The 54,629-nt window shown below is 55.5% G+C and carries 64 protein-coding genes and 4 tRNA genes (1 of these 68 running past the window's edge); 59 read left to right on the top strand and 9 right to left on the bottom strand.

Going from position 1 to position 54,629, the window contains the following annotated elements; translation table 11 throughout:
• Positions 1-258: 258 nt before the first annotated feature.
• From birA to bfr, 49 genes are all read left to right on the top strand, one after another.
• Entirely contained in the window at positions 259-1,206 is a 948-nt protein-coding gene (gene birA, locus AC19YQ_RS18590) for a bifunctional biotin--[acetyl-CoA-carboxylase] ligase/biotin operon repressor BirA (protein ID WP_500595647.1), read from the top strand.
• Positions 1,196-1,939, top strand: a complete 744-nt coding sequence (locus AC19YQ_RS18595) for a pantothenate kinase (RefSeq protein ID WP_500595648.1) — start codon at positions 1,196-1,198, stop codon at positions 1,937-1,939. Before birA ends, AC19YQ_RS18595 begins: the two co-directional genes overlap by 11 nt.
• Positions 1,940-1,946: 7 nt before the next feature.
• On the top strand, positions 1,947-2,423 hold the full coding sequence (locus tag AC19YQ_RS18600; RefSeq protein ID WP_500595649.1) for a hypothetical protein: 477 nt from the start codon (positions 1,947-1,949) through the stop codon (positions 2,421-2,423).
• A 110-nt stretch (positions 2,424-2,533) separates the two neighbouring features.
• Positions 2,534-2,618: transfer RNA gene (locus tag AC19YQ_RS18605), tRNA-Tyr, on the top strand.
• Between the two features lie 25 nt (positions 2,619-2,643).
• Positions 2,644-2,717 (top strand) — tRNA-Gly (locus AC19YQ_RS18610).
• Positions 2,718-2,743: 26 nt separating this feature from the next.
• A tRNA-Thr gene (locus AC19YQ_RS18615) sits at positions 2,744-2,819 on the top strand.
• A 240-nt stretch (positions 2,820-3,059) separates the two neighbouring features.
• Positions 3,060-3,135 (top strand) — tRNA-Trp (locus tag AC19YQ_RS18620).
• 45 nt (positions 3,136-3,180) lie between these two features.
• Complete coding sequence (gene secE, locus AC19YQ_RS18625; protein WP_003444399.1) at positions 3,181-3,549, top strand: preprotein translocase subunit SecE; 369 nt, start codon at positions 3,181-3,183, stop codon at positions 3,547-3,549.
• A 9-nt stretch (positions 3,550-3,558) separates the two neighbouring features.
• Positions 3,559-4,092 (top strand): transcription termination/antitermination protein NusG, encoded by a 534-nt coding sequence (gene nusG, locus AC19YQ_RS18630; protein WP_003444397.1) that lies wholly within the window; start codon positions 3,559-3,561, stop codon positions 4,090-4,092.
• Between the two features lie 116 nt (positions 4,093-4,208).
• Positions 4,209-4,640, top strand: coding sequence for a 50S ribosomal protein L11 (gene rplK / locus AC19YQ_RS18635; protein WP_008008888.1), 432 nt, complete (start codon positions 4,209-4,211; stop codon positions 4,638-4,640).
• Positions 4,640-5,335: a 50S ribosomal protein L1 gene (gene rplA / locus AC19YQ_RS18640; protein WP_003444394.1), complete on the top strand. Its 696-nt coding sequence runs from the start codon at positions 4,640-4,642 to the stop codon at positions 5,333-5,335. The genes rplK and rplA overlap by 1 nt, the downstream gene beginning before the upstream one ends.
• 196 nt (positions 5,336-5,531) lie before the next feature.
• Entirely contained in the window at positions 5,532-6,032 is a 501-nt protein-coding gene (gene rplJ / locus AC19YQ_RS18645; RefSeq protein ID WP_003444392.1) for a 50S ribosomal protein L10, read from the top strand.
• An 80-nt stretch (positions 6,033-6,112) separates the two neighbouring features.
• On the top strand, positions 6,113-6,478 hold the full coding sequence (gene rplL / locus AC19YQ_RS18650; protein ID WP_003444390.1) for a 50S ribosomal protein L7/L12: 366 nt from the start codon (positions 6,113-6,115) through the stop codon (positions 6,476-6,478).
• A gap of 219 nt (positions 6,479-6,697) precedes the next feature.
• Positions 6,698-10,771: a DNA-directed RNA polymerase subunit beta gene (gene rpoB, locus AC19YQ_RS18655; RefSeq protein ID WP_133079711.1), complete on the top strand. Its 4,074-nt coding sequence runs from the start codon at positions 6,698-6,700 to the stop codon at positions 10,769-10,771.
• Between the two features lie 64 nt (positions 10,772-10,835).
• A complete protein-coding gene (gene rpoC, locus AC19YQ_RS18660) occupies positions 10,836-15,035 on the top strand; it encodes a DNA-directed RNA polymerase subunit beta' (RefSeq protein ID WP_019824371.1) in 4,200 nt (1,399 codons plus the stop codon).
• A gap of 216 nt (positions 15,036-15,251) precedes the next feature.
• Positions 15,252-15,623 carry a 30S ribosomal protein S12 gene (gene rpsL / locus AC19YQ_RS18665; RefSeq protein WP_002555494.1) on the top strand — a complete coding sequence of 124 codons (372 nt, stop codon included), beginning with the start codon at positions 15,252-15,254 and terminating at the stop codon, positions 15,621-15,623.
• Positions 15,624-15,746: 123 nt separating this feature from the next.
• The gene (gene rpsG / locus AC19YQ_RS18670) at positions 15,747-16,217 is read left to right on the top strand and encodes a 30S ribosomal protein S7 (protein WP_019824369.1); all 471 of its coding nucleotides are present in this window, start codon (positions 15,747-15,749) and stop codon (positions 16,215-16,217) included.
• Between the two features lie 30 nt (positions 16,218-16,247).
• Positions 16,248-18,353, top strand: a complete 2,106-nt coding sequence (gene fusA / locus AC19YQ_RS18675; protein ID WP_019824367.1) for an elongation factor G — start codon at positions 16,248-16,250, stop codon at positions 18,351-18,353.
• A gap of 35 nt (positions 18,354-18,388) precedes the next feature.
• Entirely contained in the window at positions 18,389-19,582 is a 1,194-nt protein-coding gene (gene tuf / locus AC19YQ_RS18680; protein WP_003444379.1) for an elongation factor Tu, read from the top strand.
• Positions 19,583-19,724: 142 nt separating this feature from the next.
• A complete protein-coding gene (gene rpsJ / locus AC19YQ_RS18685; RefSeq protein WP_003186070.1) occupies positions 19,725-20,036 on the top strand; it encodes a 30S ribosomal protein S10 in 312 nt (103 codons plus the stop codon).
• An 81-nt stretch (positions 20,037-20,117) separates the two neighbouring features.
• The gene (rplC, locus tag AC19YQ_RS18690; RefSeq protein WP_003444377.1) at positions 20,118-20,753 is read left to right on the top strand and encodes a 50S ribosomal protein L3; all 636 of its coding nucleotides are present in this window, start codon (positions 20,118-20,120) and stop codon (positions 20,751-20,753) included.
• Between the two features lie 12 nt (positions 20,754-20,765).
• Positions 20,766-21,368, top strand: a complete 603-nt coding sequence (gene rplD / locus AC19YQ_RS18695) for a 50S ribosomal protein L4 (RefSeq protein WP_003444376.1) — start codon at positions 20,766-20,768, stop codon at positions 21,366-21,368.
• Positions 21,365-21,664: a 50S ribosomal protein L23 gene (gene rplW / locus AC19YQ_RS18700; RefSeq protein WP_003444375.1), complete on the top strand. Its 300-nt coding sequence runs from the start codon at positions 21,365-21,367 to the stop codon at positions 21,662-21,664. The genes rplD and rplW overlap by 4 nt, the downstream gene beginning before the upstream one ends.
• A gap of 14 nt (positions 21,665-21,678) precedes the next feature.
• Positions 21,679-22,503 carry a 50S ribosomal protein L2 gene (gene rplB / locus AC19YQ_RS18705; RefSeq protein ID WP_019824364.1) on the top strand — a complete coding sequence of 275 codons (825 nt, stop codon included), beginning with the start codon at positions 21,679-21,681 and terminating at the stop codon, positions 22,501-22,503.
• A gap of 16 nt (positions 22,504-22,519) precedes the next feature.
• Entirely contained in the window at positions 22,520-22,795 is a 276-nt protein-coding gene (gene rpsS / locus AC19YQ_RS18710; RefSeq protein ID WP_003232420.1) for a 30S ribosomal protein S19, read from the top strand.
• A 13-nt stretch (positions 22,796-22,808) separates the two neighbouring features.
• Positions 22,809-23,141, top strand: coding sequence for a 50S ribosomal protein L22 (gene rplV / locus AC19YQ_RS18715; RefSeq protein ID WP_003444373.1), 333 nt, complete (start codon positions 22,809-22,811; stop codon positions 23,139-23,141).
• A 13-nt stretch (positions 23,142-23,154) separates the two neighbouring features.
• Positions 23,155-23,841: a 30S ribosomal protein S3 gene (gene rpsC / locus AC19YQ_RS18720; protein WP_003176422.1), complete on the top strand. Its 687-nt coding sequence runs from the start codon at positions 23,155-23,157 to the stop codon at positions 23,839-23,841.
• A 12-nt stretch (positions 23,842-23,853) separates the two neighbouring features.
• Positions 23,854-24,267 carry a 50S ribosomal protein L16 gene (gene rplP / locus AC19YQ_RS18725; RefSeq protein ID WP_016779178.1) on the top strand — a complete coding sequence of 138 codons (414 nt, stop codon included), beginning with the start codon at positions 23,854-23,856 and terminating at the stop codon, positions 24,265-24,267.
• Complete coding sequence (gene rpmC, locus AC19YQ_RS18730) at positions 24,267-24,458, top strand: 50S ribosomal protein L29 (RefSeq protein ID WP_003444371.1); 192 nt, start codon at positions 24,267-24,269, stop codon at positions 24,456-24,458. Before rplP ends, rpmC begins: the two co-directional genes overlap by 1 nt.
• A 2-nt stretch (positions 24,459-24,460) precedes the next feature.
• The gene (rpsQ, locus tag AC19YQ_RS18735) at positions 24,461-24,727 is read left to right on the top strand and encodes a 30S ribosomal protein S17 (RefSeq protein WP_003194644.1); all 267 of its coding nucleotides are present in this window, start codon (positions 24,461-24,463) and stop codon (positions 24,725-24,727) included.
• Between the two features lie 23 nt (positions 24,728-24,750).
• On the top strand, positions 24,751-25,119 hold the full coding sequence (rplN, locus tag AC19YQ_RS18740) for a 50S ribosomal protein L14 (RefSeq protein ID WP_002555479.1): 369 nt from the start codon (positions 24,751-24,753) through the stop codon (positions 25,117-25,119).
• Between the two features lie 11 nt (positions 25,120-25,130).
• Positions 25,131-25,445: a 50S ribosomal protein L24 gene (rplX, locus tag AC19YQ_RS18745; protein WP_133077080.1), complete on the top strand. Its 315-nt coding sequence runs from the start codon at positions 25,131-25,133 to the stop codon at positions 25,443-25,445.
• A 22-nt stretch (positions 25,446-25,467) separates the two neighbouring features.
• The gene (gene rplE, locus AC19YQ_RS18750; protein WP_003444368.1) at positions 25,468-26,007 is read left to right on the top strand and encodes a 50S ribosomal protein L5; all 540 of its coding nucleotides are present in this window, start codon (positions 25,468-25,470) and stop codon (positions 26,005-26,007) included.
• Between the two features lie 13 nt (positions 26,008-26,020).
• On the top strand, positions 26,021-26,326 hold the full coding sequence (gene rpsN, locus AC19YQ_RS18755) for a 30S ribosomal protein S14 (protein ID WP_019409906.1): 306 nt from the start codon (positions 26,021-26,023) through the stop codon (positions 26,324-26,326).
• 212 nt (positions 26,327-26,538) lie between these two features.
• The gene (rpsH, locus tag AC19YQ_RS18760) at positions 26,539-26,931 is read left to right on the top strand and encodes a 30S ribosomal protein S8 (RefSeq protein ID WP_003444366.1); all 393 of its coding nucleotides are present in this window, start codon (positions 26,539-26,541) and stop codon (positions 26,929-26,931) included.
• A gap of 12 nt (positions 26,932-26,943) precedes the next feature.
• Positions 26,944-27,477 carry a 50S ribosomal protein L6 gene (gene rplF, locus AC19YQ_RS18765; RefSeq protein WP_003444365.1) on the top strand — a complete coding sequence of 178 codons (534 nt, stop codon included), beginning with the start codon at positions 26,944-26,946 and terminating at the stop codon, positions 27,475-27,477.
• Positions 27,478-27,487: 10 nt separating this feature from the next.
• Positions 27,488-27,838 carry a 50S ribosomal protein L18 gene (gene rplR, locus AC19YQ_RS18770; RefSeq protein ID WP_003444364.1) on the top strand — a complete coding sequence of 117 codons (351 nt, stop codon included), beginning with the start codon at positions 27,488-27,490 and terminating at the stop codon, positions 27,836-27,838.
• Positions 27,839-27,841: 3 nt separating this feature from the next.
• Complete coding sequence (gene rpsE / locus AC19YQ_RS18775) at positions 27,842-28,342, top strand: 30S ribosomal protein S5 (RefSeq protein ID WP_003186035.1); 501 nt, start codon at positions 27,842-27,844, stop codon at positions 28,340-28,342.
• Between the two features lie 2 nt (positions 28,343-28,344).
• Complete coding sequence (gene rpmD / locus AC19YQ_RS18780; RefSeq protein WP_003444363.1) at positions 28,345-28,521, top strand: 50S ribosomal protein L30; 177 nt, start codon at positions 28,345-28,347, stop codon at positions 28,519-28,521.
• A 3-nt stretch (positions 28,522-28,524) separates the two neighbouring features.
• Entirely contained in the window at positions 28,525-28,962 is a 438-nt protein-coding gene (gene rplO, locus AC19YQ_RS18785; protein WP_003444362.1) for a 50S ribosomal protein L15, read from the top strand.
• Positions 28,963-30,291 (top strand): preprotein translocase subunit SecY, encoded by a 1,329-nt coding sequence (gene secY / locus AC19YQ_RS18790; RefSeq protein ID WP_019409908.1) that lies wholly within the window; start codon positions 28,963-28,965, stop codon positions 30,289-30,291.
• 32 nt (positions 30,292-30,323) lie between these two features.
• Positions 30,324-30,440: a 50S ribosomal protein L36 gene (rpmJ, locus tag AC19YQ_RS18795; RefSeq protein WP_002555468.1), complete on the top strand. Its 117-nt coding sequence runs from the start codon at positions 30,324-30,326 to the stop codon at positions 30,438-30,440.
• 129 nt (positions 30,441-30,569) lie between these two features.
• Positions 30,570-30,926 (top strand): 30S ribosomal protein S13, encoded by a 357-nt coding sequence (gene rpsM, locus AC19YQ_RS18800; protein WP_016779184.1) that lies wholly within the window; start codon positions 30,570-30,572, stop codon positions 30,924-30,926.
• 30 nt (positions 30,927-30,956) lie between these two features.
• A complete protein-coding gene (rpsK, locus tag AC19YQ_RS18805) occupies positions 30,957-31,346 on the top strand; it encodes a 30S ribosomal protein S11 (protein WP_007924177.1) in 390 nt (129 codons plus the stop codon).
• Positions 31,347-31,364: 18 nt separating this feature from the next.
• A complete protein-coding gene (gene rpsD, locus AC19YQ_RS18810; protein WP_003444359.1) occupies positions 31,365-31,985 on the top strand; it encodes a 30S ribosomal protein S4 in 621 nt (206 codons plus the stop codon).
• A gap of 22 nt (positions 31,986-32,007) precedes the next feature.
• Positions 32,008-33,009 carry a DNA-directed RNA polymerase subunit alpha gene (locus AC19YQ_RS18815; protein ID WP_003176403.1) on the top strand — a complete coding sequence of 334 codons (1,002 nt, stop codon included), beginning with the start codon at positions 32,008-32,010 and terminating at the stop codon, positions 33,007-33,009.
• Positions 33,010-33,051: 42 nt separating this feature from the next.
• Entirely contained in the window at positions 33,052-33,438 is a 387-nt protein-coding gene (gene rplQ / locus AC19YQ_RS18820; RefSeq protein ID WP_003444357.1) for a 50S ribosomal protein L17, read from the top strand.
• Between the two features lie 173 nt (positions 33,439-33,611).
• Complete coding sequence (locus AC19YQ_RS18825; RefSeq protein WP_500595650.1) at positions 33,612-35,060, top strand: catalase; 1,449 nt, start codon at positions 33,612-33,614, stop codon at positions 35,058-35,060.
• A gap of 155 nt (positions 35,061-35,215) precedes the next feature.
• On the top strand, positions 35,216-35,680 hold the full coding sequence (gene bfr, locus AC19YQ_RS18830; protein ID WP_133077078.1) for a bacterioferritin: 465 nt from the start codon (positions 35,216-35,218) through the stop codon (positions 35,678-35,680).
• A gap of 66 nt (positions 35,681-35,746) precedes the next feature.
• Here the strand turns inward: bfr and uvrA are convergent, their stop codons facing one another.
• Positions 35,747-38,581 (bottom strand): excinuclease ABC subunit UvrA, encoded by a 2,835-nt coding sequence (gene uvrA / locus AC19YQ_RS18835; RefSeq protein WP_500595651.1) that lies wholly within the window; start codon positions 38,579-38,581, stop codon positions 35,747-35,749.
• Between the two features lie 197 nt (positions 38,582-38,778).
• On the opposite strand from uvrA, the gene AC19YQ_RS18840 reads away from it, so the two are divergent.
• The 5 genes from AC19YQ_RS18840 to pgnE all read left to right on the top strand — a co-directional run bounded on the left by AC19YQ_RS18840 (position 38,779) and on the right by pgnE (position 45,047).
• Positions 38,779-40,170 carry an MFS transporter gene (locus tag AC19YQ_RS18840; RefSeq protein ID WP_019824342.1) on the top strand — a complete coding sequence of 464 codons (1,392 nt, stop codon included), beginning with the start codon at positions 38,779-38,781 and terminating at the stop codon, positions 40,168-40,170.
• A 9-nt stretch (positions 40,171-40,179) separates the two neighbouring features.
• The gene (locus AC19YQ_RS18845; protein WP_046810341.1) at positions 40,180-40,710 is read left to right on the top strand and encodes a single-stranded DNA-binding protein; all 531 of its coding nucleotides are present in this window, start codon (positions 40,180-40,182) and stop codon (positions 40,708-40,710) included.
• A gap of 271 nt (positions 40,711-40,981) precedes the next feature.
• Complete coding sequence (locus AC19YQ_RS18850; protein WP_500595652.1) at positions 40,982-43,096, top strand: mechanosensitive ion channel family protein; 2,115 nt, start codon at positions 40,982-40,984, stop codon at positions 43,094-43,096.
• A gap of 144 nt (positions 43,097-43,240) precedes the next feature.
• Positions 43,241-44,125, top strand: coding sequence for a sugar nucleotide-binding protein (locus AC19YQ_RS18855; protein ID WP_219262612.1), 885 nt, complete (start codon positions 43,241-43,243; stop codon positions 44,123-44,125).
• Positions 44,118-45,047: a UDP-N-acetylglucosamine epimerase PgnE gene (gene pgnE / locus AC19YQ_RS18860; protein ID WP_500595653.1), complete on the top strand. Its 930-nt coding sequence runs from the start codon at positions 44,118-44,120 to the stop codon at positions 45,045-45,047. The genes AC19YQ_RS18855 and pgnE overlap by 8 nt, the downstream gene beginning before the upstream one ends.
• A 58-nt stretch (positions 45,048-45,105) precedes the next feature.
• On the opposite strand, the gene AC19YQ_RS18865 is transcribed toward pgnE, so the two are convergent.
• The 5 genes from AC19YQ_RS18865 to AC19YQ_RS18885 form a co-directional block, all read right to left on the bottom strand.
• Complete coding sequence (locus tag AC19YQ_RS18865; RefSeq protein WP_219262613.1) at positions 45,106-45,804, bottom strand: OmpW/AlkL family protein; 699 nt, start codon at positions 45,802-45,804, stop codon at positions 45,106-45,108.
• 137 nt (positions 45,805-45,941) lie between these two features.
• Positions 45,942-46,466 carry a DUF3299 domain-containing protein gene (locus AC19YQ_RS18870; protein WP_133077072.1) on the bottom strand — a complete coding sequence of 175 codons (525 nt, stop codon included), beginning with the start codon at positions 46,464-46,466 and terminating at the stop codon, positions 45,942-45,944.
• A 10-nt stretch (positions 46,467-46,476) separates the two neighbouring features.
• Entirely contained in the window at positions 46,477-47,742 is a 1,266-nt protein-coding gene (locus tag AC19YQ_RS18875; RefSeq protein WP_133077071.1) for an ABC transporter permease, read from the bottom strand.
• 1 nt (position 47,743) lies between these two features.
• Positions 47,744-48,454: an ABC transporter ATP-binding protein gene (locus AC19YQ_RS18880; protein WP_219262614.1), complete on the bottom strand. Its 711-nt coding sequence runs from the start codon at positions 48,452-48,454 to the stop codon at positions 47,744-47,746.
• A gap of 139 nt (positions 48,455-48,593) precedes the next feature.
• On the bottom strand, positions 48,594-49,163 hold the full coding sequence (locus AC19YQ_RS18885) for a DUF2796 domain-containing protein (RefSeq protein ID WP_133077069.1): 570 nt from the start codon (positions 49,161-49,163) through the stop codon (positions 48,594-48,596).
• Between the two features lie 134 nt (positions 49,164-49,297).
• On the opposite strand from AC19YQ_RS18885, the gene AC19YQ_RS18890 reads away from it, so the two are divergent.
• The gene (locus AC19YQ_RS18890; RefSeq protein ID WP_339476321.1) at positions 49,298-49,639 is read left to right on the top strand and encodes a hypothetical protein; all 342 of its coding nucleotides are present in this window, start codon (positions 49,298-49,300) and stop codon (positions 49,637-49,639) included.
• Between the two features lie 114 nt (positions 49,640-49,753).
• On the opposite strand, the gene trxA is transcribed toward AC19YQ_RS18890, so the two are convergent.
• From trxA to AC19YQ_RS18905, 3 genes are read right to left on the bottom strand one after another with little or no spacing between them, the layout of a single operon-like run.
• Complete coding sequence (gene trxA / locus AC19YQ_RS18895) at positions 49,754-50,629, bottom strand: thioredoxin (RefSeq protein ID WP_133077067.1); 876 nt, start codon at positions 50,627-50,629, stop codon at positions 49,754-49,756.
• Positions 50,630-50,660: 31 nt separating this feature from the next.
• Positions 50,661-51,350, bottom strand: coding sequence for a class I SAM-dependent methyltransferase (locus AC19YQ_RS18900; RefSeq protein ID WP_500595654.1), 690 nt, complete (start codon positions 51,348-51,350; stop codon positions 50,661-50,663).
• Positions 51,347-51,796: a hypothetical protein gene (locus tag AC19YQ_RS18905; protein WP_500595655.1), complete on the bottom strand. Its 450-nt coding sequence runs from the start codon at positions 51,794-51,796 to the stop codon at positions 51,347-51,349. The genes AC19YQ_RS18900 and AC19YQ_RS18905 overlap by 4 nt, the downstream gene beginning before the upstream one ends.
• 139 nt (positions 51,797-51,935) lie before the next feature.
• Here AC19YQ_RS18905 and nrdR point away from each other — a divergent pair, with 139 nt between their 5' ends.
• The 4 genes in view from nrdR to ribBA are tightly spaced (at most 46 nt apart) and all read left to right on the top strand, a layout consistent with a single transcriptional unit that may run on beyond the window.
• Positions 51,936-52,400, top strand: a complete 465-nt coding sequence (gene nrdR / locus AC19YQ_RS18910) for a transcriptional regulator NrdR (RefSeq protein WP_019824317.1) — start codon at positions 51,936-51,938, stop codon at positions 52,398-52,400.
• The gene (gene ribD / locus AC19YQ_RS18915; RefSeq protein WP_219262618.1) at positions 52,397-53,530 is read left to right on the top strand and encodes a bifunctional diaminohydroxyphosphoribosylaminopyrimidine deaminase/5-amino-6-(5-phosphoribosylamino)uracil reductase RibD; all 1,134 of its coding nucleotides are present in this window, start codon (positions 52,397-52,399) and stop codon (positions 53,528-53,530) included. Before nrdR ends, ribD begins: the two co-directional genes overlap by 4 nt.
• A gap of 46 nt (positions 53,531-53,576) precedes the next feature.
• Complete coding sequence (locus AC19YQ_RS18920; protein ID WP_019824314.1) at positions 53,577-54,239, top strand: riboflavin synthase; 663 nt, start codon at positions 53,577-53,579, stop codon at positions 54,237-54,239.
• Positions 54,240-54,255: 16 nt separating this feature from the next.
• Positions 54,256-54,629, top strand: the start of a protein-coding gene (gene ribBA / locus AC19YQ_RS18925) for a bifunctional 3,4-dihydroxy-2-butanone-4-phosphate synthase/GTP cyclohydrolase II (RefSeq protein WP_500595656.1). Its footprint extends 718 nt past the window's final position; 374 of the gene's 1,092 nt are visible here — the first part of the coding sequence; it begins with the start codon at positions 54,256-54,258; its stop codon lies off the right edge, out of view.

Genomic DNA, 54,629 nt, shown 5'->3' on the forward strand with positions numbered 1-54,629 from the left:
TGAAACGATGCATCGCCGATGGTAGTGTGGGGTTTCCCCATGTGAGAGTAGGTCATCGTCAAGATTAAATTCCAAACCCCCTGTCTGCTAACGCAGACAGGGGGTTTGTTTTTGGGCCGAGAAAAGTTGCAGCTATGGCTAGCCGCACTTGTTGCGGTCCCGCCTTGCAGGAGCTACTGCTGCGGTGCGTAGCAGCGTTTCTATGCAATAGCTCTCCTCATGGCTATTATGCGTGCCTCATTGTGAGGCGATACTTGCATGCTGACGTTGTTGAAACTCCTTAAAGACGGTCGATTTCATTCGGGACAAGCGCTCGGGGCTGCGCTCGGCGTTAGTCGCAGCGCTGTATGGAAGCAGCTCCAGCACTTGGAGTCAGACTTGAACTTATCAATTCATAAAGTTCGTGGTCGTGGCTATCAATTGGCAGCCCCCCTTGAGCTGCTTGAGCTGGATCAGCTGGCTGCGAGTCCTTGGCCTGTTACGATTAGCCACTCGTTAGACTCTACGAATGCTGAAGCCTTGCGCGCGGTTGATCGTGGTGTAACGGCGCCATTTGTAATACTGGCTGAGAGACAGACGGCAGGCAGGGGGCGACGCGGGCGTAAGTGGGTTAGTCCTTTCGCGGAGAATATTTACTACAGTCTAGTGCTCCGGATGGATGGGGGTATGCGTCAGCTGGAAGGGCTTAGCCTCGTAGTTGGCCTTGCGGTGCTGAGTGCGCTCAGAGCGGTTGGTGTCTCGGATGCGGGGCTGAAATGGCCAAACGATGTGCTAGTGAGCAACAAAAAAATTGCTGGCATCTTGCTTGAGCTGGTCGGAGATCCGGCCGACGTATGTCATGTAGTCCTTGGTATCGGTATCAACGTTAACATGAGAGTGGCGAGTGAGGTCGATCAGGCCTGGACTTCGGTTTTCCTGGAGTCTGGAGTTGCGACTAACCGTAATGAATTAGTGTCAAAGCTCAGCGATAGCCTGCGCATGTATCTCAAGCGCCATGAGCTCTCAGGCTTTTCGGCTATTCAGTCGGAGTGGGAGCAGAATCATTTGTGGCAAGGGCGTGAAGTCTCTTTGATCGCTGGGGTGCACCAGGTGAACGGTACGGTCATGGGTATTGACCGTCAGGGTGCGCTGCGTATGAGTGTAAATGGTGAAGAGAAGGTGTTCAGTGGCGGTGAGCTTAGTTTGAGGTTGCGCGATGATTCTTGAAATGGACTGTGGAAACAGTTTCATAAAATGGCGCGCTCTAGACGGCACGGTTGTAGTAAGCGGCGGAGTCGTGGACTCAGATGCTGGGCTTATGGCCGCGATACTAGCTGCTCCGGAGCTGCGCATAACCCATTGCCGCTTGGTTAGCGTGCGCAGTGATGACGAAACATCGAGCCTGGTGGCATCAATTGCCTCGATGCTCGGTGTCGGGGTGGAGTGTGCGAAACCTGCAAGGGAAGTCGCGGGTGTAAGTAACGGATATGAGGAGTTTGCCCGTTTGGGGCTGGATCGCTGGTTGGCTCTGGTTGGGGCATTTGAGCTGGCTAAGAATGCGTGCCTTGTTCTGGATTTCGGTACGGCGGTCACTGCGGACTTTGTTACGTCCGATGGTCAGCACCTGGGAGGATTTATCTGCCCTGGTATGCCCTTGATGCGGGACCAATTGCGTACGCATACGCGGCGTATCAGGTACGACGACTTTTCGGCGGAGCAGGCGTTGCTCCGGCAGGCTCCGGGTCGTACCACGGCTGAGGCTGTTGAGCGTGGTTGTTTGCTGATGATGAGGGGCTTCGTTTTGACCCAGCTGGAGTTGGCGCGCGAATATTGGGGGCAGGATTTTGAGGTTTTTCTCACGGGCGGTGACGCCAGTTTGGTGAGAGATATGGTGCCTGATGCTCGTTTGGTGCAAGACCTTGTATTTGTAGGTTTGGCGGTAGTGTGTCCCCTTCCTTGAGGTTCTTATGCGTTGGCTGTTTCTTCTGCTAGTTGTACTCAATATCTTTTATTACGTCTGGCATCAACAAGAGGCGCCGCCCAGGGCGAAGGAAGTCATTTCCTTGTCCTTGTATAAGGGGAATAAGCAGGACATACGCCTACTCAGTGAGGCGCGACCCAAGGTCGTCAGCGGCAGTGTTTCTGGAGACCGTGTAGAAAGTCTGGAGTGCTTCTATATAAGCGGCTTATCCAGTGAAGAGCAGTTGCGCAGTTTTCAGAGCAAGCTTACTGATGTGGGTGTGCAGTCACTGCCGTCTACAGTGGTTCGAGATGATTCAGGTGGATATGTACTAAAACTCTCACCTCAAAGCGGTGCTGTGGCCACTGAAATGGCTTTGACTAACCTTGCCAATGAATTCAATGGGTTAAATTACAAAAAAATGCGCTGTGAGGGCTTGCAGCCATCCGATAGTTTGCATAGAATGGCGCCCGCTCCACAGTGAACACCGAACAGGCTACTAGGTGTGAAGCGAGTCAAGTTGCTAACTTCCTGATTTAATTGAAGAAAGTGGTTGACACAAGGTTAGAATGATGTAGAATTCTAGCCAGCTCAGGAGGGGTTCCCGAGCGGCCAAAGGGATCAGACTGTAAATCTGACGTCTACGACTTCGAAGGTTCGAATCCTTCCCCCTCCACCATATTTAAGCTAGAGCAGCAAGATTTGCGGGTGTAGTTTAGTGGTAGAACCTTAGCCTTCCAAGCTAATGATGCGGGTTCGATTCCCGCCACCCGCTCCAGTCTAGCTGTTTTCGCAACGTGTTTTGCTCTTGTAGCTCAGTTGGTAGAGCACACCCTTGGTAAGGGTGAGGTCAGCGGTTCAAATCCGCTCAAGAGCTCCATATAACAAGGCAGATATGAAAATATCTGCCTTTGTTTTAACAGGTGCATAGCCTGTCTGGGGTGTTTGCTGGTGGTGCTTTTGGTGCTGCTGCCCTGGTTGGTTGTTACGGTTGTGAGTAGCTCGCATTCTGCTGCTCGCTGGCAATCTCCGCTCTGATAGGGTTGGTTGCAAAAGTAATTGCATAAGTTGTTGAAAAGTCTCTCTCGTGTCGGCATAATCGGCGGCTCGATAATGTTTTAGGTCAGTAGCTCAATTGGCAGAGCGACGGTCTCCAAAACCGTAGGTTGGGGGTTCGATTCCCTCCTGACCTGCCAGATTCGCTCATTGCGTCTGGCTTTCTTTTCACAGGATCCTCTTAGATGACTCCCAAGGCTGAAGTTCAAGGCTCTCGCTTCGATCTCCTCAAGTGGCTTGTAGTGGTTGCTCTTGTGGTGGTTGGCGTTGTTGGGAATCAGTATTATTCTGGTTCGCCGATCCTGTATCGCGTCATTGCACTTCTTGTGATTGCTGCTGTTGCTGCCTATGTAGGCTTGCAGACGGCTAAAGGCAAGTCGTTCTCTGTGTTGGTGAAGGAAGCTCGTACTGAGATTCGTAAAGTCGTATGGCCAACTCGCCAAGAAACTACGCAGACCACGTTGATCGTGGTGGCTGTTGTTCTTGTTATGGCGTTGCTGTTGTGGGGTTTAGATTCCCTGCTCGGTTGGCTCGTTTCCTTGATTGTTGGCTAAGGGTGTCCCGTGGCTAAGCGTTGGTACGTAGTGCATGCTTATTCGGGTTACGAAAAGCATGTTATGCGCTCTTTGATTGAGCGTATTAAGCTGGCAGGCATGGAAGAAGGCTTCGGCGAAATTCTGGTTCCCACTGAAGAAGTGGTTGAAATGCGTAATGGCCAGAAACGCAAAAGCGAGCGTAAGTTCTTCCCTGGTTATGTGCTGGTTCAGATGGATATGAGCGAGGGTACTTGGCACTTGGTCAAGGATACTCCGCGCGTAATGGGCTTCATTGGTGGGACTGCCGACAAACCGGCACCGATCACTGATAAAGAGGCAGAAGCAATTCTGCGTCGTGTTGCTGATGGTAGCGACAAGCCTAAGCCAAAAACACTATTCGAACCGGGCGAAGTTGTCCGTGTTACCGACGGTCCATTTGCTGATTTCAATGGCACAGTCGAAGAAGTTAACTACGAAAAGAGCCGGATCCAAGTGGCAGTGCTCATTTTCGGTCGCTCTACTCCGGTAGAGCTAGAGTTTAGCCAGGTCGAAAAGGTCTAGTTAGACACGAATCCCAACCCCATGGTCTAGGCTGTGGGGTTTTGTCGTCACTGGGATAAACGCGCAAGTAACCGGGGAGCCTCTTTAGGCGCTTGAACCCGTAATTGGAGTGCCTCATGGCTAAGAAGATTACCGCTTACATCAAGCTGCAAGTGAAGGCCGCTCAGGCCAACCCAAGTCCACCCGTAGGCCCGGCTCTGGGTCAGCACGGCGTGAACATCATGGAATTCTGCAAAGCTTTCAACGCCCGTACTCAGGGTATTGAGCCAGGCCTGCCGACTCCAGTGATCATCACTGTATACAGCGACCGTAGCTTTACGTTCGAAACCAAGTCGACCCCTGCTTCGGTTCTGCTGAAGAAGGCTGCTGGTCTGACTAGCGGTTCCGCTCGTCCAAACACCGTTAAGGTTGGCACTGTGACTCGTGCTCAGCTGGAAGAAATCGCGAAAACCAAAAACGCGGATCTGACTGCAGCTGATATGGAAGCAGCCGTGCGTACTATCGCCGGTTCTGCTCGTAGCATGGGCCTTAACGTGGAGGGTGTGTAATGGCTAAGCTGACTAAGCGTCAAAAGGCAATCGCCGGTAAAATTGAAGCTGGCAAGTCTTACAACTTTGTAGACGCTGCTGCTTTGCTGGCTGAGCTGTCGACTGTAAAATTCAGCGAGTCTTTTGACATCGCCGTTAACCTGGGCGTAGACCCACGTAAATCTGACCAGGTTGTTCGTAGCGCTACTGTGCTGCCACACGGCACTGGCAAGACTGTACGTGTAGCTGTGTTCACTCAGGGTCCAGCTGCTGAAGCTGCTCTGGCTGCCGGCGCTGATCGCGTTGGTATGGACGACCTGGCTGCCGAAATGAAAGGCGGCGACCTGAACTATGACGTAGTTATTGCCTCCCCGGACGCAATGCGTGTTGTAGGTCAGTTGGGTCAGATCCTTGGTCCACGTGGTCTGATGCCTAACCCTAAGGTTGGTACTGTAACTCCAGACGTAGCTACCGCTGTTAAGAACGCGAAGGCTGGTCAGGTTCGTTATCGCACTGACAAAAACGGTATCATCCACACTTCCGTTGGCAAGATCGGTTTTGATGCCGTCAAGCTGAAGGAAAACGTTGAAGCCCTGATCGCTGATCTGAAGCGTATCAAGCCAGCTTCTTCGAAAGGTATTTATGTTAAGCGCGTTACCCTGAGCACCACTATGGGCCCAGGCTTGGTCATCGACCAAGGTTCTTTGGACGCGTAAGACAAATTGGCGTGCTTTTAGCTCGCCAATGAAAGATTGGGGTCCCTGCCTGGCGGGGGCTATCCAAGACCGTAGGCGGCGCAAGCCTTAAACCTCAAGCCTACGCAGATGGTGCTCCCGGTTCCTTACCGAATCAGACACCAAAACGACATCCGGCCTCGGTTGGATGAAACGGTAACATGCAGGAGTTAAACCCGTGGCAATTAAACTCGAAGACAAGAAGGCCATCGTCGCTGAAGTCAACGAGGCTGCCAAAGTTGCCCTGTCCGCTGTTGTGGCTGATGCCCGCGGTGTGACAGTAGGCGCTATGACCGGACTCCGTAAAGAGGCTCGTGAAGCTGGCGTTTACGTACGTGTTGTACGTAACACCCTGCTAAAGCGCGCTGTTGCTGACACTGAATACAGTGTCCTCAACGACGTGTTCACAGGCCCGACCTTGATCGCATTCTCGAACGAACATCCAGGCGCTGCTGCCCGTTTGTTCAAAGAGTTCGCTAAAGGTCAGGATAAGTTCGAGATCAAGGCAGCTGCGTTCGAGGGCAAGTTCCTCGCAGCTAATCAGATCGACGTACTGGCAAGTCTGCCGACCCGTGACGAAGCAATTTCTCAGCTGATGAGCGTGATTCAAGGCGCTACCAGCAAATTGGCTCGTACTCTGGCGGCACTTCGCGACCAGAAAGAAGCAGCTGCAGCCTAAGGCTGAGCAACTCCTTTCAGCGTTTATTGTTTATTTCGATGGCCGCCTAGGCTGTCACCCCAATACAGGAATTTATAGTCATGTCTCTGACTACTCAAGAAATCATCGACGCAATCGGTTCGAAATCCGTTCTGGAAATCGTTGAGCTGATCAAGGCAATGGAAGAAGCATTCGGCGTTTCTGCTGCTGCTGCTTCTGCTGGTCCTGCTGCTGCCGCTGCTGTTGTTGAAGAGCAAACTGAATTCAACGTCATGCTGCTGGAAGCTGGCGAGAAGAAAGTTAACGTGATCAAGGCTGTTCGTGAGCTGACTGGTCTGGGCCTGAAAGAAGCCAAGGCAGTTGTAGACAGCGCTCCTAGCGTTGTTCTGGAAGCTGTTGCGAAAGACGCAGCTGACAAAGCCAAGGCAGCCTTGGAAGAAGCAGGCGCTAAAGTCGAGCTGAAGTAAGCATCGACCTTGCGTCTCCAGCCCAAGCGTTAAGCTGAGGCTGATGGCTGGTGGCTCTTGCCACCGGCCTTTTTCCGTTATTGGCAGTCGACTAGGTCGATGCCTTTAACGTGCTGTAACCACCCTGTGCGGTGGAGCAAACCAAGGGGTTTGCACGATTTTCTGGCTGCTCCCGTCGGGAGAGGCCAAACAAGCAGGTGACCAAGCTGGGGAACGCTGATGGCTTACTCATATACTGAGAAAAAACGTATCCGCAAGGACTTTAGCAAGTTGCCGGACGTCATGGATGTGCCGTATCTCTTGGCAATCCAGCTGGATTCGTATCGTGAATTCTTGCAGGCGGGAGCGACTAAAGATAAGTTCCGCGACGTGGGCCTGCATGCGGCCTTCAAATCCGTTTTCCCGATCATCAGCTACTCCGGCAATGCTGCGCTGGAGTACGTCGGTTATCGCTTGGGCGAGCCGGCATTTGATGTCAAAGAATGCGTGTTGCGTGGCGTAACGTACGCCGTACCTTTGCGGGTAAAAGTTCGTTTGATCATTTTCGACAAAGAATCGTCGAACAAAGCGATCAAGGACATCAAAGAGCAAGAAGTCTACATGGGTGAAATCCCCCTGATGACTGAAAACGGTACCTTCGTAATCAACGGTACCGAGCGTGTAATTGTTTCCCAGCTGCACCGTTCCCCGGGCGTGTTCTTTGACCACGACCGCGGCAAGACGCACAGCTCCGGTAAGCTGCTTTATTCTGCGCGTATCATTCCTTACCGCGGTTCGTGGTTGGACTTTGAGTTCGATCCGAAAGACTGCGTGTTCGTGCGTATCGACCGTCGTCGCAAGCTGCCTGCATCGGTATTGCTGCGTGCGCTGGGCTATACCACTGAACAAGTGCTGGACGCGTTCTACACGACCAACGTGTTCCACGTTCAGGGCGAAAGCATTAGCCTGGAACTGGTTCCGCATCGTCTGCGCGGTGAAATCGCGGCCATCGATATTACCGATGACAAAGGCAAGGTGATTGTTGAGCAGGGTCGTCGTATTACTGCTCGCCACATCAACCAGCTGGAAAAAGCCGGTATCAAAGAGCTCGTTATGCCTCTGGACTATGTCCTGGGACGCACAACGGCCAAAGCTATCGTGCATCCGGCTACCGGCGAAATCATTGCTGAGTGCAACACCGAGCTGACGACTGAAATCCTGGCAAAAATCGCCAAGGGCCAGGTTGTTCGCATCGAGACGTTGTACACCAACGATATCGACTGTGGTCCGTTCGTTTCCGACACTCTGAAGATCGACTCCACCAGCAACCAATTGGAAGCGCTGGTCGAGATCTATCGCATGATGCGTCCAGGCGAGCCGCCAACCAAAGACGCTGCCGAGACCCTGTTCAACAACCTGTTCTTCAGCCCTGAGCGCTATGACCTGTCTGCGGTCGGCCGGATGAAGTTCAACCGTCGTATCGGTCGTACCGAGATCGAAGGTTCGGGCGTGTTGTGCAAAGAAGACATCGTTGCTGTGCTGAAGACTCTGGTCGACATCCGTAACGGTAAAGGCATCGTCGATGACATCGACCACCTGGGTAACCGTCGTGTTCGCTGTGTAGGCGAAATGGCCGAGAACCAGTTCCGCGTTGGCCTGGTGCGTGTTGAGCGTGCGGTCAAAGAGCGTCTGTCGATGGCTGAAAGCGAAGGCCTGATGCCGCAAGACCTGATCAACGCCAAGCCAGTGGCTGCGGCGGTGAAAGAGTTCTTCGGTTCGAGCCAGCTGTCCCAGTTCATGGACCAGAACAACCCTCTGTCCGAGATCACCCACAAGCGCCGTGTTTCTGCACTGGGCCCGGGCGGTTTGACGCGTGAGCGTGCCGGCTTTGAAGTTCGTGACGTACACCCGACTCACTACGGCCGTGTTTGCCCGATTGAGACGCCGGAAGGTCCGAACATTGGTCTGATCAACTCCTTGGCTGCCTATGCGCGCACCAACCAGTACGGCTTCCTTGAAAGCCCGTACCGTGTGGTTAAAGACGCACTGGTAACTGACGAGATCGTTTTCCTGTCCGCCATCGAAGAAGCCGATCACGTGATCGCTCAGGCCTCGGCCACGATGAACGACAAGAAAGTCCTGATCGACGAACTGGTAGCTGTTCGTCACTTGAACGAATTCACCGTTAAGGCGCCGGAAGACGTCACCTTGATGGACGTATCTCCGAAGCAGGTTGTTTCGGTTGCAGCGTCGTTGATTCCGTTCCTCGAGCACGATGACGCCAACCGTGCGTTGATGGGTTCGAACATGCAGCGTCAAGCTGTACCGACCCTGCGCGCTGACAAGCCGCTGGTAGGTACTGGCATGGAGCGTAACGTAGCTCGTGACTCCGGCGTTTGCGTCGTGGCTCGTCGTGGCGGCGTGATCGACTCTGTTGATGCCAGCCGTATTGTGGTTCGTGTTGCTGATGATGAAGTTGAGACCGGCGAAGCTGGTGTTGATATCTACAACCTGACCAAGTACACCCGCTCCAACCAGAACACTTGCATCAACCAGCGTCCGCTGGTCCGCAAGGGTGATCGTGTACAGCGCAGCGACATCATGGCTGACGGTCCGTCCACCGATATGGGTGAACTGGCGTTGGGTCAGAACATGCGTATCGCGTTCATGGCCTGGAACGGTTACAACTTCGAAGACTCCATCTGCCTGTCGGAACGAGTTGTTCAAGAAGATCGCTTTACCACGATCCACATTCAGGAACTGACCTGTGTGGCACGTGACACCAAGCTTGGGCCTGAAGAGATCACTGCAGATATCCCGAACGTGGGTGAAGCTGCACTGAACAAACTGGACGAAGCCGGTATTGTTTACGTAGGTGCTGAAGTTGGCGCTGGCGACATTCTGGTAGGTAAGGTCACTCCGAAAGGCGAGACTCAGCTGACTCCAGAAGAGAAGCTGTTGCGCGCAATCTTCGGTGAAAAAGCCAGCGACGTTAAAGACACTTCCCTGCGTGTACCTACCGGTACCAAAGGTACTGTAATCGACGTACAAGTCTTCACTCGTGACGGCGTTGAGCGTGATGCTCGTGCCCTGTCGATCGAGAAGACCCAGCTGGACGAGATCCGCAAGGATCTGAACGAAGAGTTCCGTATCGTTGAAGGCGCTACTTTCGAACGTCTGCGCTCTGCTCTGGTTGGTCGTATTGCCGAGGGCGGTGCCGGTCTGAAGAAAGGCCAGGAAATCACCAATGAAATCCTGGACGGTCTTGAGCATGGTCAGTGGTTCAAACTGCGCATGGCTGAAGATGCTCTGAATGAGCAGCTTGAAAAAGCTCAGGCCTACATCATCGATCGCCGTCGTCTGCTGGACGACAAGTTCGAAGACAAGAAGCGCAAACTGCAGCAGGGCGATGACCTGGCTCCGGGCGTGCTGAAAATCGTCAAGGTTTACCTGGCAATCCGTCGTCGCATCCAGCCGGGTGACAAGATGGCTGGTCGTCACGGTAACAAAGGTGTGGTCTCCGTGATCATGCCGGTTGAAGACATGCCGTACGATGCCAATGGCACCCCGGTTGATGTGGTTCTCAACCCGTTGGGCGTACCTTCGCGTATGAACGTTGGTCAGATTCTCGAAACTCACCTGGGCCTCGCGGCTAAAGGTTTGGGCGAGAAGATCAACCTCATGATTGAAGAACAACGCAAGGTCGCTGACCTGCGCAAGTTCTTGCATGAGATCTACAACGAAATTGGCGGTCGTCAAGAAAGCCTGGATGACTTCTCCGATCAGGAAATCCTGGATCTGGCGAAGAACCTTCGTGGCGGTGTGCCGATGGCTACCCCGGTGTTCGACGGTGCCAAAGAAAGCGAAATCAAGGCAATGCTTCGTTTGGCAGATTTGCCGGACAGCGGCCAGATGACGCTGACAGACGGTCGTACCGGCAACCAGTTTGAGCGTCCGGTTACCGTTGGCTACATGTACATGCTGAAGCTGAACCACTTGGTAGACGACAAGATGCATGCTCGTTCTACCGGTTCTTACAGCCTGGTTACCCAGCAGCCGCTGGGTGGTAAGGCACAGTTCGGTGGTCAGCGTTTCGGGGAGATGGAGGTCTGGGCGCTGGAAGCCTACGGCGCGGCATACACTCTGCAAGAAATGCTCACAGTGAAGTCGGACGATGTGAACGGTCGTACCAAGATGTACAAAAACATCGTGGACGGCGATCACCGTATGGAGCCGGGCATGCCCGAGTCCTTCAACGTGTTGATCAAAGAAATTCGTTCCCTCGGCATCGATATCGATCTGGAAACCGAATAACACGTGACGCGAATCGAGAGCGGGGCTGTTTAGCCCGCTCTCTGCTCCGCCAGGAGGAAAGGCCTTGAAAGACCTACTGAATTTGCTGAAAAACCAGGGTCAAGTCGAAGAGTTCGACGCCATCCGTATTGGATTGGCATCGCCTGAGATGATCCGTTCGTGGTCGTTCGGTGAAGTTAAAAAGCCGGAAACCATCAACTACCGTACGTTCAAACCTGAGCGTGACGGCCTGTTCTGCGCCAAGATCTTTGGCCCGGTAAAGGATTACGAGTGCCTGTGCGGTAAGTACAAGCGCTTGAAGCACCGTGGTGTGATCTGTGAGAAGTGTGGCGTTGAAGTCGCACTGGCCAAGGTCCGTCGCGAGCGCATGGCTCACATCGAACTGGCTTCGCCGGTTGCTCACATCTGGTTCCTGAAATCGCTGCCGTCCCGTATCGGCTTGCTGATGGACATGACCCTGCGTGATATCGAACGCGTTCTCTACTTCGAGAGCTATGTCGTTATCGATCCAGGCATGACCACTCTGGAAAAAGGTCAGCTGCTGAACGATGAGCAGTACTTCGAAGCGCTGGAAGAGTTCGGCGACGACTTTGATGCCCGTATGGGTGCTGAAGCTGTCCGTGAACTGCTGCACGCTATCGACCTGGAGCACGAGATTGGCCGTCTGCGCGAAGAAATTCCGCAAACCAACTCCGAAACCAAAATCAAGAAGCTGTCCAAGCGCCTGAAGTTGATGGAAGCCTTCCTGGGCTCCGGCAACCTTCCTGAGTGGATGGTACTGACCGTTCTGCCGGTTCTGCCGCCAGATCTGCGTCCTTTGGTTCCGCTTGATGGTGGTCGTTTCGCGACTTCCGACCTCAACGATCTGTATCGTCGGGTAATCAACCGTAACAACCGCCTGAAGCGCCTGCTTGATCTGTCCGCTCCGGACATCATCGTGCGTAACGAAAAGCGTATGTTGCAAGAAGCGGTCGACGCATTGCTCGACAACGGCCGTCGTGGTCGCGCTATTACCGGTTCGAACAAGCGCCCTCTGAAATCCTTGGCTGACATGATCAAGGGTAAGCAGGGTCGTTTCCGTCAGAACTTGCTCGGTAAGCGTGTTGACTACTCGGGTCGTTCGGTAATTACCGTAGGTCCGACCCTGCGTCTGCACCAGTGCGGTCTGCCTAAGAAAATGGCTCTCGAGCTGTTCAAGCCATTCATTTTTGGCAAGCTTGAAATGCGCGGTCTTGCGACCACCATCAAAGCAGCCAAGAAAATGGTTGAGCGTGAGCTGCCAGAGGTTTGGGACGTTCTCGCTGAAGTTATCCGCGAACACCCAGTGCTTCTCAACCGTGCACCGACTCTTCACCGTCTGGGCATCCAGGCCTTTGAACCGGTTCTGATCGAAGGTAAAGCTATCCAGCTGCACCCGTTGGTCTGTGCTGCGTACAACGCCGACTTCGACGGCGACCAAATGGCCGTGCACGTACCGCTGACACTGGAAGCCCAGTTGGAAGCGCGTGCGTTGATGATGTCGACCAACAACATTCTGTCGCCAGCCAACGGTGAGCCAATCATCGTTCCGTCGCAGGACGTTGTATTGGGTCTGTACTACATGACTCGTGAAGCGATCAACGCCAAAGGCGAAGGTCGTGTATTCGCTGACTTGCAAGAAGTTGACCGTGTATTCCGTGCCGGCGAAGCCGCACTGCATGCCAAGGTCAAGGTTCGCATCAGCGAAACCGTCAACGATCGTGATGGCGGCAGCGTGAGCAACACTCGGATTGTCGACACCACTGTCGGCCGTGCGCTGTTGTTCCAGGTTGTGCCAAAAGGTCTGTCGTACGACGTCGTCAACTTGCCGATGAAGAAAAAAGCGATCTCCAAGCTGATCAACCAGTGCTACCGCGTGGTTGGTTTGAAAGAGACCGTGATCTTCGCTGACCAGTTGATGTACACAGGTTTTGCTTACTCGACCATTTCCGGCGTTTCCATCGGTGTTAACGACTTCGTTATCCCGGATGAAAAAGCTCGCATCATCGCGGCTGCAACCGATGAAGTGAAAGAGATCGAAAGTCAGTACGCCTCCGGCCTGGTAACCCAGGGCGAGAAGTACAACAAAGTGATCGACCTTTGGTCGAAAGCTAACGACGAAGTATCCAAGGCAATGATGTCCAACCTCTCGAAAGAGAAGGTTATCGACCGTCACGGCGTTGAGGTTGAGCAAGAGTCGTTCAACTCGATGTACATGATGGCCGACTCCGGCGCACGGGGTTCTGCAGCGCAGATCCGTCAGCTGGCCGGTATGCGTGGTCTGATGGCCAAGCCGGACGGTTCCATCATTGAAACGCCGATTACTGCGAACTTCCGTGAAGGCCTGAGCGTACTTCAGTACTTCATCTCTACTCACGGTGCTCGTAAGGGTCTGGCGGATACCGCCTTGAAGACAGCTAACTCCGGTTATCTGACTCGCCGTCTGGTAGACGTTGCGCAAGACTTGGTTGTGACTGAAGTTGACTGCGGTACCGAACACGGTCTGCTGATGACTCCGCACATCGAAGGCGGCGACGTTGTAGAACCGTTGGGTGAGCGCGTTCTGGGTCGAGTAATCGCCCGTGACGTGTACAAGCCGGGTACCGAGGACATTATCGTTCCTGCGGGCACTCTGGTTGACGAGAAGTGGGTTGAATTCATCGAGCTGAACAGCATCGACGAAGTAATCGTGCGTTCGCCAATCAGCTGTGAAACTCGCTTCGGTATCTGTGCCAAGTGCTACGGTCGTGACTTGGCTCGTGGTCACCAGGTGAACATCGGTGAAGCTGTCGGCGTAATCGCTGCTCAGTCGATCGGTGAGCCGGGTACACAGCTGACAATGCGTACGTTCCACATCGGTGGTGCGGCAAGCCGGACCTCTGCTGCTGACAGTGTTCAGGTGAAGAATGGCGGTACTGTCCGTCTTCATAACCTCAAGCACGTTGAGCGTGTAGATGGCTGCCTGGTAGCTGTATCCCGTTCCGGTGAGCTGGCAATCGCTGATGACTTCGGTCGTGAGCGTGAGCGCTACAAGCTGCCGTACGGCGCCGTGATTTCGGTTAAAGAAGGTGACAAGGTTGACGCTGGCTCGATCGTAGCCAAGTGGGATCCGCACACTCACCCAATCGTTACCGAAATGAAAGGTACCGTGACCTACGTGGGCATGGAAGAAGGCATCACGATCAAGCGTCAGACTGACGAATTGACCGGTATGACCAACATTGAAGTCCTCGACGCCAAAGACCGTCCAGCTGCCGGCAAGGACATCCGTCCAGCCGTTAAGATGGTTGGTGTGGATGGCAAGGATCTGCTGTTGCCTGGTACCGACGTACCGGCTCAGTACTTCCTGCCAGCCAACGCCCTGGTCGGTGTAGCGGATGGTGCGGAAATCGCGATCGGTGACGTTATCGCTCGTATTCCGCAAGAGACTTCGAAAACTCGAGACATCACCGGTGGTCTGCCACGCGTTGCTGACTTGTTCGAAGCGCGTCGTCCGAAAGAAGCCTCGATTCTGGCTGAAGTCAGCGGCACCATCGCGTTCGGTAAAGAAACCAAAGGCAAGCGCCGTCTGGTTATTACCCCGAACGACGGTACTGATCCGTACGAAGAGCTGATTCCAAAGTGGCGTCACCTGAACGTCTTCGAAGGCGAACAAGTGAACCGCGGCGAAGTTATCTCCGACGGTCCAAGCGATCCACACGACATCCTGCGTCTGCTGGGTGTAAGTGCGCTGGCCAAGTACATCGTTAACGAGATTCAGGACGTTTACCGTCTGCAAGGCGTAAAAATCAACGATAAGCACATCGAGACCATTCTGCGTCAGATGTTGCGTAAAGTTGAGATTGCCGAGTCTGGTGATTCCACCTTCATCAAGGGCGACCAGATGGAGTTGACCCAGGTGTTGACCGAGAACGAACGTTTGGGTGGCGAAGATAAATTCGTATCCAAGTTCACTCGCGTCCTGCTGGGTATCACCAAGGCGTCGTTGTCGACTGAGTCGTTCATTTCCGCGGCCTCTTTCCAAGAGACTACCCGCGTATTGACCGAAGCAGCGGTAACCGGCAAGCGCGACTACCTGCGTGGCCTGAAAGAAAACGTTGTCGTGGGTCGTTTGATCCCGGCAGGTACCGGTTTGGCATACCACAGCGAGCGTAAGCGCCGCCGTGAAGCTGACAAGCCGTTGCGCGTGAGCGCCAGTGAAGTGGAAGCTGCACTGACCGAAGCGCTGAACTCGAGCGGTAACTGAGTTCTGCGGTAAATGAGAGATGGGCCCCGGCAGTTCCGTTCATCGAATCGAGACATTTTGTCGGGGTTTGATGAGTGGGAAGGTCGGGGCCTTGTCTTGACTGGGGGCAAGATCCTCTTTAGACTCTTGTACCCCTAAATTTGGCGGGAATTCGTTCCTGCCATTTTGCTTTTCTTGCAAGACAATAGCGTCGCAAGACAACAGTGGAGCTAGTAGATGGCAACTATCAACCAGCTGGTACGTCAGCCGCGTAAGCGTATCGTCGAGAAATCCGACGTGCCTGCGCTGCAAAACTGCCCGCAACGTCGTGGCGTATGCACCCGTGTGTATACAACTACGCCGAAAAAACCTAACTCGGCACTGCGTAAAGTATGCCGTGTGCGCCTGACCAACGGTTTCGAGGTTTCCTCGTACATCGGTGGTGAAGGTCACAACCTGCAAGAACACAGCGTGGTACTGATTCGTGGCGGTCGTGTAAAAGACTTGCCAGGTGTTCGTTATCACACCGTTCGCGGCTCTTTGGATACTTCCGGCGTTAAAGGTCGTAACCAAGGTCGTTCGAAGTACGGTACCAAGAAGCCGAAGTAGTATTCGGTTGCTGGTAAAAAATGCAGATTTCTTTTTTTCTGAGTCGATAAGAGTAAGGTCGGACGTGCATCTTTTGGATGTAATGGTTCCGAGCTAACCTGAAGACCGTTTGAGGGCTTATCCATGCCAAGAAGACGCGTAGCAGCCAAGCGCGATGTGCTTGACGATCCAAAATACGGAAGCCAAATCCTGGCCAAGTTCATGAACCACGTGATGGAAAGCGGCAAAAAAGCCGTTGCCGAGCGTATCGTTTATGGCGCGCTGGAAAAGGTTAAAGAACGCAAGAACAGCGATCCCCTGGAAATCTTCGAGAAAGCTCTCGACGCCATCGCTCCGCTGGTCGAAGTGAAGTCGCGCCGTGTAGGCGGTGCTACTTACCAGGTTCCGGTCGAAGTTCGCCCGTCCCGTCGTAACGCCCTGGCAATGCGCTGGTTGGTAGACTTCGCCCGTAAGCGCGGCGAGAAGTCTATGGCTCTGCGTTTGGCTGGCGAACTGTTGGACGCAGCTGAAGGTAAAGGTGCTGCTGTTAAGAAGCGTGAAGACGTGCACCGTATGGCCGAAGCTAACAAAGCTTTCTCGCACTACCGCTTCTAAATTCAGCTTCACTAATTTTGCGAGGGCTTTATGGCTCGTACTACTCCGATTAGTCGCTACCGTAACATCGGTATCGTCGCTCACGTGGATGCTGGTAAAACCACTACCACCGAGCGCGTACTGTTTTACACTGGCAAAAGTCACAAAATGGGCGAGGTGCATGATGGCGCCGCGACCACAGACTGGATGGTTCAGGAGCAGGAGCGTGGTATTACCATTACTTCTGCTGCTATCACCGCCTTCTGGAAAGGTTCTGCCAAGCAGTACAAGGACGAGCATCGCTTCAACGTAATCGATACCCCGGGCCACGTAGACTTCACTATTGAAGTTGAGCGTTCCCTGCGCGTACTCGACGGCGCTGTCGTTGTGTTCTGTGGTACCTCGGGCGTTGAGCCTCAGTCGGAAACCGTATGGCGTCAAGCCAACAAATACGGCGTTCCACGTCTTGTTTACGTAAACAAGATGGACCGTGCTGGCGCCAACTTCCTGCGCGTTATTGAGCAGATCAAGAAGCGTCTGGGCCACACTCCGGTTCCAATCCAGCTGGCTATCGGTTCTGAAGACAACTTCCAGGGTCAGATTGATCTGATCAACATGGAAGCTGTGTACTGGAACGATGCTGACAAGGGTATGGTTCCTGTTCGCAAAGAAATTCCAGCTGAGCTGAAAGATCTTGCTGACGAATGGCGCGACAACATGGTTCAGGCTGCGGCCGAAGCCAATGAAGAGCTGATGAACAAGTACCTCGAAGGTGAAGAATTCACCATCGCGGAAATCAAGGCTGCTCTGCGTCAGCGTACTATCGCTGGTGAGATCGTCTTGGCTGTTTGCGGTTCTTCCTTCAAGAACAAGGGTGTTCCCCTGGTTCTCGACGCCGTTATCGACTTCCTGCCTGCTCCGACTGATATTCCTGCCATCAAGGGTACTGACCCTGATGACGAGAGCATCGAACTGGAGCGTCATGCTGACGACAGCGAGCCGTTCTCGGCTCTGGCGTTCAAGATCGCTACCGACCCATTCGTGGGTACCTTGACCTTCGTCCGTGTTTACTCGGGCGTGTTGAACTCCGGCGACGGCGTGATCAACTCGGTTAAAGGCAAGAAAGAGCGTGTGGGTCGTATGGTGCAAATGCACGCAAACGCCCGTGAAGAAATCAAGGAAGTACGCGCTGGTGACATCGCGGCCTTGATCGGCATGAAGGACGTCACCACTGGTGAGACTTTGTGCAACGCTGACAAGCCAATCATTCTGGTTCGCATGGACTTCCCGGAGCCGGTTATTTCGGTTGCCGTAGAGCCTAAGACCAAGGATGACCAGGAAAAAATGGGTGTTGCACTGGGCAAGCTTGCTCAGGAAGATCCATCTTTCCGCGTTAAAACTGATGAAGAGACTGGTCAGACGATCATCTCGGGCATGGGCGAGCTGCACTTGGACATCCTGGTTGACCGGATGCGCCGTGAGTTCAACGTCGAAGCCAACATCGGTAAGCCTCAGGTTTCGTATCGTGAGCGCATCACGAAGAACTGTGAGATCGAAGGCAAGTTCGTTCGTCAGTCCGGCGGTCGTGGCCAGTTTGGTCACTGCTGGATCCGTTTTGCACCTGCTGACGAAGGTCAGGAAGGTCTGCAGTTCGTGAACGAAGTGGTAGGTGGTGTGGTTCCTAAGGAATACATCCCGGCTATCCAGAAGGGCATCGAAGAGCAGATGAAGAACGGTGTTGTTGCCGGCTATCCGCTGATCGGCCTGAAGGCTACCGTGTTTGATGGTTCTTACCACGACGTCGACTCCAACGAGATGGCGTTTAAGGTGGCTGCTTCCATGGCGACCAAGCAACTGGCTACCAAAGGTGGCGGTGAGCTGCTTGAGCCGATCATGGCGGTAGAGGTTGTTACACCTGAAGACTATATGGGTGACGTGATGGGCGACTTGAATCGTCGTCGCGGCATGATCCAGGGTATGGAAGATACGGTTTCCGGCAAAGTTATTCGTGCCGAGGTTCCGTTGGGTGAAATGTTCGGTTATGCGACCGACGTTCGTTCCATGTCTCAGGGTCGCGCAAGCTACTCTATGGAATTCAAAAAATACGATACAGCTCCGGCGCACATCGTCGAAACTGTTACTAAAAAACAAGGCTGATTTAGTTCAGTCCTTTAGGCAAGGAGTTAATTGTCGTGGCTAAAGAAAAATTTGATCGTTCCCTACCGCACGTCAACGTTGGCACTATCGGTCACGTTGACCATGGTAAAACCACGCTGACTGCAGCTCTGACTCGTGTTTGCTCCGAGATTTTCGGTTCGGCAATCGTTGACTTCGATAAAATCGACAGCGCGCCAGAAGAAAAAGCTCGTGGTATCACCATCAACACTGCGCACGTTGAATACAACTCGCTGATCCGTCACTACGCTCACGTTGACTGCCCAGGTCACGCTGACTATGTGAAGAACATGATCACCGGTGCTGCTCAGATGGACGGCGCTATCCTGGTTTGTTCGGCCGCTGATGGTCCGATGCCACAAACCCGTGAGCACATCCTGCTGTCCCGTCAGGTTGGCGTTCCGTACATCGTGGTTTTCCTGAACAAGGCTGACCTGGTAGACGACGCTGAGCTACTGGAACTGGTTGAGATGGAAGTGCGCGATCTGCTGAGCACTTACGACTTCCCAGGCGACGACACTCCGATCATCATCGGTTCTGCTCGTATGGCTCTGGAAGGCAAAGACGACAACGAAATGGGCACCACTGCCGTTCGTAAACTGGTTGAAACTCTGGATACTTACATTCCGGACCCAGTTCGTGTTATCGACAAGCCGTTCCTGATGCCAATCGAAGACGTATTCTCGATCTCCGGTCGCGGTACTGTTGTAACTGGTCGTATCGAGCGCGGTATCGTTCGCGTTCAAGATCCGCTGGAAATCGTTGGTCTGCGTGACACTACTGTTACCACCTGCACCGGCGTTGAAATGTTCCGTAAGCTGCTTGACGAAGGTCGTGCTGGCGAGAACTGCGGCGTGCTGCTGCGCGGCACCAAGCGTGACGACGTAGAGCGTGGCCAGGTTCTGGTTAAGCCGGGTTCGGTTAAGCCGCACACTACCTTCGAAGCTGAAGTCTACGTGTTGAGCAAAGAAGAAGGCGGTCGTCACACTCCGTTCTTCAAAGGCTACCGTCCACAGTTCTACTTCCGGACCACTGACGTGACCGGTAACTGCGAGCTGCCGGAAGGCGTTGAAATGGTAATGCCAGGCGACAACATCAAAATGGTTGTCACCCTGATCAAAACCATCGCAATGGAAGACGGTCTGCGTTTCGCAATCCGTGAAGGCGGTCGTACCGTCGGCGCTGGCGTAGTAGCCAAAATCATTGCTTAAGCTTTGATTGCCTGAAAAAGCCCCCGCTCAGCGGGGGCTTTTTTTATTGAGTTGACACCCAGTTGGGCCATCTATAGAATTGCGCCTCCTTTAAACGGGCGTATTGCGCTCGGTGGGAATAGCAATCGGAGTCTGAAATCCAATGCAAAATCAGCAAATCCGTATCAGGTTGAAGGCTTTTGACCATCGCCTGATCGACCAATCAACCCAGGAAATCGTGGAAACCGCGAAACGTACTGGTGCTCAAGTGCGTGGTCCAATTCCACTGCCTACCCGTAAAGAGCGGTTCACCGTTCTGGTCTCCCCGCACGTCAACAAAGACGCGCGTGACCAGTATGAGATCCGTACTCATAAGCGCGTTCTGGACATCGTCCAGCCAACGGATAAAACCGTTGATGCACTTATGAAGCTTGATCTTGCGGCCGGTGTGGAAGTGCAGATCAGCCTCGGCTAAGACTTGGGTCTTAGTCGTGTAACGCTCTGAAATGGGCGGCCATAGCGGGTGAAAGCCCCGTACACTCATGAGGTTTACAACATGACTATTGGTGTAGTCGGTCGTAAATGCGGTATGACCCGTATTTTCACCGAAGAAGGTGTCTCCATTCCGGTTACGGTCATTGAGATCGAGCCGAATCGCGTCACCCAGTTCAAAACTGAAGAAACCGATGGCTATCGTGCAGTGCAAGTCACTGTCGGCGAGCGTCGCGCTTCGCGTGTAACTGCTGCTCAAGCGGGTCACTTCGCTAAAGCAAACGTTGCAGCTGGTCGTACCGTAATGGAATTCCGTCTTGAAGAAGGCGAGTACCAAGCAGGCGATCTGATCAACGCTGAAATCTTCACCGCAGGTCAGATGGTCGATGTGACCGGTCAGTCCAAAGGTAAAGGCTTCCAGGGTACGATCAAGCGTTGGAATTTCCGTGGCCAAGATAACACTCACGGTAACTCCGTTTCCCACCGCGTCCCGGGCTCTATTGGCCAGTGCCAGACTCCTGGTCGTGTATTCAAGGGCAAAAAAATGTCCGGTCATATGGGCGCTGAGCGCGTGACCGTGCAGTCCCTCGAAGTAGTGCGCGTCGACGCTGAACGCAATCTGTTGTTGGTCAAGGGTGCTGTTCCTGGCGCTACTGGCGGCAACCTGGTTGTACGTCCGGCGGCCAAGGCTCGCGGTTAAGGGGAAGCTGACATGCAATTAAATGTAAATGATGCTCAAGCGATCGAAGTTTCCGAACTGACGTTTGGCGGCGAGTTCAACGAGACGCTGGTTCACCAGGCAGTCGTGGCCTACATGGCTGGCGGTCGTCAAGGTAGCAAGCAGCAAAAGACCCGTTCCGACGTTCGTGGTGGCGGTAAGCGCCCTTGGCGTCAGAAAGGTACTGGCCGTGCTCGTGCCGGTACTATCCGTAGCCCAATCTGGCGTGGCGGTGGTACTACTTTCGCAGCTCGTCCACAAGATCACTCTCAGAAGCTCAACAAGAAGATGTATCGCGCAGCAATGCGTTCCATCCTTGCTGAACTGGTTCGTACTGATCGTCTGATCGTGGTTCAGGACTTCGCAGTTGAAGCGCCGAAAACCAAAGATCTGCTGAACAAACTGAATGGCATGGGTCTGACAGACGTCCTGATCGTGTCTGAAGTTGTTGATCAGAACCTGTACCTGGCTGCTCGTAACCTGCCACACGTTGATGTACGTGACGTGCAAGGTTCCGACCCAGTTAGTCTGATCGCATACGACAAGGTGTTGATCACCGTGTCGGCCGTGAAGAAATTCGAGGAGCTGCTGGGATGAACCAGGAACGCGTATTTAAAGTTCTGCTTGGCCCGCACGTTTCCGAGAAGGCTACGGTTCTGGCAGACAAGAAAGGCCAGTTCGTTTTCAAGGTTGCTACTGATGCAACCAAGCTGGAAATCAAGAAGGCCGTCGAAAGCCTGTTCAGCGTGAAAGTTGAGCGTGTTACTACCCTGAATGTTCTGGGTAAGAGCAAGCGCACCGCTCGCGGCGTGGGCAAGCGTAATGACTGGAAGAAGGCAGTAATCTCCCTTCAGCCAGGCCAAGATCTCGATTTCAGCAGCAGTGCTGAGTAAGGAAGGGGTGCATCATGGCAATCGTTAAATGCAAACCGACTTCCCCTGGCCGCCGTCATGTGGTCAAGGTGGTCAACCAGGAGCTGCATAAAGGCGCTCCTCACGCACCGCTGCTCGAGAAGAAATCGAAGACTGGTGGTCGTAACAACAATGGCCGTATTACCACGCGTCACATCGGTGGTGGTCATAAGCAGCATTATCGTTTGGTCGACTTCCGTCGCAACGACAAAGATGGCATTCCAGCCACTGTTGAGCGTATCGAATACGATCCAAACCGTACTGCTCACATTGCTCTTATGTTGTACGCAGACGGCGAACGCCGTTACATCATCGCCCCTAAAGGCGTGAGCGCTGGCGACCAGCTGATTTCGGGTGCTTTGGCTCCGATCAAGCCAGGCAACCAGTTGCAACTGCGCAGCATTCCAGTTGGTAGCACCGTACACGGCATCGAATTGAAGCCGGGCAAAGGCGCACAAATCGCTCGTTCCGCTGGTGCTTCGGCTCAGCTGGTCGCTCGTGATGGTGTCTACGTGACCCTGCGTCTGCGTTCCGGTGAAATGCGTAAAGTATTGGCTGAATGCCGTGCAACGCTTGGCGAAGTCTCGAACTCCGAGCACAGCCTGCGTTCGCTGGGTAAAGCTGGTGCCAAACGCTGGCGTGGCGTTCGCCCAACCGTTCGTGGTGTTGCCATGAACCCGGTTGACCACCCACATGGTGGTGGTGAAGGTCGTACCTCTGGTGGTCGTCATCCGGTATCGCCATGGGGCTTCCCGACTAAGGGCGCGAAGACTCGTGGTAATAAGCGTACCGACAAAATGATCGTCCGTCGTCGCAAGTAAATAGAGGGATACGACAGTGCCACGTTCTCTGAAAAAAGGTCCTTTTATTGATCTTCACCTACTGAAGAAGATCGAAGTGGCGGCGGAAAAGAACGATCGCAAACCGGTGAAAACCTGGTCGCGTCGTTCGATGATCCTGCCACAAATGGTCGGTTTGACCATCGCTGTGCATAACGGTCGTCTTCATGTCCCAGTTCTTGTGAACGAAGACATGGTTGGCCATAAACTAGGCGAGTTTGCCGGTACCCGCACTTATCGTGGGCACGTGGCAGACAAGAAAGCCAAGCGTTAAGGGGTAAGGAACGATGGAAGTAGCCGCTAAGTTGTCGGGCGCTCGAATCTCCGCCCAGAAAGCCCGCTTGGTCGCCGACCAGATCCGCGGGAAGAAGGTGGGCGAAGCGCTCAACCTGTTGGCTTTCAGCAACAAGAAAGCCGCCGAGATCATCAAGAAAGTGCTGGAGTCGGCCGTAGCCAACGCCGAGCATAACGAAGGCGCAGACGTTGACGACCTTAAAGTCGCCACCGTTTTCGTCAACGAAGGGCGTTCGCTGAAGCGCATCATGCCGCGTGCCAAAGGCCGCGCTGATCGCATCGTCAAGCGGTCTTGCCATATCACTGTCAAGGTTGCTGACAAGTAACGGAGTCGAAGAGATGGGTCAGAAAGTACATCCCATTGGCATTCGCCTGGGAATCGTCAAGGAGCACACCTCCGTCTGGTACGCAGACGGCCGGACTTATGCGGACTACTTGTTCGCTGATCTGAAGGTGCGTGAATACCTCCAAGACAAACTAAAAAGCGCGTCCGTAAGCCGTATCGATATCCATCGTCCGGCCCAAACTGCACGTATCACCATCCACACCGCTCGTCCAGGTATCGTTATCGGGAAGAAAGGTGAAGATGTTGAGAAACTGCGTCAGGACCTGACCAAGCAAATGGGTGTGCCTGTGCACATCAATATCGAAGAGATCCGCAAGCCGGAACTCGACGGTATGCTGGTTGCGCAGAGCGTAGCTCAGCAGCTGGAGCGTCGTGTAATGTTCCGTCGCGCGATGAAACGCGCTGTACAGAACGCTATGCGCATTGGTGCCAAAGGCATCAAAATCCAAGTGAGCGGTCGTCTCGGCGGTGCTGAAATCGCACGTACTGAATGGTATCGCGAAGGTCGTGTGCCATTGCACACCCTGCGTGCCGACATCGACTATGCCAACTACGAAGCTCACACCACTTACGGTGTGATCGGTGTAAAGGTTTGGATCTTCAAAGGCGAAGTAATTGGTGGTCGCCAAGAAGAGCTGAAGCCACAAGCACCAGCGCCTCGTAAAAAAGCTGCTAAGTAAGGGGTACGCCAAATGTTACAACCTAAGCGTACGAAGTTCCGCAAGCAAATGACTGGCCACAACCGTGGCTTGGCATTGCGCGGTAGCAAAGTCAGCTTCGGCGAATATGCGCTGAAGTCTGTTGCTCGTGGTCGTCTCACCGCTCGTCAGATCGAATCAGCGCGTCGTGCACTGACCCGTCACGTTAAGCGTGGCGGTAAGATCTGGATCCGTGTATTCCCGGACAAGCCTATTTCCAAAAAGCCCCTAGAAGTTCGTATGGGTAAAGGTAAGGGTAACGTGGAATATTGGGTTGCCCAGATTCAGCCAGGCAAAGTCCTGTATGAAATCGAGGGTGTTACTGAAGAGCTGGCGCGTGAGGCTTTCGCCCTGGCTGCTGCAAAGCTGCCGCTCGCCACCTCCTTTGTTAAACGGACGGTGATGTGATGAAAGCGAATGAACTTCGTGAAAAATCCGCACAGCAGCTGAACGAGCAACTGCTCGGCTTGCTGCGCGACCAGTTCAATCTGCGTATGCAGAAAGCAACTGGCCAGTTGGGGCAGTCGCATCTGCTCTCGCAAGTTAAGCGTGACATCGCTCGCGTGAAGACTGTGCTCAAACAGCAGGCAGGTAAGTAATCATGGCTGAAGCCGAAAAGACTGTCCGTACGCTGACTGGCCGTGTTGTCAGCGACAAGATGGACAAAACCATCACCGTTCTGATCGAGCGTCGCGTTAAGCACCCGATCTACGGTAAATACGTTAAGCGTTCGACTAAGCTGCACGCGCACGACGAAACCAATCAGTGCCACATCGGCGACAAAGTCACTATTCGTGAAACTCGTCCGATGGCCAAGACCAAGTCTTGGGCACTGGTTGATGTTCTCGAACGCGCTGTGGAAGTCTAAGGACTAGGGGTCGGAGAAATTATATGATTCAGACTCAATCCATGCTCGATGTGGCCGATAACAGCGGCGCACGCCGCGTTATGTGCATCAAGGTGCTGGGTGGCTCCCATCGTCGTTACGCTGGTATCGGTGACATCATCAAAGTTACCGTGAAGGAAGCAATTCCTCGCGGTAAAGTGAAAAAAGGCCAAGTGATGACTGCTGTTGTAGTCCGCACTCGTCACGGCGTACGTCGTGCTGATGGCTCCATTATCCGCTTTGATGGCAACGCTGCTGTTCTTCTGAACAACAAGCAAGAGCCGATCGGCACCCGTATCTTTGGGCCAGTGACCCGTGAACTTCGTACTGAGAAGTTCATGAAGATCGTCTCGCTCGCCCCAGAAGTGCTGTAAGGAGATCCGACATGCAAAAGATTCGTCGTGACGACGAGATCATCGTGATCGCCGGCAAAGACAAAGGTAAGCGCGGTAAGGTGCTTAAGGTTCTCGCTAACAACCGTCTGGTTATTGGCGGTCTGAACCTGGTTAAGCGTCATACCAAGCCTAACCCGATGTCGGGCGTACAAGGCGGTATCGTCGAGAAAGAAGCTCCACTGGACGCTTCTAACGTGGCCATCTTCAACAGCGAAACCAGCAAAGCAGATCGCGTTGGTTTTAAAGTAGAAGACGGCAAAAAAATTCGTGTCTTCAAGTCGACCCAAAAAGCGGTTGATGCTTGAACACTGCTAGGTAGATGAGACCATGGCACGACTAAAAGAGATTTACCGGAAGGAAATCGCTCCGAAACTTAAGGAAGAACTTAAGCTTTCGAACGTGATGGAAGTTCCGCGCGTTACCAAAATCACCCTGAACATGGGTTTGGGCGAAGCGATCGGTGATAAGAAAATCATCGAGCACGCTGTAGCTGATTTGGAAAAAATCACGGGTCAAAAATGTGTAGTGACCTACGCTCGCAAGTCCATCGCAGGCTTTAAAGTTCGCGAAGGCTGGCCGATCGGCGTTAAGGTTACTCTGCGCCGTGAGCGTATGTATGAATTCCTGGATCGTCTGCTGTCGATCTCCCTGCCTCGGGTTCGCGACTTCCGCGGCCTGAATGCCAAGTCCTTCGATGGTCGTGGTAACTACAGCATGGGCGTTAAAGAGCAGATCATCTTCCCGGAAATCGACTACGACAAAATCGATGCCCTCCGCGGTCTGGACATTACCCTGACCACCACTGCTCGAACGGATGATGAAGGTCGCGCATTGCTGCGTGCATTCAAATTCCCGTTCCGCAACTGATTGGAGTAGGACCATGGCTAAGATGAGCATGAAAAACCGCGAGCTGAAACGTCAGCTTACGGTTGCCAAGTTCGCCAAGAAGCGTGCTGAGCTGAAAGCTATCATCGTTGATCTGAACGCAAGTCCAGAAGCACGTTGGGAAGCTCAAGTTGCTCTGCAGAAGCAGCCACGTGACGCAAGCGCTGCGCGCATGCGTAACCGCTGCCGCCTCACTGGTCGTCCGCATGGTGTTTACCGCAAGTTCGGCCTTGGCCGTAACAAATTGCGTGAAGCAGCAATGCGCGGTGACGTACCAGGTCTGGTTAAAGCCAGCTGGTAAGGCGTACAGGCAAAGTTACCCCTGTCAGGGTCGTAAGATCCTGACAGCCGGTGACCTTGAATATGAATCAAGCCCCTATTGGGGCTTGATTCATTTCTGGCGTGTGTCTAGAATGACCGGCTCGCCTGAGCCCGTGCTTTTTAAGCATTGAGTCACTCGGCGACAGTTGTAGCCGCAAGGCTAATTCTTTTTGTATCAGGAGCGTCTAGCCCATGAGTATGCAGGACCCGTTAGCGGACATGCTAACTCGAATCCGTAATGCCCAGATGGCTGAAAAGTCCGTCGTAAGCATGCCATCTTCCACGTTGAAGGTAGCTGTAGCCAAAGTTCTTAAAGACGAAGGCTACATCGCGGATTATCAGATCAGCAGCGAAATCAAACCACTGCTGTCTATCGAGCTGAAATACTTCGAAGGCCGTTCGGTTATCGAAGAAGTTAAGCGCGTTAGCCGTCCAGGCCTGCGTCAGTACAAGTCCTCCGAAGATCTGCCGAAAGTTCGTGGCGGTCTAGGTGTGTCTATCGTCTCCACCAGCAAAGGTGTGATGACGGATCGTGCTGCGCGCGCTGCCGGTGTCGGCGGCGAAGTTCTTTGCACTGTGTTCTAAGGGGGGATAAGCATGTCACGCGTCGCTAAGAACCCCGTTAAGCTGCCAGCTGGTGTCGAAGTAAAATTCGCCGGCCAACAGCTTTCGGTGAAGGGTGCCAAGGGCACTCTAGAACTGAACATCCATTCGTCCGTTGAGATTGTTGAAGAAGCTGGTGAGCTGCGTTTCGCTGCTCGCAATGGCGATCAACAAACTCGCGCAATGGCTGGTACCACTCGTGCGTTGGTAAACAACATGGTCCAAGGCGTAAGCCAAGGCTTCGAGCGTAAGCTCCAGCTGGTCGGTGTTGGTTACAAAGCGCAAGCAAAAGGCACAGTGCTGAACCTGGCTCTTGGCTTCTCGCACCCAGTGGATTACGAATTGCCGGAAGGCATCACCGCTGAGACTCCTAGCCAAACCGATATCCTGATCCGGGGTATTGATAAGCAGCTGGTAGGTCAGGTGGCCGCTGAGATCCGCGGTTTCCGTCCGCCAGAGCCTTATAAAGGCAAGGGTGTACGTTACGCGGACGAAGTCGTCCGTCGTAAAGAAGCCAAGAAGAAGTAGGGCATAGCAAATGACCGACAAAAAAGTTACTCGACTGCGTCGCGCTCGCAAAGCACGTCTGAAAATGCACGAACTAGAAGTCGTGCGTCTCTGCGTGTTCCGCTCGTCTCAGCATATATACGCCCAGGTCATCTCGGCCGACGGCAGCAAAGTCCTGGCAAGCGCCTCGACTTTGGACAAAGAACTGCGTGATGCTGCCACTGGCAACATCGACGCGGCCACAAAGGTTGGCCAGCTGGTCGCTACGCGTGCAAAAGCCGCTGGCGTCTCGCAGGTGGCTTTCGACCGCTCTGGCTTCAAGTACCACGGCCGCGTGAAAGCGCTGGCTGAGGCTGCTCGTGAAGCTGGGCTGGAGTTCTAAGTTATGTCAAATAACGACCAAAAGCGCGACGAAGGCTACATTGAGAAGCTGGTTCAAGTTAACCGCGTAGCCAAAACCGTTAAAGGCGGCCGTATCTTCACTTTCACCGCGTTGACCGTGGTTGGTGATGGTAAAGGGCGCGTTGGCTTCGGCCGTGGCAAGTCACGTGAAGTGCCTGCTGCGATCCAGAAGGCAATGGAAGCTGCTCGCCGCAACATGATTCAAGTGGACCTGAACGGCACCACTCTGCAGTACGCCATGAAATCCGCCCACGGCGCTTCCAAGGTTTACATGCAGCCTGCTTCTGAAGGTACCGGTATCATCGCTGGCGGCGCTATGCGTGCTGTCCTCGAAGTTGCTGGCGTTCAGAACGTACTGGCCAAGTGCTACGGCTCGACTAACCCAGTAAACGTGGTTCACGCCACTTTTAAAGGTTTGAAAGCTATGCAGTCTCCTGAATCTATTGCCGCCAAGCGTGGCAAAAGCGTCAAGGAGATCTTCTGATCATGGCTACCGTTAAAGTAACGCTGATCAAAAGCATGACCGGCCGTATCCCTAATCACAAACTGTGCATTAAGGGTCTGGGTCTGCGTCGCATCGGTCACACTGTAGAAGTACTTGATACTCCCGAGAATCGCGGGATGATCAACAAGGCTTACTACATGCTGCGTGTAGAGGGTTAATCGATGAAACTCAATGATCTGAGTCCAGCGCCGGGTTCCCGTCGCGAAAAGCATCGTCCGGGCCGTGGTATCGGTAGCGGTTTGGGCAAGACTGGTGGCCGTGGTCACAAAGGTCAGTCCTCCCGTTCCGGTGGCACAATTGCTCCAGGCTTTGAAGGCGGTCAACAGCCGCTGCATCGCCGTCTGCCTAAGTTCGGTTTCGTTTCCCTGAAAGCCATGGATCGCGCAGAAGTGCGTTTGTCCGAGCTGGCTAAAGTGGAAGGCGACATCGTTACTGTGCAGACCCTGAAAGATGCCAACGTGATCAACGTCAACGTGCTGCGTGTGAAAATCATGCTGTCCGGTGAAGTTACTCGCGCTGTCACAATCGGCAAGGGAATCGGCGCCACCAAAGGTGCGCGTTCGGCTATCGAAGCAGCTGGCGGCAAGTTCGAGGAATAAATGGCTAAGCAAGGTGCTCTCTCAGCGCTCAGCAAAGGCGGGTTATCCGAGCTCTGGGCTCGACTGCGTTTTCTATTCCTGGCGATTATCGTCTACCGAATAGGCGCACACATCCCAGTTCCAGGTATCAACCCGGACCGGCTGGCGGACCTGTTTCGACAGAATGAGGGGACCATACTTAGCTTGTTCAACATGTTTTCCGGCGGCGCGCTGGAGCGGATGAGTATTTTTGCGCTGGGGATCATGCCGTACATTTCGGCATCGATCATCATGCAGCTTATGTCCGCTGTCAGCCCGCAACTGGAGCAGTTGAAGAAGGAAGGTGAAGCTGGTCGTCGCAAGATAAGCCAGTACACCCGCTACCTCACTGTCGTTCTTGCTCTCGTCCAGGCTATTGGCATGTCCATTGGCTTGGCGGGGCAGGGCGTAGCGTTCACTGGTGACCTAGGCTTCCATTTCGTTGCAATAACCACTTTTGTGGCGGGTGCAATGTTCATGATGTGGCTGGGTGAGCAGATTACTGAGCGTGGTGTTGGCAACGGTATCTCGATGTTGATTTTTTCGGGTATCGTCGCCGGTCTTCCGAGAGCAATAGGGCAGTCTTTCGAGTCTGCACGTCAGGGCGATATCAATATTTTCGCTTTGGTTGCTATCGGTTTGCTGGCAGTAGCGATTATCGGTTTCGTGGTGTTCATTGAGCGTGGTCAGCGTCGTATTGCTGTTCATTACGCCAAGCGTCAGCAGGGCCGTAAGGTTTTTGCTGCGCAGACTAGCCACCTACCGCTGAAAGTGAATATGGCCGGTGTTATTCCGGCTATTTTTGCGAGCAGCATTTTGCTGTTCCCGGCTTCGCTGGGTGCCTGGTTCGGTCAGTCTGAAGGTATGGGCTGGTTGCAGGACATCTCGCAGTCGATCGCTCCTGGTCAGCCGTTGAATATTCTGCTGTTTAGTGCAGGGATTATTTTCTTCTGCTTCTTCTATACGGCGTTGATGTTCAATCCGAAAGACGTAGCGGAAAACCTGAAGAAGTCCGGTGCCTTTATTCCGGGTATCCGTCCAGGCGAGCAGTCGGCACGCTATATTGATGGCGTTTTGACTCGTTTGACTCTGTTCGGTGCTCTTTATATGACGGCCGTGTGCCTGTTGCCCCAGTTCCTGGTGGTTGCGGCAAACGTTCCGTTCTACCTTGGCGGGACCTCGTTGCTGATCGTGGTCGTGGTTGTTATGGACTTCATGTCCCAAGTACAATCGCACCTCGTTTCGCACCAGTACGAATCCCTGATGAAGAAAGCCAACCTGAAGGGCTACGGCAGCGGCATGCTCCGCTGAAGTACTACCCCGTAAGGTGAGAGGAGTTGGTGATGAAAGTTCGTGCATCGGTGAAAAAGCTGTGCCGTAACTGCAAGATTATTCGCCGCGAAGGTGTTGTTCGGGTAATTTGCAGCGCGGAACCACGTCACAAACAGCGCCAAGGCTGAGTGTGATCTGTTTGAAGCCCAGCAGCTAGTGCGCTGCTGGGTTGATTATTTGTTATTACAGCGATATTATCTCGCGCCCTATTTCTTGGCTTCCGGGGCGTAGGTAGCTGTCAATTGGAGTCCCACTGAATGGCCCGTATTGCAGGCGTTAACATTCCAGATAACAAGCACACTGTTATCTCGCTGACCTACATCTATGGTGTTGGTCGCACTACCTCACAGAAAATCTGTGCGGATGCTGGTGTAAACCCAGCCGCTAAGATCAAGGATCTGAGCGACGAGCAGATTGAGTTGCTGCGTGGCGAAGTGGCGAAGTTCACCACTGAAGGTGACCTGCGTCGTGAAGTCAACATGAAAATCAAACGCTTGATGGACTTGGGCTGCTACCGCGGTCTGCGCCATCGTCGTGGTCTTCCAGTACGCGGTCAGCGTACCAAGACCAACGCGCGTACTCGCAAAGGTCCGCGTAAGCCGATCCGCAAGTAATCGCACCAGCGAATCGACAGGAATTTAGTCATGGCAAAACCTGCTGCTCGTCCTCGTAAGAAAATTAAAAAGACAGTGGTTGATGGCATCGCCCACATCCACGCGTCTTTCAACAACACCATCGTGACCATCACCGACCGTCAGGGTAACGCGCTTTCTTGGGCTACCTCCGGTGGTTCGGGTTTCCGCGGTTCTCGCAAGTCCACCCCGTTCGCTGCTCAAGTAGCTGCTGAACGTGCTGGTCAAGCTGCGCTGGAATATGGCCTGAAAAACCTTGACGTTAACGTTAAGGGCCCAGGTCCAGGTCGTGAGTCCGCTGTCCGTGCTTTGAACGGCTGTGGCTATAAGATCGCCAGCATCACCGACGTGACGCCTATCCCGCACAACGGGTGCCGTCCGCCGAAGAAGCGCCGCGTGTAATCCAGGAGACTGTAAAGAATGGCTCGTTACATTGGTCCAAAATGCAAACTGGCACGTCGTGAAGGCACCGATCTCTTCCTGAAGAGTGGTGTGCGCGCTATCGAATCGAAGTGCAATATTGAAGCTGCTCCAGGCATCCACGGCCAACGCCGCGGTCGCCAATCCGACTACGGTACCCAACTGCGTGAAAAGCAGAAGGTCCGTCGTATCTACGGCGTTCTCGAGCGTCAGTTCAGCGGCTACTACAAACAAGCTGCTGGCAAGAAAGGTGCAACCGGTGAAAACCTGCTGCAACTGCTCGAATGCCGCCTGGATAACGTCGTATACCGTATGGGTTTCGGTTCTACTCGTGCCGAATCTCGTCAGTTGGTATCGCACAAGTCGATCAGCGTTAACGGTCAGACCGTAAACGTTCCGTCCTACCAGGTTCGTGCTGGTGACGTGGTCGCTATCCGCGAGAAAGCAAAGAACCAGCTTCGCATTGTCCAAGCTCTCGATCTGTGTGCCCAACGTGGCCGCGTAGAATGGGTAGAAGTAGACACTGAGAAGAAGTCGGGCGTTTTCAAGAACGTTCCTGCTCGCAGTGATCTGTCCGCCGACATCAACGAAAGCCTGATTGTCGAGCTCTACTCCAAGTAAGGGCTAGAAAATAGGTGCATCCATGCAGATTTCGGTAAATGAGTTCCTGACACCTCGCCATATTGATGTGCAAGTTGTCAGTCCAACCCGCGCTAAAATCACTCTCGAGCCTCTCGAGCGTGGTTTTGGCCACACCCTGGGCAACGCGCTGCGCCGCATCCTGTTGTCCTCAATGCCAGGCTGTGCAGTAGTCGAGGCCGAGATTGACGGTGTGCTCCACGAGTACAGCGCCATCGAAGGTGTACAGGAAGACGTAATTGAAATCCTGTTGAACCTTAAAGGTCTGGCTATCAAGCTGCACGGCCGTGACGAAGTTACGCTGACCTTGTCGAAGAAGGGTTCGGGGGTGGTTACCGCTGCCGATATTCAGCTGGATCATGATGTCGAGATCGTTAATCCCGATCACGTAATCGCCAACCTGGCGTCTAACGGCGCCTTGAACATGAAGCTCACCGTAGCTCGTGGTCGTGGTTATGAACCAGCAGACTCGCGTCAGAGCGATGAAGATGAAAGCCGCAGCATTGGTCGCTTGCAGCTTGACTCTTCGTTCAGCCCGGTTCGCCGTATCGCATACGTGGTGGAAAACGCCCGTGTCGAGCAGCGTACTAACCTGGACAAGCTGGTTATTGATCTGGAAACCAACGGTACACTGGATCCTGAAGAGGCCATTCGTCGTGCTGCAACCATCCTGCAACAGCAGTTGGCTGCATTCGTCGACCTCAAAGGTGACAGCGAACCAGTGGTAATCGAACAGGAAGACGAGATCGATCCGATCCTGCTTCGTCCGGTTGACGATCTGGAACTGACCGTGCGTTCGGCCAACTGCCTTAAGGCGGAGAACATTTACTACATCGGTGACCTGATTCAGCGCACCGAAGTAGAACTGTTGAAGACTCCGAACCTGGGCAAGAAATCCTTGACTGAAATCAAGGACGTTCTGGCCTCCCGTGGTCTGTCCCTCGGCATGCGCCTCGACAACTGGCCGCCTGCAAGTCTTAAGAAGGACGACAAGGCGACTGCCTGATCGTCGTAATCACCGAACGTTGTGTTTGGTAAGGAATGAACCATGCGTCATCGTAAAAGTGGTCGTCACCTGAGCCGCACTAGCTCCCACCGCAAGGCTATGTTTCAAAACATGGCAGTGTCGTTGTTTGAGCACGAGCTGATCAAAACGACTCTGCCGAAAGCCAAAGAATTGCGTCGCGTTGCTGAGCCGCTGATTACTCTGGCCAAGAATGATTGTCTGGCTAACCGCCGTCTGGCATTCGACCGTACGCGTTCGAAAGCCATCGTTGGTAAGCTGTTCAACGATCTGGGCAAGCGTTATGCAACTCGTGAGGGTGGCTACCTGCGCATCCTCAAGTGCGGTTTCCGCGCTGGCGACAACGCGCCTATGGCGTACGTCGAGTTGGTTGATCGTCCAGTTGGCGGTGAAGCTGTATCCGCTGAGTAAGACGTCAGTCTCTACAAAGAACCGGGCCTAGTGCCCGGTTTTTTGTGTCTGTTAGATTAGTATTTTCTATTGATTCTGATCATTTAATGCATTTGCCCGTGAGTAGATCATGGTCAATACTCCTCCTCAGCCGATTAGCCGGCAGCACAAAGACTGACTGAGGAAGCAAACACATGAGCCAGACCAAAACGCTTACAACCGCCAGCGGCGCTCCAGTTGCTGATAACCAGAATTCTCGTTCTGCTGGCCCTCGCGGCCCTTTGCTACTCGACGATTTTCATCTGATCGAGAAGCTCGCTCACTTCAACCGGGAAAACATTCCGGAGCGTCGTGTGCACGCCAAGGGTTCAGGTGCACACGGCACCTTCACACTGACCCGTGACATGGCTCAGTACAGCAGTGCCAAGCTGTTCGACACCATCGGCAAGCAAACGCCCACTTTTCTGCGTTTTTCAACCGTAGGTGGCGAACGTGGCTCGGCCGATACCGAACGCGATCCTCGCGGCTTTGCGCTTAAGTTCTACACCGAGGAAGGTAACTGGGACATCGTGGGTAACAACACTCCCGTGTTCTTCATTCGTGATCCACTTAAGTTTCCTGATTTTATCCACACCCAAAAGCGTCTGCCGCAAAGCAACCTGAAAAGCGCGCAGATGATGTGGGATTTCTGGTCGCACTCGCCGGAGTCGCTGCACCAGGTCACCATCCTGTTCTCTGATCGTGGCATTCCCGATGGCTACCGTCACATGCACGGGTTTGGCAGTCATACCTACAGCCTGATCAATGCAGCGGGTGAGCGTCACTGGGTCAAATGGCACTACAAGACCAAGCAAGGGATCAAAAACCTGCCGCCTGCCGAGGCTGCACGACTTGCAGGTACTGACCCGGACTACGCACAGCGGGATTTGTTTGGTGCCATTGAGCGCGGTGATTTCCCGAAATGGCGTGTCTGCATGCAAATCATGACCGAAGCGCAAGCCGCCGCACACTACGAAAATCCGTTCGATGTGACCAAGACCTGGTCGCAGAAAGAGTTTCCATTGATTGAAATCGGTGAACTTGAGTTGAACCGTAATCCGCTCAACTACTTCGCAGAAGTCGAGCAAGCCGCATTTGGTCCCAGCAACATGGTCCCAGGTGTCGGGTTGTCTCCGGATCGCATGCTCCAAGGCCGTGTGTTCGCTTATGCCGATGCCCATCGCTACCGTGTAGGCACCAACCATCAGCACCTGCCGATCAACGCACCGCGGGTACCTGTGCATAACTATCAGCGTGATGGCTCAATGGCTTTTGGCAACAATGGTGGTGCTGCGCCGAACTACGAGCCCAACAGCTATGCTGATGCGCCAAAACAAGCGCCGCAGTTCGCCGAGCCGCCTTTGGCCCTGAGTGGTGCGGCGGATCGTTACGATCATCGCGTTGACAGCGATTACTACAGTCACGCGGGTGCATTGTTCCGTCTGATGAATGACGAGCAGAAAGCCCTGCTCATCAATAACATCGCAGGGGCAATGGACGGGGTTTCGGCCGACGTCGTGGGGCGTCAGTTGCAACATTTCTACAATGCCGATCAGGCTTACGGTGACGGTGTCGCCAAAGCGCTGGGCGTAAAGGCTAAGTAAGTCTAAGTGAGAAGCAGAACCGCCCTCAATAGGGCGGTTTTTGCGTTATTTAGGTCTGTTTTCTCTACAAATACAGGATTTTATAGCGATTGAGTCGTGACCTCTCAGTCAGCTTGGTTCAAACTACAGGCTTTCAAGCAGGGAGATGTGCGGCGATGCAAGGGCACCCGGACGTAATCGATTACCTCAACACGTTGCTCACCGGCGAGCTGGCTGCACGTGATCAATACTTTGTCCATTCCCGCATGTACGAGGACTGGGGATTTACCAAGCTCTACGAGCGCATCAACCACGAAATGGAAGAAGAGGCACAGCACGCTGATGCGTTGATGCGCCGGATTCTGATGCTTGAAGGTACTCCGCGCATGCGCCCGGATGATCTGGATGTGGGCACCACCGTGCCGGATATGTTCGCGGCCGACCTGCGCCTTGAGTACAAGGTCCGCGCTGCGCTGTGCAAAGGTATTGCACTGTGTGAGCAGCACAAGGACTACGTAAGCCGTGACATGTTGCGCATTCAGCTGGCAGACACCGAAGAAGATCACACCTACTGGCTGGAAAAACAGCTGGGCCTGATCAAGACGATAGGTCTGCAGAACTACCTGCAATCGCAGTTCTGATCGGCGTAAGCCTCAATAAAAAGCCCCTGCCATCTCACGATGGCAGGGGCTTTTTCTTACTGCGATTTAAGCTTTGTCGCGAATCAACAACGGTTTCAGATAGAAGCCCGTATGAGATTGCGACATCTCGGCTACTTCTTCCGGAGTGCCGGTTGCGATGATCTGACCACCCTTGGAACCGCCTTCAGGTCCCAGGTCAACCAGCCAGTCAGCAGTCTTGATCACATCCAGGTTGTGCTCGATCACCACCACGGTATTGCCGTGATCGCGTAGACGATGCAACACATCCAACAACTGTTGAATATCGGCAAAGTGCAAACCTGTTGTAGGTTCATCGAGGATATACAGTGTTTTGCCGGTATCGCGCTTGGACAGCTCGCGGGACAGTTTCACCCGTTGTGCCTCGCCGCCTGACAGCGTTGTGGCGGACTGCCCCAGCTTGATGTACGACAGACCTACATCCATCAGCGTTTGCAGCTTACGCGCCAGGGCTGGCACTGCATCGAAGAACACGCGTGCTTCCTCAATGGTCATCTCCAGCACTTCGTGGATGCTCTTGCCCTTGTATTTGATCTCAAGGGTTTCACGGTTATAGCGCTTGCTCTTGCACACATCGCAAGGCACGTAGATGTCAGGCAGAAAGTGCATTTCCACCTTGATCAAGCCATCACCCTGACAGGCCTCGCAGCGCCCACCTTTCACGTTGAAGGAAAAACGCCCTGGACCATAGCCCCGCGAGCGGGATTCCGGTACGCCGGAGAACAACTCGCGTATCGGCGTGAACAGCCCGGTATAGGTCGCAGGGTTCGAGCGCGGTGTGCGGCCAATCGGGCTCTGGTCGATGTCGACGACCTTGTCCAGATGCTCCAGGCCTTTGATGCTGTCGTGAGCCGCGGCTTCCAGCGTGGTTGCGCCGTTGAGTGCCGTGGCGCTGAGCGGGTAGAGCGTGTTGTTGATCAGTGTCGACTTGCCCGAGCCTGAAACCCCGGTCACGCAGGTCAGCAGGCCTATAGGGATTTCCAGGTCCACGTTGCGCAAGTTGTTGCCGCGAGCGCCCTTGAGCGACAGCGTCAGCTTCTTGTCGCGTGGGGTGCGTTTGGCCGGCACGGCGATCTTCACCCGGCCCGACAAGTACTTGCCAGTCAGCGAGTCAGGGTGCGCCATGACCTCGGCCGGTGTGCCCTGCGCGACGATATGTCCGCCATGCACGCCCGCGCCCGGGCCAATGTCCACTACGTAGTCCGCCAGACGAATTGCATCCTCGTCGTGCTCCACCACAATCACCGTGTTGCCGATATCGCGCAGATGCTTGAGGGTGCCCAGCAATCGGTCGTTATCGCGCTGATGCAGGCCAATGGAGGGCTCATCGAGGATGTACAGCACCCCGACCAGTCCTGCGCCAATCTGGCTGGCCAGACGAATACGCTGGGCTTCACCGCCAGACAACGTATCGGCACTGCGATCCAGTGACAGATAGTCGAGCCCCACATTCACCAGAAACTGCAGACGCTCGCGGATTTCCTTGAGAATCTTGTCGGCAATTTCGCCGCGACGCCCGGTCAGGCTCAGGGTGCTGAAGTACTCGGTCGCGTCGCCAATAGGCATATTGGTCACGGCCGGGAGGGTTTTTTCACCGACCCACACATGACGGGCTTCGCGGCGCAGACGGGTACCGCGGCAGTCCGGGCATGCCTGGGTGCTAAGGAACTTGGCCAGCTCTTCGCGCACGGTGGCCGACTCAGTTTCACGGTAGCGCCGCTCAAGGTTCGGCACGATGCCTTCAAACGGATGCGCGCGTTTAACGATGTCGCCACGGTCATTCAGATAGCGGAAATCGACATTCTGCGTGCCGCTGCCGTACAGGATGACTTTTTGTTTGTCAGCCGCCAGCTCGCTGAACGGTACTTCAAGGCTGAAGTCGTAATGCTTGGCCAGCGCTCCCAGCATCTGGAAGTAATAAACGTTACGCCTGTCCCAGCCGCGAATCGCGCCCTCTGCCAGGGTTAGCTCGCCATTGACCAGGCGCTTGATGTCAAAAAACTGCTTGACCCCCAGCCCGTCACAGGTCGGGCATGCGCCAGCCGGGTTGTTGAAGGAGAACAGCTTGGGCTCCAGCTCGCTGATCGCGTGGCCGCAGATCGGGCAGGCGAAGCGTGCGGAGAAGATAATCTCTTCGCCCGGCTCGTCGTCCATCGGCGCGACCAGGGCAATGCCATCGGCCAGCTTCAGCGCGGTCTCGAATGATTCGGCCAGGCGCTGTTGCAGGTCAGCCCGCACTTTAAAGCGGTCGACCACCACGTCGATGGTGTGCTTCTTCTGCTTGTCGAGTTTGGGCAGTTCATCCAGCTCACAGAGCTTGCCGTTGACGCGAGCCCGCACGAAGCCCTGGGCCCGCAGCTCTTCGAATACGGAGAGGTGTTCACCCTTGCGCTCGCGAATGACCGGAGCCAGCAACATCAGTTTGCTGCCTTCAGGCTGCGCCAGCACCAGATCGACCATCTGGCTGACGGTCTGTGCTTCAAGGGGGATGTCGTGATCCGGGCAGCGGGGGATGCCGACGCGGGCGTACAGCAAGCGCAGGTAATCGTAAATTTCGGTAATGGTGCCAACCGTGGAGCGCGGGTTGTGCGAAGTCGATTTTTGCTCGATGGATATCGCTGGCGACAGACCTTCGATGGTATCGACGTCAGGCTTTTCCATCATGGAAAGGAACTGCCGCGCATAGGCGGACAACGACTCGACATAACGGCGCTGGCCTTCAGCATACAAAGTGTCAAACGCCAGGGATGATTTGCCGGAGCCAGACAGTCCGGTGATGACGATCAGTTTGTCCCTTGGCAGGGTCAGGTCGATGTTCTTCAGGTTGTGGGTTCGTGCCCCACGTATCAGGATCTTGTCCACTGCGGCCTCGCTTGGCGGGCATAACGTAAACGAATGAGTATACGGATCTGTATGAAAGCTGTGCAGGCCTTGATGGCACGATGTCATTCAAGCAGCCTTTATAACTTTTGCGTGACAAAGCGTCGCGGCTCTCTCGCGTATGTGCTGTTACTCGATGGGACTGATAGAATCGCCGCCGGTTCACATGAGGTTTTTCCATGCACGATCCCCACAGCGAACGCATGAGTAGCGGCGAGACCCGAGCGGCAAGCGGTCTGGCCCTGGTGTTCGCCTTCCGTATGCTAGGCATGTTTATGGTGTTGCCGGTTTTGGCAACCTATGGGATGGACCTTGCCGGTGCGACGCCCGCCCTGATAGGTCTGGCAATTGGCGCTTATGGCCTGACCCAAGCCATTTTTCAGATCCCGTTTGGTGTGATTTCCGACCGTATTGGACGGCGCCCGGTCATTTATCTGGGGCTGATTGTCTTCGCCTTGGGTAGCGTGCTGGCGGCTAACTCAGATTCGATTTGGGGCGTTATCGCGGGACGAATCCTGCAGGGGGCGGGTGCAATTTCTGCTGCCGTTATGGCGCTTTTGTCTGACCTCACCCGTGAGCAGCACCGCACCAAGGCGATGGCCATGATCGGCATGACCATTGGTTTGTCATTTGCGGTTGCAATGGTCGTGGGGCCACTGCTGACCCGTGCCTTTGGACTGTCTGGCCTGTTTCTGGCGACCGGTGCCATGGCACTGCTGGGGATCGTGATTGTCATGTTCATGGTGCCGCGCTCGACCGGGACCCTGCAGCACCGCGAGTCCGGCGTGGCCAGGCAGGCTTTGCTGCCAACCTTGCGCCATCCCGACCTGCTGCGTCTGGATCTCGGCATTTTTGTGTTGCACGCCATGTTGATGTCGAGCTTTATCGCGTTGCCGCTGGCTCTGGTCGAAAAGGCCGGACTGCCCAAGGAGCAGCACTGGTGGGTGTACCTGACAGCCTTGCTGATTTCTTTCTTCGCCATGATCCCGTTCATTATCTATGGCGAAAAGAAACGCAAAATGAAACGAGTTTTACTCGGTGCCGTCGCGACGTTGATGCTCACTGAGCTATTCTTCTGGCAGTTTGGCGACAGCTTGCGCGCATTGGTGATTGGTACCGTAGTGTTCTTTACCGCGTTCAACCTGCTTGAGGCTTCATTGCCTTCGCTGATCAGCAAAGTGTCACCGGCGGGTGGCAAGGGCACGGCGATGGGGGTCTATTCCACCAGCCAATTCCTGGGTTCGGCACTGGGTGGCATACTCGGCGGCTGGTTATTCCAGCATGGCGGTTTGTCGGTTGTGTTCCTTGGAGGCGCAGGTCTGGCTGCACTCTGGTTGGCCTTTGCTGTTACCATGCGTGAACCACCATATGTAACCAGCCTGCGCTTGCCGTTATCGCCTGAGGCGCTCCGCGAAGCAGGTCTGACCGAGCGTTTGAAGGCAGTTGCTGGCGTTACAGATGCAGTGATCGTGGCTGAAGAAGCTGCGATTTATATCAAATTGGACACCGAACTATTGGATCGCGCGACACTCGAGCAGTTGGTTAACCCAGCGCCGACGTGCGAAGCCTAGGAGAACGTTATGGCCCGTGGGGTTAACAAAGTTATATTGGTCGGCACGTGCGGCCAGGATCCCGAAGTTCGCTACTTGCCTAACGGTAATGCCGTGACCAACCTGAGTCTGGCAACCAGCGAACAGTGGACTGATAAGCAGACCGGCCAGAAAGTCGAAAAGACTGAATGGCACCGTGTATCGATGTTCGGCAAAGTTGCCGAAATCGCTGGCGAATACCTGCGCAAGGGTTCGCAGGTTTACATCGAAGGCAAGCTGCAGACCCGCGAGTGGGAAAAAGACGGTATCAAGCGTTACACCACCGAAATCGTGGTCGACATGCAAGGCACCATGCAGCTGTTGGGTGGCCGTCCACAGGGCGACCAGCAAAACCAGGGCGGTGGTAACAATTACCAGCAACAGCAATCCGCTCCGCGTCAGCAGGCTCAACGCCCTGCGCCGCAACAGCAGCCTCAGCAGCAGTCGCGTCCAGCGCCGCAACAGCAGGCACCACAACCTGCTCCGGACTTCGACAGCTTCGATGATGATATTCCGTTCTGATTTGTAGCTTTCGAGCTGCATTGAAGTACTGAGAAAGGCCCGTCGCTGACACAGCGACGGGCCTTTTTTTGTGCCGCGCATTTGGAAGGGAGGGCACGGTTGACCCGTGACAGGGCGCGCTTGAGTTACATATGAGAGAGTTTTCGCACGAAGGTGCGGGGTTCATCCGTGTATTGACTACGCTGTACCGGGAACTGCGCGTCGAGTTGCCAGCCGAATTTTCGGCTGGTTGCGATCTGCACGCCAGACTTGTCCAGGAGGATCTTCGGGTTTGCTCACATTCAAAACAGCATGTTTGTTCCTCATCCTGTTGTTAACAGGCAACGGTATTGTTCAGGCAGCGCCTACGCTGGCCTCCATCATGAAAGCCGAAGAGTCTGATGGTAAGCCGCCGGTTCTGGTCGATGGCGGCTTGCTGGGTGCCTTGGGTGCCGGTATGGATGAGGTGCAGAGCCAGCTGGGCTCCAGTGTGGAGCAGTTGAGCGCCTGGAGTTTGCGTTCCAAGCGGGCTGCAGAAGAGGTTGAGACCCTGGTAATCCAGGCATCGACTCATCCTTCGTGGAACGGTGTGTGGGACTTTTTCCTGTTGTCCTTGATCTGGGCAGGCGCGTTCACCGGATTAATGCTCGCGGGACGTTGGCTGGCAATTTATCTGGGCAAGAGCCGACGCATCAACAGCCGGGAGCGGATACAAGCGTTTATCGGTTTCGGGCTGCCTTATCTGGTGCCGGCGCTGCTGAGCATAGTGTTGACGCTGTATGTCAGTCGTTTTCTGAACGACACCCTTGGCCGTTCGCTGGCGCTCAGCCTGTCCTATGCGAGCAGTGCAGGGGTGTTCTGTTCGGCACTGGTGCTGTCACTGAATACGATGTTTGAGGTGGAGCACAAGCGGATTGCAGTCCAGATCATTCGCGAGTACGCCATGCGTCCGCTATTTTTCATCGGCTTTTTGGCAGCCCTGAGTGATGCCATGAACAGCCCGCAAATCACTCAGGAAATTGGCGGCAACATCACCAGCTGTCTTTCGGTTTTTTCAGGGTTGCTGGCATGCGCCATTCTGGCCTTTTTGGCAGTCCGGCTTCGCCGTCCCGTCGCTCATCTGTTTCGTAACAGGGCCTTGGCCCAGCGTCTGGGGCAGCCCGCATTGCAAGAGTCATTGCGCATTTTTTCGGTGCTCTGGTATTGGCCCCTGTTGCTGATGCTGCTGGCAACGGCACTCAACTTGCTGGGCGTGGGTGAGGGCAGTGAGCGTGCTTTGCGCAATGCGCTGCTGACATCCGGATTGCTGATCGGCACGGTATTTCTGAGTACGATTTTGCATCATTCATTTCGCACGAGAATTCGAAGCGCCGGAGCCTACAAAGATCGCTTTATAAATGTGGTTTACGCCTTGTTGCGCATTGTCCTGGCAGTGAGCTTTATTGAGCTCTTGGCGAAAATCTGGGGTTTCTCGTTGCTGGCCTTTGCATCGGACAGCAGCACCGGCAGAGTTATCAGTGACTCACTGGGGCACATCCTGCTGATTTTCCTGGTGACCTGGCTGTCATGGGTTGTGCTCGACACGGCCATTCAACAAGCACTGGAGCCCACGACCAACCGGCGTGGCACCCACGAACCCAGCACGCGGATCAAAACCATCCTGCCGTTGGCCCGCAATGCGATCAAAGTGGTGTTGGTGGTGATCTGTACCATCACCACTATGGCCAATCTGGGGGTGAACGTAGCTCCCTTCCTGGCGGGGGCCGGGGTTATCGGCCTGGCGATCGGCTTTGGCTCTCAACAGTTGGTGCAAGATGTCATTACAGGGTTGTTCATCATCATTGAAGACACCATTTCGGTCGGCGATTGGGTGGTGGTCGACTCTTCCCACGCGGGTACGGTCGAGGGGCTGACCATCCGTACGTTGCGCCTGCGGGACTCGCGAGGCTTTGTCCACTCGGTGCCGTTTGGTCAGATCAAGGCGGTGATCAACCACTCCCGGCAGTTTGCCTACGCATTTTTTTCAGTGCAGTTCACCTACGACACCGACATGGATAAAGCGACGGCTCTGATTCGGGAGGCGGGGAATCAGATCACTGGCGATCCATTGCTGAGTCTCAGCTTGCAGGGATCGTTGACCATCTTTGGTGTCGACAGCATGACCCTGGACGGGGTGACGATTACTGCGCAGTTCCGCACCCTGTCCGGGGCGCAGAACACCGTTAGCCGGGCGTTCAATGACCGGCTCAAAAAGCTTGTGGATAAGTCGCCGGACGTGCATTTTGCGCAACATTATCCACAGGGGTTTCTAATGCCCGTGCGTGAGTCGGAACAAGCATCGCAAACGGACTCTTTGACTCAACGGCCTACGGTATTGCTGTCAGACATCCCGCCGAGATCACAGTGAGGACCAACTGCATGGGGGCAGTTTGTCAGTGACGCGCGGGGCAGAAACCCGCAAAATGCGGCTATCTTGATCATGGTCAGCAGCTTTCACGGCTGATTTTCTGGTATACATCACCGTTCTGAATAGACTGAGTCTGCATACTTTATGCGAATGCGCCTTATGTTATTGGGCGGCGGAAATGCCCTCGGGCAGGCGCTGATTCGTCTGGGTGCCGAGGAAGACATTAATTTCCTTGCCCCGCGTCCACCGCAAGACGGTTGGGACGCCGCGAGCCTCACGCAGCTGCTCGATGACACCCGCCCGGATGCTGTCATCAACCTTGCGTACTACTTCGACTGGTTCCAGGCGCAGTCCGTGAGCGAGGCACGCCTTGGCGCCCAAGAGCGTGCTGTCGAGCGTCTGGCCGAGTTGTGCCAGCACCACAGCATCACCTTGCTGCAGCCTTCCAGCTATCGAGTTTTCGATGGATCGCGAGCCACGGCCTATAGCGAGAAAGACGAGCCCGTTCCGCTCGGATTGCGCGGTCAGGCCCTGTGGCGCATTGAGCAAAGTGTGAGGGCTATTTGCCCACAACACGTGCTGCTGCGTTTTGGCTGGTTACTTGATGACAGTCCCGACGGCACCCTTGGGCGGTTTCTGGCCCAGGCCGAAAAGCCGGGCGAACTGCTGATGGCCGATGACCGACGGGGCAACCCGACACCGGTGGACGACGCCGCACGGGTTATTATCTCTGTACTCAAGCAGCTTGATTGTGCGGCGCCTCTGTGGGGCACTTACCACTACGCCGGACATGAAGCGACGACGCCGCTGGCGCTGGGGCAGGCGATTCTGGCCGAGGCGCGCAACCTGCACCCGCTGGCAGTCGAGGCACCTACGCCCCAGGCCCATGCCGCGCGGCCGGATGCGGCTGAAGAGCCCCAGCACGCGGTGCTGGCCTGCAAAAAAATTCTACACACCTTCGGGATCAAGCCTCGCGCATGGCGTGCGGCTCTTCCCGCTTTACTGGACAGGTTTTATCGTCATGGTTGATGCTCCCGTTTTAATCACCGGCGGCGCCGGTTTTATTGGTTCCAATCTGGTAGACGCCTTGCTGGCCAAGGGCTACTCCGTAAGAATTCTCGATGACATGTCCACAGGCAAGCGCAGCAATCTGCCAATGGACAACTCGTGTCTCGAACTGATTGAAGGTGATGTGGCTGATGCCGCACTGGTGACCAAGGCCATGGCCGGTTGCAGTGCCGTGGTTCATCTGGCCGCGGTCGCTTCGGTACAGGCGTCGGTGGACGATCCGGTACGCACGCATCAAAGCAACTTCATCGGCACCCTGAACGTGTGCGAAGCCATGCGCGAAACGGGCATCAAGCGTGTTGTATTCGCGTCCAGTGCTGCGGTGTACGGCAATAATGGCGAAGGTGAATCGATCGTCGAAGACACGCCAAAAGCGCCGTTGACGCCTTACGCAGCCGACAAGCTGTCCAGCGAGTACTACCTGGATTTCTACCGCCGCCAACACGGCCTGGAACCGGTCATTTTTCGCTTCTTCAATATCTTTGGCCCACGCCAGGATCCATCCTCGCCGTACTCCGGCGTGATCAGCATTTTCAGCGAGCGTGCTGAAAAGGGCCTGCCCATCACCATTTTTGGCGATGGCGAGCAAACACGTGACTTCGTGTACGTGGGTGATCTGGTCAAGATTCTGGTGCAGGCCGTGGAAACCACAACGGCTGAAGAGGGCGCGATCAACGTTGGCTTGAACAAGGCCACTACGCTCAATCAGATGCTTGCAGCCCTGAGCGAAGTCGTTGGAGAGTTACCACCTATCAGCCACGGTCCGGCCCGCTCTGGCGATATCCGTCATTCCCGTGCCGATAACACCCGTCTGTTGCAGCGCTTCACGCTGGGCGAAACCACACCGATGAGTGTCGGGCTGGCGCGCCTGCTGGGCCGCTAAGGGTTTTTTGCCCACAAAAAAAGGCGCCTTTCGGGCGCCTTTTTTATGGGTGGCTGGCTTAGAACTTGTAGCCCAGGCCTACCATGTAAACCCACGGGTCTACATCAACGTTGACCTTGGCGCGTGTGCCCGGTGCAACGCCGTTGTTTTCTACGGTCGCGCGGGTATCGATATCGATATAGCGCGCCTGGGCGTTGATCATGATGTTGTCGGTCAGCATGTAGTCAGCACCCAGCTGCCATGCCATGCCCCAAGAGTTTTTCGCCTTGAAGTTGTCGAAACCTGCGGCGCTGGCACTGCTACCGACGTGCTCGTCGTAGATCCAGGTGTAGTTGATACCGGCACCGACGTAAGGCTGGAACACCGACTTGGAGTCCAGTGGGTAGTAAACAACGCTCAGGGTCGGCGGCAAGTGCTTGAGGCTGCCCAGTTTACCGTTGGCCGCATCCAGGCCGGTGCCCTTGAGTTTGACGTCATGTTCAAACGGCGTTGCCGCCAGCAGTTCAATACCCACATGATCGGTAATCATGTAAGCAAAGTTGAGACCCAGTTGTGTGTCGCTGCTCATGGTCGCCTTGCCGCCCAGATCGGTGCCTGCCAATGGGCCCTGATCAACCTTGACGCTGGAGCTGTCGGCTTTCGGGTTTACGGTGATGGCACCGGCACGCAGGATGATGTCGCCTTCGGTGTGTGCGTGGGCAAGAGGGGCGACGACAGCGAGCGCAAGGGCGGCTGCGCTGAGCAAAGACTTGTGCATGGGAGCTCCATTGGGATATTTAAAATTTATATAACCAATGGTAATGAGCCCGCAGCTCCGTTCAGTTGACCCAGCTCAATGAAAAGATGAAGTTGTGAAAAATTCGTTAGTTGCCAAGAGTGCCCGGCGCTTTTGATTTACTCCGGCAATTCGTAGACCACGATTTTCTGCGCATCCATCTGATAGCCCGCATCGGCCAGTTCGCTGGTGCTGGCCTTGACCTGCATCGCGCCTACGATCCAGTACGGCTGGTACAGCTCCTCGAGTTTGACGCCCTCTTTGCTGGTTACATGCACGATCTGGTTGGATGGTGGTGGTGGTACGTGGATACAGGCGCCGAAGTAGGGCACCAGTAAGAAGTCGGTGGTACGGCCGTCTTCGCTGACTTCAAGGGGCACGATATAGCCCGGCAGGCGGATCAGTTGGCCGTCCAGCGCCGGGACCACCGGCGCATTGGGCAAGTCCTGTCTGGCTGCCGGTGCGGTCTCCATGTCACCCATTTGAGACAAGTCGTGCAAGGGCGTCATGTCCGGGGCTTCAGGCGGCGCATCCGCCGGGATCATCTCTGACCATGTCAGCTCTTTTGGCTCGGCCGCCCACAGCGGTGTGGCCACCAGCAGTAACAGCGCCAGTACTGCGCGTGACAGTGCAGACCTTTTCATAAACATAAGCTCATAAACGAATGGACAGGCCATCGGCCAGCGATTGTCGGTAGGCGCGCCATGCGGGCACGCAGCCCATCAGCAGGGCCGCCGCCAGAATACCGCCCAGCAGCGTCCATTCATATTCACTTGGCCATGCCAGTGGCAAATACAGCCCGTAATTGGATTGCACGTAGCCTTGTGCAATGGCAATGCACACATACAGCAAACCAACGCCAGCAATCACTCCGGCCAATGCCAGCGCGAGCGCTTCGAAGATCAGCAGGGTTGCGATGTGCCAGGGCCGTGCGCCCACGGAGCGCAGAATCGCCATCTCGCGCCGACGCTCATTGAGGCTGGTCAAAATCGCCGTGAGCATGCCGATCAACCCGGTCAACACTACGAACAGCGAAACCACAAACAGCGCCTTTTCAGCGGTGCTCATCAGGCTCCAGAGTTCTTGCAGGGCCACGCCCGGCAAAATGGCCATCATGGGCTCGCCGCGAAACTCATTGATTTCACGTTGCAGGGCAAAGGTTGAAATCTTGCTGTTCAGGCCCAGCATAAAAGCGGTGATGGCCTGTGGCGTGAGGTCCATATTGCGTGCCTGGTCCGCGCTGACACGTCCGCTACCCTGGGCGGGCACCCCGTTATGCCAGTCGATGTGAATCGCTTCCATGCCGCCAAGACTGATATGCAGTGTGCGGTCAACCGGGGTGCCGGTGCGCTTGAGAATACCGACCACGGTGAACGGTTTGTCGTCATGCTTGACCAGGCTGATCGCGGCCACGCCATGGGCCAGCACCAGCTTGTCCCCCAGTTTGTAGTGCAGGGCCTCGGCGACTTCGGCGCCCAGTACCACCTCGAACGGGTCGGTTGCAAAGGCGCGGCCACTGTCCAGTTTCAAGTTTTGCTTGTGGCCGTACTGGTAGTGCTCAAAGTAGTTCTCGTTGGTGCCCATCACCCGATAACCACGATGAGAATCCCCCAAGGACATGGGGATTGCCCATTTCACTTTCGGGTTGTTGGCGAAGTGCTCAAAGCTGTCCCAACGAATATTGTTGGTGGCATTGCCGATGCGAAACACCGAATACAACAGCAGGTTGACCGAGCCCGAGCGGGCGCCAACGATCAGGTCTGTGCCGCTGATGGTGCTTGCAAAGCTGGCCCGGGCTTCGGTGCGCACCCGCTCGACTGCCAGCAGCAGGCACACCGAAAGGGCAATGGCGAAGGCAGTCAGCAGTGCGGTAAAGCGACGGTTAGCCAGGCTGGCCAGCGCTAGACGAAACAGATACATCTCAGACCTCTACCTTTGTTGCAGCGCGATTGAGTTCCGACAACGACAGGTTGCGGTCGAACAGGGGGGCCAGGCTTTGATCGTGACTGACAAACAGCAGGCTGGCGCCAGCCTCGCGGCACTCGGTAAACAGCAACTGGATAAAGGCTTCACGAGCGTCGGCATCCAGCGCGGAAGTGGGTTCGTCGGCAATCACCAGTTCGGGCTGGCCGATCAATGCGCGGGCGGCGGCGACACGCTGCTGCTGGCCAATCGATAGTGAATCTGCGCGTCGCTCCAGCAGCGCCGGGTCTTTGAGGCCCAAATGTGCGAGCAGGGTTTGTGCGGCGTTATCCACACTGCCATGACGCTGCACGGCACGGCTGGCGCGTAGTTTGGAAAAGTGGCAAGGCAGTTCAACGTTCTCGCGAACCGATAAAAACGGCAGCAGATTGAACTGCTGGAAGATATAGCCCGTGTGATCAACCCGAAAACGATCGCGCGCCCCCGAGCCTAGTTCGCTCAGTTCCTGGCCCAGCAAACGGATCGTGCCCCGGTTGGCTTTTTGCACCCCGCCCAGCAAGCCCAGCAGAGTGGTTTTACCGCTACCGCTGGGGCCTTTGAGAAACAGGGTTTCACCGGGTTCCAGGCGAAACGCCGGGATATCCAGCAGCACGGGGTGTCCCGGCCAGCTGAAACTCAGGTCGCTCAATTCGATAAGTGCTTGGGTCATGGGGGGAGGAAATCGCCTGTGTCATCGGGGGGTGTTTTTTGTGGGAGCGGGCTTGCTCGCGATTCCGACGCTGCAATCTTTCAGTGAAAGCACCGTGACGCCATCGCGAGCAAGCCCGCGCCCACAGAGGGGCGGGTATTTAAAACTTCAGCGTAGGTGCCTTGGCCGTCACTTCCACCGCTTGCTGACCGCTTGGGCCGATCAGTTGTACCTTGAATTTATGAGTGCCGGGGAATGTCTTGAAAAACTGGGTCAGGTCCAGAGCTTTCAGAGCATCCGGTTTGCTGCACGTAAACGCGTAGTGGGCTTCGATATCGCTATGGTGGTGCTCGCCCTTGGCTGCGCCTTCTTCAGGAGCCGGTTCGAACAGCGGACTCTTGAGCTCCTGATCGTCAGCTATGCAGCCAGCTGCCTTCGGGATGCTGAACAGTACCAGCGGGTCTTCCAGTTGTTTACGGGCCAAACTGACCTTGGCTTTATCATCTTGGGTCGTGGCCACGTGTTCAAAGCCCACCAGATTCATTGACGGACCGTCGAGGTCCAGCTCCAGTGTCTGGCCGTCCAGCGCCACATTCAAGCTTCCCACGCCATGCTCATGGGGCGCCAGGCTGCCGTGTTCATGGTCGTGATCGTGATCGTGATCGTCGGCGGCGTGAGCCATCGCCAGCGGCAACAAGGCAAACGGCAAAGCAAGAAGCAAGCGGCGCATGGGAGCACTCCAGCAAGAAATATGAATGTTTTGTTATGTGATCTTATAACAAGTGTTGCGAGAGTTTGCCCGTGTGCTTGGCGTTACGCAAGACGCATGGGAGCATGGCTTCATGAAATTTCAGGAGCACAACGATGGTGCGCATTCGCGGAACGATAGGTGACTGGCCGGTCGATTTGACGGTGGAGCTGGATGATAGCGATTGGGCGAAGCTGGGTGCGCAGTTGCCCGTGGGTGATGCGCCGGCCACTGCGCCACCTGCCAAGCCCGCGAGTCAGGACGATGCTGTATGGGAAACGACCAAAGACTTGCTGCGCAAGGCTGGCCAGATGACCGGGCCTGAACTGCTGGGCCAGCTTGAAGCGCTGACCGGCAGTACGGGCGCAGGCAAGCGCTTGTTGGTGCGCCTGCGTCATTGTGCCGAGGTCAAGGTGATCAGCGGTGCAGACTCACCTATCTATAGCTGGGTTGTGTAGAACAGTTGGCACCCAGCTTGGTGGGAGCGGGCTTGCTCGCGATTCAGGTGCTGCGGTTTTACAGTTGAACCGCAGTGACACCATCGCGAGCAAGCCCGCTCCCACGATCAGGTTTCAGTACAGCGCAGCAAACAGTTTGCGGCGGTACGTGGTGACCAGCGGGTGGTCGTTGCCCAGCAGGTCGAACACTTGCAGCAACGTCTTGTGGGTGATGCCTTCGTTATAGCTGCGGTTGCGGGTAAACAACTTCAGCAAGCCGTCCAGAGCCCCTTCATATTGCTGGCGCGACAATTGCTGAATCGCCAGTTGGTACGCCGCTTCATCGTCCTGCGGGTTTTGCGCCACGCGGGTTTTCAAATCGGCAACATCCGGCAAGTCTGCCGCCTGACGCAAAAACGTCAGCTGAGCCTTGGCTCCTGCCAGCTCGGCTTTGTGCTCGTCGCTTTTGACGGCATCCAGCACGGCCTGCGCTTCAGTCAACTCACCGCGCTCGGCCAGGCAACGGCCGTACAGGATCAGTGCCTTGGCGTTGCTGTTGTCTTCGGTCAGGATACTTTTGAGCAGGGCTTCGGCATCGGCAAAACGGCTTTCGGCAAATAGAGCCTGGGCCTGTACCAGCGGGTCTTCTACCTCAGGTTCAGGCATGACCACGTGGGGGGCGAGCATGGCGCGGATCGCCGATTCAGGCTGTGCTTCCTGGAACCCGTCGACCACCTTGCCGTCCTTGAACAGCACGACCGTGGGTAAAGTCTGAATGCCGATACGGCCCACAATGTCCTGCTCGACATCGCAATTGACCTTGGCCAGCAGCAACTCGCCCTGATAATCCTCGGCGATTTGCTCCAGGATCGGCAGCATCACCTTGCAGGGCGCGCACCACTCGGCCCAGAAATCCACCAGCACGGGCTGCTCGAAAGACGCCTGTACAACCAGTTTGTCGAAGTCAGCGGAGGTTACGTCGAAGCTGAAAGAGGGCGTAGGCTGATTCATTATGTGTCTCGAAGCAGGTAAATGAGGGCAACTATAAAGGCTGGACGCGAGCGCTGAAAGGCGTTGGTTCGCGTTGCGCGTGATACAGGCTGACGTTGCGAAATTCGTGGGGTTCGGCCAGATCGGGCAAGGTCAGTGCCTTGAGCATTTCCAGCTGCCGATACAGCGGATGCCTGAAGTCACGCACCCGGGAGTCAGCGACCAGTGCCTGTTGGCCGCGGGCGAGGAAGTGATCCAGCAGCGGCAGGTTTTCGCGGTCATACAGCACGTCAGCCACCAGGATCAGGTCAAACCGGTCGGCCTCGGCAAAAAAATCCGTGGAATAGCCGAGCTGCACATCATTGAGTTGCGCATTTGCCCGGCATGCTGCCAGCGCCAGCGGGTCAAGGTCGCAGGCCACGACTTCCAGCGCCCCGGCCCGGGCAGCAGCAATCCCCGCGACGCCGGAGCCAGCACCAAAATCCAGCACGGGCTTGCCTTTGACCCAGTGCGGCCGATCGGCCAGAAAGCGCGCCAACGCCAACCCGCTGGCCCAGCAAAACGCCCAATAGGGCGGCTCGTAGAGAATGCGCCGGGTTTCGTCAGGGGTGAAGGCGCGATCCATATTGTGCGCATCGATCAACCAGAGCTTGAGCGCGGTGTCGGGCAAGTCGGTGATGACCAGTTGCGCATCACCCAATAACTCGCCTAGCGACTGCTGCAGGTCTAGCGGTGTGTTCATGGCGCTTTGACGAGTGCCAGGGTCCCCAACGCCTGCGTAGTGGGCTGGCTGATAATCCGTGAAGGCAGGTGCAGGATCAGTTGCCCGGACTGGCTGGCGCGTCCGCGCAGTTCGACCTGCGCACCGGCCGGGAAGGCCTCGGGGTTGAATCGCAGCTTGAATGGCAGGGCCTGGTTGTTGCCGATGATTTTGCTGCTGGCCATCAGTCCTTGGGGGCGTCCGCGGTCGTCGACGATCAGTATGGCCAGCTCAACCTCGGCGCCTGCCGGCACGCCAGTCAGTACGCCACTCAACTCGCGCTGATACGCCGGTAGCGGGCCAAGGTCAGCCGGGGCGTCGGTTTTTGGCTGCGTCAGCACTTGGGGCTGTGCCGATTTGGGTGGCTCACTGCTACAAGCCACCAGCAAACTGGCAAGGCACAGCAAAACAAGCGTTCGTAGCGGCATACACGGCTCCAGCAGCAGGTCAGTCGATGTAACAGATGGTGTAAAACATAGTAGCCCGTCTGTATACCGTAAAGCCTATGGCTTGTCTTGCCAGTGGGATGCGCTAACATGGCGCTCCCCATTTTTGTTGGCTGCCACCATGCACTGTCCCTTCTGCGGTGCCAACGACACTAAAGTCATCGACTCGCGTCTGGTCGCCGAGGGCGACCAGGTGCGTCGCCGGCGCGAATGCCTGGCCTGTGGTGAGCGTTTCACCACCTTTGAAACAGCCGAGTTGGTGTTACCCCGTCTGATCAAGCAAGACGGCAGTCGTCAGCCCTTCGACGAAGATAAGCTGCGCGCCGGCATGCAGCGGGCGCTGGAAAAGCGCCCGGTGAGTGTCGAGCGCCTTGAAGCCGCCCTTGCCCGAATCAAGCACAAGCTACGCGCCACCGGCGAACGTGAAGTCAAATCGCTGGTTGTTGGTGAACTGGTCATGGGCGAGCTGCAAAAGCTCGACGAAGTGGCCTATATCCGCTTTGCCTCGGTCTATCGACGCTTCCAGGACTTGAACGAGTTCCGCGAAGAGATCGACCGACTTGCCCGTGAGCCTTCCAAAGAATGACCCAGTCCCCTGAACAATCGATTTTAGACATCCATTACATGGCCCGCGCCATCGAGTTGGCGCGCAACGGTTTGTACACCACCCATCCCAACCCGCGTGTCGGTTGCGTGATCGTGCGTGACGGGCAGATCGTTGGCGAAGGCTGGCATGTGCGCACCGGCGAGCCCCATGCCGAAGTCCACGCCCTGCGCGCAGCGGGCGAGCTGGCCCGTGGCGCCACGGCCTATGTCACCCTTGAGCCGTGCAGCCATCACGGCCATACCCCGCCGTGCGCCGAAGGCCTGATCACGGCTGGCGTGGCGCGTGTGGTTGCGGCCATGCAGGACCCCAATCCGGAAGTCGCCGGGCGCGGCCTCAAGCGTCTGGCCGACGCCGGGATTGAAGTGCTCAGCGGTGTGCTGGAAGCCGATGCCCGGGCGCTGAACCCGGGCTTCCTGAAGCGCATGGAACATGGCCTGCCGTTTGTGCGGGTCAAGCTGGCGATGAGCCTTGATGGTCGCACCGCGATGGCCAATGGCGAAAGCCAGTGGATCACCGGTCCCGAGGCGCGCTCTGCGGTACAGCGTCTGCGGGCCCAGGCCAGCGTCGTACTGACCGGTGCCGACACGGTTCTGGCCGACGGCGCACGCCTGACCGTGCGTGGCCCAGAGTTGGGCCTGAGCCCTGAGCTGACGGCATTGGCGCTCAGCCGGCCGCCGCTGCGGGTACTGATCGACGGGCGTTTGCGGGTGCCGCTGGATGCGCCTTTTTTCAAGGCAGGCCCGGCGCTGGTCGCCACCTGTGTGCCGCCTGCCGAACAGTACCGCACGGGGCCCGAATGCCTGGTGATCCACGGTGCCAACGGCCAGGTTGATCTGCGCAAATTGCTGGTTGCGCTGGCGGCACGCGGCGTCAACGAAGTGCTGGTCGAGGCCGGACCGCGCCTGGCCGGGGCATTTGCCGATCAAGGCCTGGTCGATGAGTACCAGATCTTCGTCGCGGCCAAGTTCTTGGGCTCCACAGCCCGGCCACTGCTTGAGTTGCCGTTGACCCACATGAGCGAAGCACCATTGCTCAAAATCACTGAAATGCGCGCGGTGGGCGATGACTGGCGAGTCACCGCCATTCCCGTGCCGCCAGCGAGCGTATAATTCTCAGTCTTCGTTTTACGCAGGCTTTGTTCTCAAGGGGAACGCCATGTTTACCGGCATCATCGAATCCATCGGCAGCATCCGTGCATTGACCCCCAAGGGCGGTGATGTGCGAGTTTCCATCGACACCGGCAAGCTCGACCTGAGCGATGTCAAACTCGGCGACAGCATCGCGATCAATGGCGTGTGCCTGACCGCCGTTGAACTGCCGGGCAACGGCTTTGCGGCTGACGTCAGCCGCGAAACCCTGGATTGCACCGCGTTCAACGACCTGAAAAGCGGCAGCCGGGTCAACCTTGAAAAAGCCCTGACGCCGACCACGCGCCTGGGTGGTCATCTGGTGAGCGGTCACGTTGATGGCGTGGGTGAAGTGATCTCCCGTGAAGAGAACGCCCGTGCCATCGAGTTTCGTATCCGTGCGCCCAAGGAACTGGCCAAGTACATCGCCCACAAAGGCTCGATCACGGTCGACGGCACCAGCCTGACCGTGAACTCGGTCAATGGCGCCGAGTTCTCCCTGACCATCATTCCGCACACCCTGAGCGAAACCATCATGGACGACTACCGTCCGGGTCGCCGGGTCAACCTCGAAGTCGATTTGCTGGCGCGTTACCTTGAGCGTCTGCTGCTGGGCGACAAAGCCGCCGAGCCGACCTCGGGTGGCATCAGCGAAAGTTTTCTGGCCGCCAACGGCTACCTCAAATCCTGACTTAAGGGGGTGCCGCGTGGCGCTCAACAGCATCGAAGAACTGGTTGAAGACATCCGCCAAGGCAAGATGGTCATCCTCATGGATGACGAAGACCGCGAGAACGAAGGCGACCTGATCATGGCCGCCGAGTGCTGCAAGGCCGAGCACATCAACTTCATGGCGCGCTTCGCCCGTGGGCTGATCTGCATGCCGATGAGCCGCGAGCGCTGCGAGCTGCTCAAGCTGCCATTGATGGCGCCGCGCAATGGCTCCGGCTTTGGCACCAAGTTCACCGTATCGATTGAAGCGGCTACCGGCGTGACCACCGGCATTTCCGCCGCTGACCGCGCGCGCACCGTGCAAGCGGCTGCGGCCAAGGACGCCAAGGCCGAAGACATCGTCAGCCCTGG

This window comes from Pseudomonas sp. MF06569 (genome assembly GCF_059862735.1).

Excerpts from the sequence above, each read along its gene's own strand:
- AC19YQ_RS18595 (WP_500595648.1), top strand. The coding sequence starts at position 1,196 with ATGATTCTTGAAATGGACTGTGGAAACAGTTTCATAAAATGGCGCGCT.
- rpsK (WP_007924177.1), top strand. The coding sequence starts at position 30,957 with ATGGCAAAACCTGCTGCTCGTCCTCGTAAGAAAATTAAAAAGACAGTG.
- rplL (WP_003444390.1), top strand. The coding sequence starts at position 6,113 with ATGTCTCTGACTACTCAAGAAATCATCGACGCAATCGGTTCGAAATCC.
- AC19YQ_RS18855 (WP_219262612.1), top strand. The coding sequence starts at position 43,241 with ATGCGAATGCGCCTTATGTTATTGGGCGGCGGAAATGCCCTCGGGCAG.
- rpsG (WP_019824369.1), top strand. The coding sequence starts at position 15,747 with ATGCCAAGAAGACGCGTAGCAGCCAAGCGCGATGTGCTTGACGATCCA.
- rpsQ (WP_003194644.1), top strand. The coding sequence starts at position 24,461 with ATGGCTGAAGCCGAAAAGACTGTCCGTACGCTGACTGGCCGTGTTGTC.
- rpsE (WP_003186035.1), top strand. The coding sequence starts at position 27,842 with ATGTCAAATAACGACCAAAAGCGCGACGAAGGCTACATTGAGAAGCTG.
- rpmD (WP_003444363.1), top strand. The coding sequence starts at position 28,345 with ATGGCTACCGTTAAAGTAACGCTGATCAAAAGCATGACCGGCCGTATC.
- AC19YQ_RS18600 (WP_500595649.1), top strand. The coding sequence starts at position 1,947 with ATGCGTTGGCTGTTTCTTCTGCTAGTTGTACTCAATATCTTTTATTAC.
- AC19YQ_RS18880 (WP_219262614.1), bottom strand. The coding sequence starts at position 48,454 with ATGACCCAAGCACTTATCGAATTGAGCGACCTGAGTTTCAGCTGGCCG.
- rpoB (WP_133079711.1), top strand. The coding sequence starts at position 6,698 with ATGGCTTACTCATATACTGAGAAAAAACGTATCCGCAAGGACTTTAGC.
- rplX (WP_133077080.1), top strand. The coding sequence starts at position 25,131 with ATGCAAAAGATTCGTCGTGACGACGAGATCATCGTGATCGCCGGCAAA.
- rplA (WP_003444394.1), top strand. The coding sequence starts at position 4,640 with ATGGCTAAGCTGACTAAGCGTCAAAAGGCAATCGCCGGTAAAATTGAA.
- rplQ (WP_003444357.1), top strand. The coding sequence starts at position 33,052 with ATGCGTCATCGTAAAAGTGGTCGTCACCTGAGCCGCACTAGCTCCCAC.
- AC19YQ_RS18885 (WP_133077069.1), bottom strand. The coding sequence starts at position 49,163 with ATGCGCCGCTTGCTTCTTGCTTTGCCGTTTGCCTTGTTGCCGCTGGCG.
- rpsJ (WP_003186070.1), top strand. The coding sequence starts at position 19,725 with ATGCAAAATCAGCAAATCCGTATCAGGTTGAAGGCTTTTGACCATCGC.
- AC19YQ_RS18890 (WP_339476321.1), top strand. The coding sequence starts at position 49,298 with ATGGTGCGCATTCGCGGAACGATAGGTGACTGGCCGGTCGATTTGACG.
- secE (WP_003444399.1), top strand. The coding sequence starts at position 3,181 with ATGACTCCCAAGGCTGAAGTTCAAGGCTCTCGCTTCGATCTCCTCAAG.
- rpsL (WP_002555494.1), top strand. The coding sequence starts at position 15,252 with ATGGCAACTATCAACCAGCTGGTACGTCAGCCGCGTAAGCGTATCGTC.
- rpsN (WP_019409906.1), top strand. The coding sequence starts at position 26,021 with ATGGCTAAGATGAGCATGAAAAACCGCGAGCTGAAACGTCAGCTTACG.
- AC19YQ_RS18875 (WP_133077071.1), bottom strand. The coding sequence starts at position 47,742 with ATGTATCTGTTTCGTCTAGCGCTGGCCAGCCTGGCTAACCGTCGCTTT.
- rplV (WP_003444373.1), top strand. The coding sequence starts at position 22,809 with ATGGAAGTAGCCGCTAAGTTGTCGGGCGCTCGAATCTCCGCCCAGAAA.
- rpmJ (WP_002555468.1), top strand. The coding sequence starts at position 30,324 with ATGAAAGTTCGTGCATCGGTGAAAAAGCTGTGCCGTAACTGCAAGATT.
- pgnE (WP_500595653.1), top strand. The coding sequence starts at position 44,118 with ATGGTTGATGCTCCCGTTTTAATCACCGGCGGCGCCGGTTTTATTGGT.
- rplF (WP_003444365.1), top strand. The coding sequence starts at position 26,944 with ATGTCACGCGTCGCTAAGAACCCCGTTAAGCTGCCAGCTGGTGTCGAA.
- rpsH (WP_003444366.1), top strand. The coding sequence starts at position 26,539 with ATGAGTATGCAGGACCCGTTAGCGGACATGCTAACTCGAATCCGTAAT.
- rplN (WP_002555479.1), top strand. The coding sequence starts at position 24,751 with ATGATTCAGACTCAATCCATGCTCGATGTGGCCGATAACAGCGGCGCA.
- rpmC (WP_003444371.1), top strand. The coding sequence starts at position 24,267 with ATGAAAGCGAATGAACTTCGTGAAAAATCCGCACAGCAGCTGAACGAG.
- AC19YQ_RS18815 (WP_003176403.1), top strand. The coding sequence starts at position 32,008 with ATGCAGATTTCGGTAAATGAGTTCCTGACACCTCGCCATATTGATGTG.
- rplC (WP_003444377.1), top strand. The coding sequence starts at position 20,118 with ATGACTATTGGTGTAGTCGGTCGTAAATGCGGTATGACCCGTATTTTC.
- AC19YQ_RS18900 (WP_500595654.1), bottom strand. The coding sequence starts at position 51,350 with ATGAACACACCGCTAGACCTGCAGCAGTCGCTAGGCGAGTTATTGGGT.
- rplO (WP_003444362.1), top strand. The coding sequence starts at position 28,525 with ATGAAACTCAATGATCTGAGTCCAGCGCCGGGTTCCCGTCGCGAAAAG.
- rplB (WP_019824364.1), top strand. The coding sequence starts at position 21,679 with ATGGCAATCGTTAAATGCAAACCGACTTCCCCTGGCCGCCGTCATGTG.
- rplW (WP_003444375.1), top strand. The coding sequence starts at position 21,365 with ATGAACCAGGAACGCGTATTTAAAGTTCTGCTTGGCCCGCACGTTTCC.
- rpsC (WP_003176422.1), top strand. The coding sequence starts at position 23,155 with ATGGGTCAGAAAGTACATCCCATTGGCATTCGCCTGGGAATCGTCAAG.
- secY (WP_019409908.1), top strand. The coding sequence starts at position 28,963 with ATGGCTAAGCAAGGTGCTCTCTCAGCGCTCAGCAAAGGCGGGTTATCC.
- ribD (WP_219262618.1), top strand. The coding sequence starts at position 52,397 with ATGACCCAGTCCCCTGAACAATCGATTTTAGACATCCATTACATGGCC.
- trxA (WP_133077067.1), bottom strand. The coding sequence starts at position 50,629 with ATGAATCAGCCTACGCCCTCTTTCAGCTTCGACGTAACCTCCGCTGAC.
- rplP (WP_016779178.1), top strand. The coding sequence starts at position 23,854 with ATGTTACAACCTAAGCGTACGAAGTTCCGCAAGCAAATGACTGGCCAC.
- rplE (WP_003444368.1), top strand. The coding sequence starts at position 25,468 with ATGGCACGACTAAAAGAGATTTACCGGAAGGAAATCGCTCCGAAACTT.
- nrdR (WP_019824317.1), top strand. The coding sequence starts at position 51,936 with ATGCACTGTCCCTTCTGCGGTGCCAACGACACTAAAGTCATCGACTCG.
- rplR (WP_003444364.1), top strand. The coding sequence starts at position 27,488 with ATGACCGACAAAAAAGTTACTCGACTGCGTCGCGCTCGCAAAGCACGT.
- AC19YQ_RS18840 (WP_019824342.1), top strand. The coding sequence starts at position 38,779 with ATGCACGATCCCCACAGCGAACGCATGAGTAGCGGCGAGACCCGAGCG.
- bfr (WP_133077078.1), top strand. The coding sequence starts at position 35,216 with ATGCAAGGGCACCCGGACGTAATCGATTACCTCAACACGTTGCTCACC.
- AC19YQ_RS18865 (WP_219262613.1), bottom strand. The coding sequence starts at position 45,804 with ATGCACAAGTCTTTGCTCAGCGCAGCCGCCCTTGCGCTCGCTGTCGTC.
- birA (WP_500595647.1), top strand. The coding sequence starts at position 259 with ATGCTGACGTTGTTGAAACTCCTTAAAGACGGTCGATTTCATTCGGGA.
- fusA (WP_019824367.1), top strand. The coding sequence starts at position 16,248 with ATGGCTCGTACTACTCCGATTAGTCGCTACCGTAACATCGGTATCGTC.
- rplD (WP_003444376.1), top strand. The coding sequence starts at position 20,766 with ATGCAATTAAATGTAAATGATGCTCAAGCGATCGAAGTTTCCGAACTG.
- rpsM (WP_016779184.1), top strand. The coding sequence starts at position 30,570 with ATGGCCCGTATTGCAGGCGTTAACATTCCAGATAACAAGCACACTGTT.
- AC19YQ_RS18825 (WP_500595650.1), top strand. The coding sequence starts at position 33,612 with ATGAGCCAGACCAAAACGCTTACAACCGCCAGCGGCGCTCCAGTTGCT.
- AC19YQ_RS18920 (WP_019824314.1), top strand. The coding sequence starts at position 53,577 with ATGTTTACCGGCATCATCGAATCCATCGGCAGCATCCGTGCATTGACC.
- AC19YQ_RS18870 (WP_133077072.1), bottom strand. The coding sequence starts at position 46,466 with ATGAAAAGGTCTGCACTGTCACGCGCAGTACTGGCGCTGTTACTGCTG.
- AC19YQ_RS18905 (WP_500595655.1), bottom strand. The coding sequence starts at position 51,796 with ATGCCGCTACGAACGCTTGTTTTGCTGTGCCTTGCCAGTTTGCTGGTG.
- rplK (WP_008008888.1), top strand. The coding sequence starts at position 4,209 with ATGGCTAAGAAGATTACCGCTTACATCAAGCTGCAAGTGAAGGCCGCT.
- AC19YQ_RS18845 (WP_046810341.1), top strand. The coding sequence starts at position 40,180 with ATGGCCCGTGGGGTTAACAAAGTTATATTGGTCGGCACGTGCGGCCAG.
- rpsD (WP_003444359.1), top strand. The coding sequence starts at position 31,365 with ATGGCTCGTTACATTGGTCCAAAATGCAAACTGGCACGTCGTGAAGGC.